This window comes from Maribacter sp. Asnod2-G09 (genome assembly GCF_045063795.1).
GTDB lineage: Bacteria > Bacteroidota > Bacteroidia > Flavobacteriales > Flavobacteriaceae > Maribacter.
Window position 1 is genome coordinate 526543 of sequence record NZ_JBEFOA010000002.1, and the last position, 57671, is coordinate 584213.

45 protein-coding genes and 2 tRNA genes (2 of these 47 only partly in view) are annotated in these 57671 nt (G+C 35.2%); 23 read left to right on the forward strand and 24 right to left on the reverse strand.

Annotated features, from left to right (window positions below; genetic code table 11):
- Window positions 1–691 carry the 3' portion of a tetratricopeptide repeat protein gene (locus ACJJVT_RS02330; RefSeq protein WP_405396130.1) on the forward strand. 572 nt of this gene lie to the left of the window's left edge, so 691 of the gene's 1263 nt are visible here — the last part of the coding sequence; its start codon lies beyond the left edge, outside the window; its stop codon occupies window positions 689–691.
- Window positions 692–738: 47 nt separating this feature from the next.
- On the opposite strand, the gene ACJJVT_RS02335 is transcribed toward ACJJVT_RS02330, so the two are convergent.
- A complete protein-coding gene (locus ACJJVT_RS02335; protein ID WP_405396132.1) occupies window positions 739–1491 on the reverse strand; it encodes an NlpC/P60 family protein in 753 nt (250 codons plus the stop codon).
- 17 nt (window positions 1492–1508) lie between these two features.
- The gene (locus ACJJVT_RS02340; protein WP_405396135.1) at window positions 1509–2684 is read right to left on the reverse strand and encodes an acetyl-CoA C-acyltransferase; all 1176 of its coding nucleotides are present in this window, start codon (window positions 2682–2684) and stop codon (window positions 1509–1511) included.
- A gap of 121 nt (window positions 2685–2805) precedes the next feature.
- Here ACJJVT_RS02340 and ACJJVT_RS02345 point away from each other — a divergent pair, with 121 nt between their 5' ends.
- From ACJJVT_RS02345 to ACJJVT_RS02355, 3 genes are all read left to right on the forward strand, one after another.
- Entirely contained in the window at window positions 2806–4842 is a 2037-nt protein-coding gene (locus ACJJVT_RS02345) for an HD family phosphohydrolase (protein WP_405396136.1), read from the forward strand.
- 111 nt (window positions 4843–4953) lie between these two features.
- Window positions 4954–5042 (forward strand) — tRNA-Ser (locus tag ACJJVT_RS02350).
- Window positions 5043–5081: 39 nt separating this feature from the next.
- Window positions 5082–5159 (forward strand) — tRNA-Pro (locus ACJJVT_RS02355).
- A 273-nt stretch (window positions 5160–5432) separates the two neighbouring features.
- Here ACJJVT_RS02355 and ACJJVT_RS02360 read toward each other — a convergent pair.
- The 15 genes from ACJJVT_RS02360 to ACJJVT_RS02430 all read right to left on the reverse strand — a co-directional run bounded on the left by ACJJVT_RS02360 (window position 5433) and on the right by ACJJVT_RS02430 (window position 23460).
- Window positions 5433–7253: an AMP-dependent synthetase/ligase gene (locus ACJJVT_RS02360; protein ID WP_405396137.1), complete on the reverse strand. Its 1821-nt coding sequence runs from the start codon at window positions 7251–7253 to the stop codon at window positions 5433–5435.
- Between the two features lie 74 nt (window positions 7254–7327).
- Entirely contained in the window at window positions 7328–7792 is a 465-nt protein-coding gene (locus tag ACJJVT_RS02365) for a MaoC family dehydratase (protein ID WP_405396139.1), read from the reverse strand.
- A 4-nt stretch (window positions 7793–7796) separates the two neighbouring features.
- Window positions 7797–8534, reverse strand: a complete 738-nt coding sequence (locus ACJJVT_RS02370; RefSeq protein WP_405396141.1) for an SDR family NAD(P)-dependent oxidoreductase — start codon at window positions 8532–8534, stop codon at window positions 7797–7799.
- Window positions 8535–8599: 65 nt separating this feature from the next.
- Window positions 8600–9574: an NADPH:quinone oxidoreductase family protein gene (locus ACJJVT_RS02375; protein WP_405396143.1), complete on the reverse strand. Its 975-nt coding sequence runs from the start codon at window positions 9572–9574 to the stop codon at window positions 8600–8602.
- Between the two features lie 97 nt (window positions 9575–9671).
- A complete protein-coding gene (locus tag ACJJVT_RS02380; protein WP_405396145.1) occupies window positions 9672–10676 on the reverse strand; it encodes an NADP-dependent oxidoreductase in 1005 nt (334 codons plus the stop codon).
- A gap of 72 nt (window positions 10677–10748) precedes the next feature.
- Window positions 10749–11519 carry an enoyl-CoA hydratase/isomerase family protein gene (locus tag ACJJVT_RS02385; protein ID WP_405396147.1) on the reverse strand — a complete coding sequence of 257 codons (771 nt, stop codon included), beginning with the start codon at window positions 11517–11519 and terminating at the stop codon, window positions 10749–10751.
- Window positions 11520–11524: 5 nt separating this feature from the next.
- Window positions 11525–12280 (reverse strand): SDR family NAD(P)-dependent oxidoreductase, encoded by a 756-nt coding sequence (locus ACJJVT_RS02390; RefSeq protein ID WP_405396149.1) that lies wholly within the window; start codon window positions 12278–12280, stop codon window positions 11525–11527.
- Between the two features lie 55 nt (window positions 12281–12335).
- Entirely contained in the window at window positions 12336–12719 is a 384-nt protein-coding gene (locus tag ACJJVT_RS02395) for a hypothetical protein (RefSeq protein ID WP_405396151.1), read from the reverse strand.
- Between the two features lie 5 nt (window positions 12720–12724).
- Window positions 12725–13792 (reverse strand): phosphotransferase family protein, encoded by a 1068-nt coding sequence (locus tag ACJJVT_RS02400; RefSeq protein WP_405396152.1) that lies wholly within the window; start codon window positions 13790–13792, stop codon window positions 12725–12727.
- A gap of 122 nt (window positions 13793–13914) precedes the next feature.
- Window positions 13915–15129 carry an acyl-CoA dehydrogenase family protein gene (locus tag ACJJVT_RS02405; protein ID WP_405396153.1) on the reverse strand — a complete coding sequence of 405 codons (1215 nt, stop codon included), beginning with the start codon at window positions 15127–15129 and terminating at the stop codon, window positions 13915–13917.
- 53 nt (window positions 15130–15182) lie between these two features.
- Window positions 15183–15956, reverse strand: coding sequence for a glucose 1-dehydrogenase (locus tag ACJJVT_RS02410; RefSeq protein ID WP_405396155.1), 774 nt, complete (start codon window positions 15954–15956; stop codon window positions 15183–15185).
- Window positions 15957–16059: 103 nt separating this feature from the next.
- The gene (locus ACJJVT_RS02415; RefSeq protein WP_405396157.1) at window positions 16060–17874 is read right to left on the reverse strand and encodes an acyl-CoA dehydrogenase; all 1815 of its coding nucleotides are present in this window, start codon (window positions 17872–17874) and stop codon (window positions 16060–16062) included.
- A gap of 160 nt (window positions 17875–18034) precedes the next feature.
- Window positions 18035–18643 carry a Crp/Fnr family transcriptional regulator gene (locus tag ACJJVT_RS02420; protein WP_324026014.1) on the reverse strand — a complete coding sequence of 203 codons (609 nt, stop codon included), beginning with the start codon at window positions 18641–18643 and terminating at the stop codon, window positions 18035–18037.
- Between the two features lie 175 nt (window positions 18644–18818).
- Window positions 18819–21698 (reverse strand): TonB-dependent receptor domain-containing protein, encoded by a 2880-nt coding sequence (locus ACJJVT_RS02425; RefSeq protein WP_405396160.1) that lies wholly within the window; start codon window positions 21696–21698, stop codon window positions 18819–18821.
- Window positions 21699–22278: 580 nt separating this feature from the next.
- Window positions 22279–23460: an acetyl-CoA C-acyltransferase gene (locus ACJJVT_RS02430; RefSeq protein ID WP_405396163.1), complete on the reverse strand. Its 1182-nt coding sequence runs from the start codon at window positions 23458–23460 to the stop codon at window positions 22279–22281.
- 488 nt (window positions 23461–23948) lie between these two features.
- Here ACJJVT_RS02430 and ACJJVT_RS02435 point away from each other — a divergent pair, with 488 nt between their 5' ends.
- Window positions 23949–24809, forward strand: coding sequence for an acyl-CoA thioesterase (locus ACJJVT_RS02435; protein ID WP_405396165.1), 861 nt, complete (start codon window positions 23949–23951; stop codon window positions 24807–24809).
- Between the two features lie 238 nt (window positions 24810–25047).
- On the opposite strand, the gene ACJJVT_RS02440 is transcribed toward ACJJVT_RS02435, so the two are convergent.
- On the reverse strand, window positions 25048–25521 hold the full coding sequence (locus ACJJVT_RS02440; protein WP_405396641.1) for a nucleoside deaminase: 474 nt from the start codon (window positions 25519–25521) through the stop codon (window positions 25048–25050).
- Window positions 25522–25848: 327 nt separating this feature from the next.
- Here ACJJVT_RS02440 and ACJJVT_RS02445 point away from each other — a divergent pair, with 327 nt between their 5' ends.
- Genes ACJJVT_RS02445 through ACJJVT_RS02480 form a run of 8 tightly spaced genes read left to right on the forward strand, consistent with a single transcriptional unit; the run spans window position 25849 to window position 36961 of the window.
- Window positions 25849–26508, forward strand: a complete 660-nt coding sequence (locus ACJJVT_RS02445) for a Crp/Fnr family transcriptional regulator (protein WP_405396166.1) — start codon at window positions 25849–25851, stop codon at window positions 26506–26508.
- Between the two features lie 40 nt (window positions 26509–26548).
- On the forward strand, window positions 26549–30055 hold the full coding sequence (locus tag ACJJVT_RS02450) for a metallophosphatase (protein ID WP_405396167.1): 3507 nt from the start codon (window positions 26549–26551) through the stop codon (window positions 30053–30055).
- Between the two features lie 17 nt (window positions 30056–30072).
- Window positions 30073–31686, forward strand: coding sequence for a glutamate synthase-related protein (locus tag ACJJVT_RS02455; protein WP_405396168.1), 1614 nt, complete (start codon window positions 30073–30075; stop codon window positions 31684–31686).
- 22 nt (window positions 31687–31708) lie between these two features.
- Window positions 31709–32434 carry a hypothetical protein gene (locus ACJJVT_RS02460; RefSeq protein WP_405396169.1) on the forward strand — a complete coding sequence of 242 codons (726 nt, stop codon included), beginning with the start codon at window positions 31709–31711 and terminating at the stop codon, window positions 32432–32434.
- Window positions 32435–32436: 2 nt separating this feature from the next.
- Window positions 32437–33093, forward strand: a complete 657-nt coding sequence (locus ACJJVT_RS02465) for an NAD(P)H-hydrate epimerase (RefSeq protein ID WP_405396170.1) — start codon at window positions 32437–32439, stop codon at window positions 33091–33093.
- A gap of 18 nt (window positions 33094–33111) precedes the next feature.
- Window positions 33112–35061 (forward strand): thiamine pyrophosphate-dependent enzyme, encoded by a 1950-nt coding sequence (locus ACJJVT_RS02470; protein WP_405396173.1) that lies wholly within the window; start codon window positions 33112–33114, stop codon window positions 35059–35061.
- A gap of 10 nt (window positions 35062–35071) precedes the next feature.
- Entirely contained in the window at window positions 35072–36310 is a 1239-nt protein-coding gene (locus ACJJVT_RS02475; RefSeq protein WP_405396174.1) for a cation:proton antiporter, read from the forward strand.
- 15 nt (window positions 36311–36325) lie between these two features.
- Entirely contained in the window at window positions 36326–36961 is a 636-nt protein-coding gene (locus ACJJVT_RS02480) for a Pycsar system effector family protein (RefSeq protein WP_405396175.1), read from the forward strand.
- A gap of 2 nt (window positions 36962–36963) precedes the next feature.
- Here the strand turns inward: ACJJVT_RS02480 and ACJJVT_RS02485 are convergent, their stop codons facing one another.
- Window positions 36964–37323 carry a hypothetical protein gene (locus tag ACJJVT_RS02485; RefSeq protein ID WP_405396176.1) on the reverse strand — a complete coding sequence of 120 codons (360 nt, stop codon included), beginning with the start codon at window positions 37321–37323 and terminating at the stop codon, window positions 36964–36966.
- Window positions 37324–37483: 160 nt separating this feature from the next.
- On the opposite strand from ACJJVT_RS02485, the gene ACJJVT_RS02490 reads away from it, so the two are divergent.
- From ACJJVT_RS02490 to ACJJVT_RS02510, 5 genes are all read left to right on the forward strand, one after another.
- Window positions 37484–37876, forward strand: coding sequence for a hypothetical protein (locus ACJJVT_RS02490; protein ID WP_405396177.1), 393 nt, complete (start codon window positions 37484–37486; stop codon window positions 37874–37876).
- A gap of 3 nt (window positions 37877–37879) precedes the next feature.
- Window positions 37880–40372 carry a DUF4132 domain-containing protein gene (locus ACJJVT_RS02495; RefSeq protein ID WP_405396178.1) on the forward strand — a complete coding sequence of 831 codons (2493 nt, stop codon included), beginning with the start codon at window positions 37880–37882 and terminating at the stop codon, window positions 40370–40372.
- A 52-nt stretch (window positions 40373–40424) separates the two neighbouring features.
- Window positions 40425–42332 carry an endo-beta-N-acetylglucosaminidase gene (locus ACJJVT_RS02500; RefSeq protein ID WP_405396180.1) on the forward strand — a complete coding sequence of 636 codons (1908 nt, stop codon included), beginning with the start codon at window positions 40425–40427 and terminating at the stop codon, window positions 42330–42332.
- 421 nt (window positions 42333–42753) lie between these two features.
- On the forward strand, window positions 42754–44028 hold the full coding sequence (locus ACJJVT_RS02505) for a ribonucleotide-diphosphate reductase subunit beta (RefSeq protein ID WP_405396181.1): 1275 nt from the start codon (window positions 42754–42756) through the stop codon (window positions 44026–44028).
- Entirely contained in the window at window positions 44029–45825 is a 1797-nt protein-coding gene (locus ACJJVT_RS02510) for a ribonucleoside-diphosphate reductase subunit alpha (protein WP_405396182.1), read from the forward strand.
- A gap of 222 nt (window positions 45826–46047) precedes the next feature.
- Here ACJJVT_RS02510 and ACJJVT_RS02515 read toward each other — a convergent pair whose 3' ends face one another.
- From ACJJVT_RS02515 to pta, 5 genes are all read right to left on the reverse strand, one after another.
- Complete coding sequence (locus ACJJVT_RS02515) at window positions 46048–46311, reverse strand: hypothetical protein (RefSeq protein WP_405396183.1); 264 nt, start codon at window positions 46309–46311, stop codon at window positions 46048–46050.
- Window positions 46312–46313: 2 nt separating this feature from the next.
- A complete protein-coding gene (locus ACJJVT_RS02520) occupies window positions 46314–46658 on the reverse strand; it encodes a phage holin family protein (protein WP_303600015.1) in 345 nt (114 codons plus the stop codon).
- Between the two features lie 5 nt (window positions 46659–46663).
- Window positions 46664–46993: a YtxH domain-containing protein gene (locus ACJJVT_RS02525; RefSeq protein ID WP_282050528.1), complete on the reverse strand. Its 330-nt coding sequence runs from the start codon at window positions 46991–46993 to the stop codon at window positions 46664–46666.
- Between the two features lie 128 nt (window positions 46994–47121).
- Window positions 47122–48306, reverse strand: coding sequence for an acetate/propionate family kinase (locus ACJJVT_RS02530; protein WP_405396185.1), 1185 nt, complete (start codon window positions 48304–48306; stop codon window positions 47122–47124).
- Window positions 48307–48316: 10 nt separating this feature from the next.
- Window positions 48317–50410: a phosphate acetyltransferase gene (gene pta, locus ACJJVT_RS02535; RefSeq protein WP_405396187.1), complete on the reverse strand. Its 2094-nt coding sequence runs from the start codon at window positions 50408–50410 to the stop codon at window positions 48317–48319.
- A gap of 295 nt (window positions 50411–50705) precedes the next feature.
- On the opposite strand from pta, the gene ACJJVT_RS02540 reads away from it, so the two are divergent.
- The 5 genes from ACJJVT_RS02540 to ACJJVT_RS02560 all read left to right on the forward strand — a co-directional run.
- On the forward strand, window positions 50706–51473 hold the full coding sequence (locus ACJJVT_RS02540; RefSeq protein ID WP_405396188.1) for a TIGR00730 family Rossman fold protein: 768 nt from the start codon (window positions 50706–50708) through the stop codon (window positions 51471–51473).
- Between the two features lie 57 nt (window positions 51474–51530).
- The gene (locus ACJJVT_RS02545) at window positions 51531–52484 is read left to right on the forward strand and encodes a L,D-transpeptidase (RefSeq protein WP_405396190.1); all 954 of its coding nucleotides are present in this window, start codon (window positions 51531–51533) and stop codon (window positions 52482–52484) included.
- Between the two features lie 124 nt (window positions 52485–52608).
- A complete protein-coding gene (locus ACJJVT_RS02550; RefSeq protein WP_405396192.1) occupies window positions 52609–52971 on the forward strand; it encodes a hypothetical protein in 363 nt (120 codons plus the stop codon).
- Between the two features lie 77 nt (window positions 52972–53048).
- On the forward strand, window positions 53049–57386 hold the full coding sequence (locus tag ACJJVT_RS02555; protein ID WP_405396194.1) for a CusA/CzcA family heavy metal efflux RND transporter: 4338 nt from the start codon (window positions 53049–53051) through the stop codon (window positions 57384–57386).
- 11 nt (window positions 57387–57397) lie between these two features.
- Window positions 57398–57671, forward strand: partial view of an efflux RND transporter periplasmic adaptor subunit gene (locus tag ACJJVT_RS02560; protein ID WP_405396195.1) — the 5' portion only. The gene runs 869 nt beyond the window's last position; 274 of the gene's 1143 nt are visible here — the first part of the coding sequence; it begins with the start codon at window positions 57398–57400; its stop codon lies beyond the right edge, outside the window.

The following is a 57671-nucleotide window of genomic DNA, read 5'->3' on the forward strand; positions in this document are numbered from 1 at the left end:
CGCCGCTTCTGGTGAAGTTGAAGAAATGGATAAGGTTCAGCGTGATCTTATGGTAAAATCAGGTACGTATTCAAACCCGGTAGATGAGAAAACTCCATCTAAAAAAGCTGAGATTGTTAAGAATACAGCTTTGATTTATACACAATTAGGTCAAGATGAAAAAGCTTTAGAGGCTTATCAAGCAGCTAGAAAAAATGATCCAGAAGATGTAAATCTTATCTTAAATGAAGCTAACTTATATTTCAATCAAGGAAATAAGGATAAGTTTAAAGAGTTGATGGCTCAGGCAATCGCTTTGGCTCCAGATAATCCAGATTTGCATTATAACGTTGGTGTAATAAGCATGGAGCAAGATAATTATGCAGATGCACGTGTATCTTATAAAAAAGCTATTGAAATTGATCCTAAATATACTAATGCATATTTAAATCTTTCTACGACATATGTTAATGAAGGTAATGCATTGATTGATGAGATGAATTCATTAGGTAATTCTAGAGCTGATATTGCAAAATACGATGAGCTTAAAGAGAAAAAAGATGGTTTGTTTAAGCAAGGTGCTGATGTTTTAGAAGATGCATTAAAAAACAATCCTGATAGTGAAAATATCATGACTCAGCTTAAGAATATTTACGGAGCTATGGGTGATACAGAAAACTTCACAAAAATGAAGAAGATGTTAGGTGAGTAATCACAAAATCTACAATAAAGTAAAAGGCCCTTATTAAGGGCCTTTTTTTATACTACTTTTTTTATGACCCGTAGTTGATGGGTATAAGTTCTAAGGTCATTATTGAAAATACCAGTATGGTCTAAGCGGTCTACCCTAACTTTTCCGTTTACATGAATAACATAGTTGTTTTCCATAATAATGCCAACATGATCAATTTCACCATTTGCGTTGTCAAAAAAAGCTAAATCACCAGCTTCGCTTTCTTCTACAAAACTAAGGGCTGTGCCCTGCGTAGATTGGTCTTGTGCGGTTCGTAAAAGGCTATATCCATTAATCTTATAAACTATTTGAGTGAATCCGGCACTATCGATACCAAAAGGTGATTTTCCTCCTCTCAATTCCGGGGCGTTTAAATAGAGCAATGAAGTCTTAATTAAATTCTCTTTAGGTTGTTGGTCACTTAAAAGTTTACCTTCAAAATTAACCGACAATGACGGAGTGTTAGTAATACAAGAGCCTATAAGAATAGGTGTAAGTATTTGATTAGCATCTTCAACATATGAAATTAACTCAGTAACATAGCTCTTATTTTTATGTGCCTGAATGTCATTAAACTCATCTTCAGGTATAAAAAACAGTTGGCTGTTCATTATCCAGCCTTCACACTTATCAAAAATGGTTTTTATTCTAGACCAATTTTTTCGGCATTCCAAAATTTTAAAGTGCTCCCCAAATAGAAGTTGTGTAACTAATTCAGCTACTTCATCTGGCGTACTTCTAACAGGAATAATGCTTAACTGACAAATACCGTATTGCATGCAATTTTTTTATCCACTTAAACCTTTTCAATAATTATTGCTGAAGCACCACCGCCACCATTACATATTGCAGCTGCGCCAAGTTTAGCATTATTTTGCTCTAATACATTTAATAATGTTATTAGAATACGTGCACCAGAACATCCTAACGGGTGACCTAAAGAAACGGCACCACCATTTACATTGACATTTTTGTCGTCTAAGCCTAATATCTTCATATTGGCAAGACCAACAACAGAAAATGCTTCGTTAAATTCGAAGAATTCGATTTCTTCTAATTTTAAATTAGATTTTGCTAGAGCCTTCGGTAATGCTTTTGCCGGGGCTGTAGTAAACCATTCAGGTTCATGAGCTGCATCAGCATAGCTTTTTATAACCGCTAATGGTTTTAAGTTTAACTCTTCTGCCTTTTCTCTACTCATTAAAACTAATGCCGCGGCACCGTCGTTAATGGTTGAGGCATTTGCAGCGGTAACTGTTCCGTCTTTTGAAAATGCAGGTCTTAAATTCGGAATCTTATCAATAAAGACATTACTAAATTCTTCATCTTTGGTGACCATTTTAGGTTCCCCACGTCTTTGTGGTACAGCTACAGGAATAACTTCGTTGTCAAATTTTCCATTTTCCCAAGCATCAGCAGATCTCTTGTAAGACTGAATAGCATAGGCATCTTGATCTTCTCTGCTAAATTCATATTCAGTAGCACATGCATCAGCACAAACACCCATGGCGTTTTCATCATATGCATCGACTAAACCGTCTTTCTGCATTCCATCCACGAAAGTAGTAGGTCCGAATTTTGTACCTGTTCTCATATGAACGTAATGAGGTATTAAGCTCATATTTTCCATTCCACCTGCAACAACAACATCTGCATTACCTAAGGCAATAGCTTGTGCACCTTGCATTACCGCTTTCATACCAGAGGCACAAACTTTATTTATGGTTGTACACGGTACGGTGTTTGGAATACCGGCAAATATAGCAGCTTGTCTTGCAGGTGCTTGACCTGTGCCGGCTTGCACTACATTGCCCATTATAACCTCATCTACTAATGTAGGTGAAAGGTTGATTTTTTTTAATGCGCCTTCAATAGCAATTGCACCTAGTTTCGGAGCTGGAACTGTTGATAATCCGCCCATAAAACTTCCTATTGGAGTTCTTACGGCTGATACGATAACGACTTCTTTCATGTTTTTTGTTATTTGATTACACGAAATTACTAAATTCTGTAGCAACCCGCGGGATATCGTTTCAATTACTAGTTATCAGTTTATTATTTTCTATTTTTGATGAACCTAATACAATTTTCTTTTGGATAATCTTTACAAACAGCAATCGCTCATTTTCAAATATATACTCTATGTTGTGGCTGTTGCATTTATTGTGTTTTTCTTGCCAAAGGGTGGGAAATTTAAATATGAATTTCAAAAAGGGAAGCCTTGGCAATTTGAAAATCTATATGCCCCTTTTGATTTTTCTATTCAGAAAACCGATGCTGAAATAGCAAAAGAAAAACAAGTAATTGAGAGTAATCAATTACCATACTACAGGTATGATCAGGCTGAGGTAGCTAAGGTTTTATCGGAATTTGAGCAAAAGTTCGAAAATAAATGGAGTGGAACCGCACTTGGGGAAAATCAGAAAACAAGATTAAAATATTTTTCTAAAGTAGTATTAGACTCCGTTTATGCTAAGGGAATTTTACAGAACAATGGAAAGCAAGTTCAACGTAGTTTTATTTATTTAGTAAAGGATAATGAAGCCAGAAAAGTAAGGGTTTCAGACTTTTTTAAGGTAAATGAGATTAATAAATTGGTTGGTCAAGTTCTCGCTGATAATAACTTATCGGCTTTTGAAAAAGATACACAAGCATTGTTTTTTGATATTATTGCTCCGAATGTCAGTTTTGATAACAATCTTACTCAAAAAGCTAGAAATGAGGCGTTATCAAAATTATCATATACAAGGGGTACGGTTGATCAAGGGCGATTAATAATCGCTAAAGGTGAGGTTGTTGAAGCTGAAAATTTAAAGATATTAGAGTCATTAAAGTCTGAATATGAATCAGAATTATGGACAGCTAGTAACTATTACTATATATTAATAGGTTACACTGTTTTGGTGGCATTGGTGCTTATAATGTTGTTCTTGTTTTTGAAAAAATATAGAAGAACGGTTTATGAAAACAATGTCAAAGTAACTTTTATATTTTTTAATATTCTGTTGATGGTATTTATAACCACCATGGTTATAAAATATAATGACCAATTGGTATTTGTTGTTCCATTATGTATTCTCCCGTTAATTCTAAAAACATTTTTTGATGCTAGGCTGGGCTTATTCGTGCACGTGCTTACTATTTTAATTTTGGGCTTTGTAGTGCCTAATAGTTTTGAATATATATTCTTGCAGATAATTACAGGTATAGTTACCATACTTACAGTGTCTGAGTTATACAAAAGAGCGAATCTTTTTGTGAGCGTAGGGCAGATAACACTTATTTATATTATTGGGTATTTAGCCTTTCATACGATACATGAAGGCGATTTAAGTGATATTGAATGGTATACATTGGGGCTTTTTCTTTTGAACGGTATGATAACGCTATTCGTGCAGCCACTAATCTATATTTATGAAAAGCTCTTTGGTCTAGTGTCAGATGTGTCGCTATTGGAGTTGTCAGATACCAATTCTAAGCTTTTAAAGGAATTATCTAACAAGGCACCAGGAACTTTTCATCATTCGTTACAAGTCGCCAATTTGGCTGAAGCAGCAGCTAATGAAATTGGGGCGAATGCCATGTTGGTTAGGGTAGGGGCTTTGTATCATGATATTGGTAAAATGAACGAACCGACTTATTTTACCGAAAATCAGGTCACTAATGTAAATCCGCATGACGAGCTGAGTCCTAAAGAAAGTGCACGTATTATTATTGATCACATAATTAAGGGTATTGAGATAGCGAGAAAGAATAATTTACCTGACCGCATAATAGATTTTATACGTTCGCATCATGGTACAACTTTGGTATTTTATTTTTACAAAAAGCAAAAAGAATTAGAGGAAGATGTAAATGAAGAAGATTTTAGGTACCCTGGTCCGTTGCCATTTTCTAAAGAAACAGCAATTTTAATGATGGCAGATTCTGTAGAAGCGGCATCAAAAAGTTTAAAAAATCCAACTTTTTTAATCATCGATGAGTTTGTTGACAAGATAATTTCGGGTCAAATGAAGGCAAATCAATTTTTGAATGCAGATATCACATTCAAAGAAATTGAAAAAATCAAGAAAATTTTCAAGCAAAAGCTAATAAACATCTATCATTTACGTGTGGAATATCCTGAGTAACAGGGTGCTAATTTTTTATTGAAAAAAAACATCAAAAATAGTTGCGTAAAACGAGTTATACTTATACATTTGCATCCGCTATTTAGAGCAACAGTTCATTGAAGAATTACTGGAGAGGTGCCTGAGTGGCCGAAAGGAACGGTTTGCTAAATCGTCGTAGGTGGAAACACTTACCCAGGGTTCGAATCCCTGTCTCTCCGCAACAATGTGTTGAGAGACATATTTTTTGATAACCAATTCGGGGTGTAGCGTAGCCCGGTTATCGCGCCGCGTTTGGGACGCGGAGGTCGCAGGTTCGAATCCTGCCACCCCGACCAATTTTAATTACCCTCGTAAATCAAGTGATTTACGAGGGTTTTTTGATTATAAGACTGTTGGTATACGATTTGAGAATTAATCTCGTAAAATCGCTAAGATGGATTAATATCGTCTTCTTAAGAGTAGAGCTTATAAAAATCTAGTAGTTAATATTTGCACTTGTAAAATCTATAGAGAGAATTCTAAATTCAATTCAAAATAATTTTCACATCAGTATTATTGGATAAAATCTACTTTGCAAAAGTTTCTAGTAAATATGTACTTCATTCATATTATTCAGCATAGATATCCAAAATTTCAGCACTAAATTTCTCTCTTATTACCCGACGCTTTAATTTAAGGGTAGGGGTTAATTCTGCATCTGCGCCATCAGCATGTACAGGTAGCCATTCACGGGCTATAAGTTTAAACTTTTTAATCTGTTCTACATGGCTAAATTCAGGATTGTATTTATTTATTATCTTCTCATATTTCCTCAGAACTTTAGGGTGTTTAATAATTTCCTCTAAACTGGTCCAGGGAATTTCCTTCTTATTACAATAGCTTTTTAAAGCTTCTTCTGCAGGTACTATCAAAGCAGAAACAAATTTTTGTTTATCACCGATCACCATCATTTGTTCTACTAAAAACTCCTCTTTTATTCTATTTTCAATTGGTGCTGGGGCAACATATTTACCGCCAGATGTTTTAAGTAATTCTTTTTTTCTATCTGTAATTTTAAGAAATTCTCGACCTGTAGGTCCTTTTACTAATGTACCTATATCACCAGTGCGAAACCATCGCTTGCCATTTATCTCGCAAAAAACCTGGGCATTTACTTCTGGTTTCTTGTAGTAGCCCATCATTACATTTGGACCGTATGCTAAAATCTCACCTTCACCATCTCTATAATCCCCGCCTTCTTGATCAATTAATATTTCTACTCCATCAATAAGCGGACCTGCAGAACCTAATAGTACGCCATCGGGCTCCATAGTATTCACACTTAGTGTTGGCGAAGTTTCTGTAAGTCCGTACCCTTCTCGAATAGGAATGCCTGCTGCGCAAAAAACACGCATTACTTTTACAGGGCATGGGGCAGCACCTGTAACGACAGCGTTTACATTACCACCAAGAGCATCGCGCCATTTAGAAAAAATCAATTTATCGGCAATTTTCCATTTCAATTTTTTACCAAATGATAATTTTTGATTTATTTCATAGTCATCGGTTAATGATAAGGCCCAAAAGAAAAGCTTCTTTTTTATTCCATCTAAAGCCAAGCCTTTATTATAAATAGCCTCGTATATCTTCTCAAGCAATCTTGGAACGGTTGTAAATGTTGCGGGTTTCACAGCAGCTAAATCGCCATCTGGACCGCTTAAATTATCTGTACCTGCAAAGAATATTTTAGCACTTTTGTAATAGTATACAAAAGACACCGATCGTTCGTAAATATGGCATAAGGGTAAAAAACTCAACACATTATTACCAGGCTTGGCTTGTAAATGTGGAGAAGTTTTCAAAGCGATGTGCATTATGTTTTTATGCGATAGCATAACACCTTTTGGGTTTCCGGTAGTACCTGAGGTATAAATAATTGTAGCTAGATCTTCAGTTGTAATTCCGCTTTTAATTTTTTCAACTTCCGCCTTATGTGAATCATTGAATAAATCTTCCCAGAAAGGAATGTCAGTTTGCTTGTCTAAAGTGTAGATATGCTTTAAAGTGGTAACGTTTTTACGTGTAGCATTTAATTTCTTGTACAAATCTCCACCTCCACAAAAAGCTACTTTTACCTCTGCTTCATTTAAAATATATTCATACTCACCTACACTAATTGTCGGATACAGAGGAATACTTATCAATCCGGCCATTTGCATGGCAAAGTCTAAAATCATCCACTCTGGTCTATTCTTATAGGTGACAAAAGCAACTTTATCGCCAGGTTTTAGACCAAGATTCAACAATCCCGAAGCCATACTTTCCGCAGTTTCTTTAACTTCCTGTGAACTATATGATTTCCATTTACCAGAGGCATCTCGCCCGTTTATAGAATTTTCTAATGGATGATTTTCTAATTGGTAGTATAAGAGGTCAAATAGTCTAGTCATTACTTTGGATTGTTTTGTTAATTTTAATTGCGATAAATTACAAGTGGTTTTATTTAGCTACATAGGTTGAGGTTTTAAGAGAACATAAGGCTGATAAATTCTGCAACGCAGGCAGGCTTTTCAGAGCCTTCGATTTCAATAGTACAGCTCCATATTACTTTTAAGCCAGAATCACCGTATTCTTCAATATTCGCGATGGTACCGTTAAGTCGAAGACGACTATCGACCAAAACAGGACTCGGGAAACGAACTTTGTTCAATCCGTAATTCACTCCCATTTTAGCTGATTTTACCATAATGAGCTCTTCCAGCATTTTAGATAGCAAAGACACAGACAAAAAACCGTGAGCTACTGGTTTTTTAAATGGAGAGTATTTATTCGCCTTTTCAACATCAACATGAATCCATTGATGATCGCCTGTTGCTTTGGCAAAATCGTTGATCATTTCTTGAGTTACGGTTATCCAATTACCTTCTGGTAGTGGTTTGCCTTCCAGTTCTCTAAATGCCTTAAAATCTTCTATTTCTAACTTTGCCATATTGTTATCTTGAAGTTCCACCATCTATTGTTAAACAAATACCAGAAACAAAACGCGCCTCATCTGATGCCAGATATAAATATCCGTAAGCGATATCAATAGGCTGTGCAACGGTTTTCAATGGTATACTTGCTTCGATAGCAGCAAAATGCTCTTTAGGTATTTTAGCTACCATATCGGTCATGGTAAAACCTGGTGCAATTGCATTAGCTGTGATACCATGTTTACCTAGTTCTACAGTCCATGTTTTCGACATTGCAATAACTCCGGCTTTAGTGGCAGCATAGTTGGTTTGACCAAAGTTTCCTCGTAATCCAACATTAGAAGCTGCACTTACTATTCGACCATATTTGTTAGCTTTCATATATGGAGCTGCCGCTTGGGTGCACAAAAACACTCCTTTTAAATTTACATTAACAACAGAATCAAACTCCTCTTCACTCATTTTTTCAAGAGTCTTATCTCTTGTAATTCCGGCATTGTTAATCAGTATGTCTAATTTACCATACTTTTCGTTTATTGATGCAAATAAGGTTTCTATAGCTGATTTTTCGGTTACAGATACGGAATGAAACTCTGCTTTACCACCATTCGCGTTAATACAATCTGCAACTGCTTGCCCTTTAGGTAAGAGGTCTACTATTATTACTGTAGCACCTTCTTTTGCAAATAATTCAGATATGGCTTGTCCTATTCCTCTAGAACCACCTGTTACTACTGCTATTTTGTTTTCTAATCTCATGTTATTCTATTTTGTTATTTCTGTATTCTCGACTGCACTAGAAGTGACAGTAATTTTTTATTTTTTCAAACCTTAACAATCAATTTGCCTTTCACTTTTCTATCAGTCATTTCTTCAAGAGCAGTTGCTGTATCTTTTAAATCATAAACAGCGTGAATGTGTGGTTTTAGTTTGCCTTCGGCATGCCATTTTATTAAAGCCATGGTATTCTGCATATTCGCTTTAGCATCTTTCATTGCGAATGCACCCCAAAAAACACCAACTATAGCTGCTTCTTTTAATAGCGGAAGGTTCAGCGGAATTTTAGGAATATCGCCAGCAGCAAAGCCTACTACTAAATACCTTCCATTTCGGGCTATACCTCTAAAGGCTGCTTCTGAATAGGTTCCGCCTACGGGGTCGTATATAACATCTACACCTTTAGCATCAGTTAGTTCTTTTATAGTTGCTTTTAAATCTTGAGTGGTGTAATTTATGGTTTCGTCTGCACCATATTCTTTACATAAAGCCAACTTGTCATCGGTAGAAGCGGCCGCAATAACTTTTGCTCCCATAAGCTTACCGAGCTCAACAGCGGCTAAACCAACACCACCTGAAGCACCTAAAACCAAAAGTGTTTCACCTTCTGCCAAATTACCTCTGTCTTTTAAGGCATGGTATGAAGTGCCGTACGCCATAAGAAAAGAGGCTGCAATGGGAAAATCCATCTGAGGAGGCTTTGGGAAACATGCATTTGCAGGTACTAGAACTTCTTCAGCCAAACCACCATGAGCTACAAAACCAAAAACTTCTTGACCTACTTTTAAATGAGAAACACCCTCGCCAACTTTTTTAACAATACCTGCTACATCACTACCTGGTGTAAAGGGCAATTCTGGCTTAAACTGATATAAGCCTTGAATAATCAATGTATCTGGAAAATTCAATCCACATGCCTTGACTTCGACTAAAACCTCTTTTGCCTTCGGTTTTAAATTAGCAACTTCTTCTAATACTAATGAAGAAGGGGGACCGAATTTTTTACATCTTATAGCTTTCATACCTATTGAAATTCAAAAGTCAAACTCAAATACAAATTCAATTTCAGCTCTTGTCTTTCTGAATTTGATTTTTGTATTTGCGTTTGTATTTTATTATTTATTCTTCTATTATTTTTAACACCAATTTTCCCATTTTATCGCCAGAGAAAAGACGATTGTATGTTTCTGGGAAATTTTCTATTCCCTCATAAATGTCTTCTTTACTTTTTAGTTTTCCTTGTGCCATCCAGCCACCTAAAATTTTGGCTCCCTCAGCATATCTATCTGCGTAATCAAAAACAACCATACCTGTCATGCTTGCTCTGTTAACCAATAAAGACAAGTAATTGCTAGGTCCTTTTACAGCGGTTTTGTTATTGTATTGTGATATGGCTCCGCAAATAACTATCCTAGCATGCATACGCAATCTGCCTAAGGCAAGATCAAGTATTTCTCCACCAACATTATCAAAATATATGTCCAACCCTTTAGGGCATTCTTCTTTTAGGCGGTCTTTTACATTTTCGTTTTTATAATCGATACACGCATCAAAACCCAGTTCATCAACAACATATTTGCACTTATCGGCACCGCCTGCGATACCTACTACTTTACATCCTTTTATTTTTGCAACCTGACCAACGATACTACCCACGGCACCTGCTGCACCAGAAACTAAAACAATATCACTTGCCTTTAATTTAGCTACCTCTGTAATCCCGAAATATGCGGTCATACCAGGCATTCCTAAGGTGCCAATGTATGTAGGTAAAGGTGCTAGCTTTGGGTCTACTTTGTAATAGCCATCTGCATTTGTAGCAATGTATTGTTGTACGCCGGCATACCCTGCAACATAATCACCAACTTTAAAATTAGGGTGATTATTGGCTTCAATTACTTGACCTACTGAACCTGCTCTCATTACCGAGTTAATTTCCATTTGTGGTATGTAAGATTTTGCTTCATTCATCCAACCTCGCATAGCTGGATCTAGTGATACATAGTGTTGCTGAATCAATACTTCTCCTTCTTTTATTTTAGGAATAGGATTAGAGACTAATGACCAGGTTGAAGCATCTGCGTTGCCTGTAGGTCTTTTTACAAATAATAATTGTTTGTTCATGAGTTAGTTATTTTATGATCAATCTGATACGAGTTAGAACCTGATTGTATTTAATTTAAGTTGATTGTGTGCTTATTTTTTCTTGCTGGAAAAACTTTCTACATAAGCTTTCATTTTTGCTCGTATTTCTGGTTTCCACCAAAGTTCAGCAGCTTCTTTTAAAGAGTTTTTACCATCTGCATCTAATTTTTCAAGAAGATGTTTTCTAATTTTAGCTTTGGTATTTATCCAAATTTGTTGGTCTGCTTTCATGTAAAGGCGCATTTGTTTTTCTGCACGCTCCAAAACATTTTCTAAAGGGACAAGTTCATCTACCAAACCAGCGGATACTGCTTCTTTACCGGTTAAAAGTTTTCCTTCTAGAATATATTTGCTCGCCAAACCATCACCCATCCAAAAAGCATATACTTCGGTCAGGTTTTGACTTATTTGAATGTTTACTGCAACCTCGTTTAGACCGATTACATATTTATCTCCGTCGGCCATATATCGATTATCACTGGCTACCGCTAAAACACATCCACCGGCAGGTGAATATCCTGTAATTGCAGAAATGAATGGCTTTTTAAATTGAACCAATTCTAGATACAAAGTACCGAATGAACCAAAGAAATCTTCTATTTGATTTTTGTCATATTGAAAGAGTTCAATTAAATCTAAACCTGCAGAAAAGTAATGCGGTTGACCAGAAAGTATTACACCTTTTACCTCATCATTTGCTGTTATAAATTTAAAAGTTTCTCGCAATTCGCTTACCATTTCAGCATTGATTGCATTGACTTTACCACGATTCATTTGTACAATAGCGTACTCGTCTTTATATGTAATTTCTAATGTCTTCATATATTTTATAAGGATGTTCCTCCGTCTAGTGTTAATGTTTGTCCCGTCATGAATTTCGAATTGTCAGAAGCAAGAAAGCAAATACCTTCTGCTATTTCATTGGCCTCACCAAATCTTTTCATCGGGACTAATCTCTTTAGTAAATCGCCCATATCGGGCCTTACCGTAAGTAGTTGGTCTAATAATGCAGAATGCGTGTAACCGGGGCAAACCGCATTAATACGAATGTTTTTACTACCATATTCTAAAGCTGCCGACTTGGTCATACCGACTACGGCAAATTTACTAGCGCTGTAAGACAGGTTATTTCCTGATGCTTTTAGGCCTGCTAAAGAAGCCACGTTTACAATGTTGCCATGACCTTGCTTCATCATCTGTTTTAATGCAGCCTGCATACAGTAAAAAACACCTGTTTGATTTACGGCAATGACATTATGCCAATCGTCATGAGTATGCTCAGCAGTTTTCAATTGATGCTTGCCACCAATACCGGCATTATTAACAATGACATCTACACGGTCATATTTTGAGACTGTTTGTGCTATAAGGGATTCAACCTCTTCGAATTTTGTGACATCAGTTTTTATGGCAGATGCAATACCACCATTTTTTTCAATTTCAGCAGCTACTTTTTCTGCATTGCTCAGGTTGATGTCTGACACCACGATGGTTGCGTTTCGTTCTCCTAAAAGTTTGGCTGCCGCTGCACCTATACCGCTTCCGGCACCTGTTATTATAACTACTTTATCTTTTAAATTCATCTATTTTGTTTTAATCTTAGTTTCGCTAAGCTCTTCTGATTTTGATTCTGGTATGCTAATCACATTGAATTAACCTTGAATCTAATAAGGCTTGATCTCTTAAATGTGTGGGATAACCTTCTGCTTTTATCATCCCTAAAAAATCAGCTGTAGAGTTATATTTTACGAGTAATATTTTATCCCATAACGCTTCATCTTCAGGTCCGATTAATATTCGTTGAGGTTTTCCCAAATAAAGAATTTCAGCGTTCGCTTTTTGAAAGTAGGGCATAGCCGCTTTCATATATCCCTTGTATGATTCTACTCCTGATAGTCCGGTTTCTGCAACAGTGTCTTTAAATTTTAGCAGATTGATCATTACTACAGGTTTATCTGTAGGTAGCTGAGAAAAAGCTTTTAGCTGTTCTTGGTTGATTTTATTATGTGATGTTGTTTTCAAATATTTTAAAATAAATTATCAATCTGTTTCTTTTGTATCGCTTCCCAAGCTGTTTTACAGCACAGTTCTGATGCTTTGTTCAAGTATGCAAATTTTGGATCGCTCGTATGTCCATGTTTAAAACGATAATAGATTTGCTGGGCGATTACCGCAATTTTGAACAAGCCGTAGGCATAATAAAATATTAAGTTATCTACATTTCGCCCACTTTTTAATGCATATTGCTGAACAATTTCTGCACGAAGAGGGTTGCCTTTCATAACCGTCGGTGATTGTAGACCTTGCTTCATAAAATCTGGATCTGCATACGTGGTCCAATAGCCTAAAGAAGTGCCTAAGTCCATTAAAGGATCACCTAGGGTACACATTTCCCAATCTAGAATAGCTGCTATTTCTTTCCAGCTATCATCCTTAAAAACTACATTGTCATACTTAAAATCATTGTGTATTAAAGTGTGGTCGTAGCTTTTAGGTTGATTTTCTGCCATCCATTTCATTACTTTCCCTGCGGTAGGGACATCGTCTGTTGCAGCAGCTAGATATTGCTTGCTCCAATTGGTTACTTGTCGCTCTACATATCCTTCAGGGCGACCTAAATTTTCAAGTCCCGCTGCTTTATAATCTATGGCGTGAAAGGCTACAAAAGTGTCTAGCCAAGTGTTAGAAATTGTTTTAAATTCATTTTCAGGAATCTGTCTTTTATGCGCTTCTTTAGCGGTCAAAATAATCCCTTCTACTTTACTCATAATATAAAAAGGAGCACCTATAATATCAGTATTTTCTGTATACGTATACGCTTTCGGAGTTTTGTCAAAAACGGAATTTAAGTTTGAAATTACTTTATATTCACGGCTCATATCGTGTCCGCGTTTTGGAGCAGCGAATGGTGGGCGTCGTAAAACGTATTCTTTATTTTCAATATTCAGTAAGTAGGTAAGATTTGAAAAGCCGTTGGCAAATTGCTCAACTTGAAGTTGACTTTCGGCATCAGCAATTAAATTGTTCTCAAGAAGAAATTTCTTGAGATTTATCTGATTTAATTCTTCACCTTCTCTGACTGGTTTTATATTCATATGTTATTTTCTTTCCCAAATAGGAGGGATGCTTTTGAAATTGATTGATATTTCGATGGCTTACCTATTTTGCGATGTCGATAGGGGTAAACCTCAATATTTTGGTTGTTGACCTTCTTACTTTATTTGGCGTATTTCTTAATAACATTTTTGCCTAACTGGCTCATGTGTACCTCATCTGGGCCGTCGGCTAATCTCAATGTTCTCGCAGCTGCATAAAAGTGAGCTAATGGTGTATCGTCACTTACGCCCATACCACCTAAAATCTGAATGGCTCTATCTATTACGCTCAAAGCCATTTTTGGCGTAACAATTTTTATCATCGCAATTAAATCTTTAGCTTCTTTGTTACCTAGTCTGTCCATTTTATCGGCAGCAGATAATACCAGCAAACGTGTTTGCTCTATTTCACATGCAGAACTAGCAATATCTTGGCGTACACTACTAAAAGTATCTAAGGTTCTGCCAAATGGCTTACGTTTAGTGGTGCGTTCTGCCATGATTTCTAGAGAACGCTGTGCCATACCAATTAGGCGCATACAATGATGAATTCTACCTGGTCCCAATCTGCCTTGGGCAATAGCAAAACCTTGACCTTCACCCACTAATAAATTTTCTTTTGGAACGCGAACATTTTCTAGTAAAATCTCTGCATGTCCTTCGGGAGAATCAGAATAACCAAAAACGGGTAAATGTCGTATGATTTTCAGTCCAGGAGTATCCATAGGAACCAAAATCATACTTTGCTGTTCATGTCTTGGAGCATCAAAATCTGTTTTCCCCATTACAATGCTAATCTTGCAATTAGGATCCATAGCGCCCGATGACCACCATTTTCTACCATTAATAACATAGTCATCACCATCGGCAACTATAGATGTTTCAATATTAGTAGCATCTGAAGAAGCAACATCTGGTTCGGTCATTAAAAAAGCAGAACGTATTTCGCCGTTCATTAAAGGTTTTAGCCATTTATCTTGCTGTTCTGGAGTACCATATTTAGCAAGTACTTCCATATTACCAGTATCAGGGGCGTTACAATTGAATATTTCGGGAACCCATATGGTACGACCCATTATTTCAGCTAGCGGGGCGTATTCTAAATTGGTTAATCCCGGACTTAAAGCGCCATAAGATTTTGGAAGAAAAAGATTCCATAGACCAGCATCTTTAGCCTTTTGTTTTAAGTTTTCCAATCCTGGCCATTTTTTCCAAGCATTCTGCGGATTGTGGTGAAAAGCATCTACTTCGGCTTCTACTGGAAGAATGTGTTCATCAACAAAATCTTGTACTTTTTTCTGTAATGCAATTGCTTTTTCACTATGTTCAAAATTCATGAGCTTTTTCTTTTATCAACTTAATACTTTGTACTGAGCACTAAATACTTTCCTTATCCTGAAATTAAATAACCACCATCAACGGTATATTCACCGCCTGTCATATACGAACCGGCATCAGATGCTAGAAGCATTACAACTCCCGCTAATTCATCGGGTATAGCAATTCTTCTTAATGGAACTACAGCTTTATAGCCGGCAGCCAATTTATCATCTGACCAAAGCGCTTCACTAAGTTTTGTTTTTACCAGTCCAGGGCAAACTGCATTAGAGCGAATACCGTGTCTTCCCCATTCTTTTGCTTGATTTTTGGATAGCATGATCATGGCTGCTTTAGAAACACTGTATAAACCAAGGTTGAAACCTGGGTGAATTCCTTCTACGGATGAAATGTTGATAATACTACCGCTACCTTGTGCTTTCATATGCGGATGCGCTAAGTTTGAAAGTATGCATGGAGCTTTTACATTTACATTCATAATTTTATCAAAAGCCTCTTCATTAGAAGCTTCTAAAGGTCCGTAATAAGGGTTGATCGCTGCATTGTTTACCAAAATATCTATTCTCCCATATTTCTCAATAGTTTTAGCTATTAATGCTTCGCGCTGGTCTGCTTCGCCAATGTGACATGCAATACCGATTGCTTCAAAACCAGCTTCTTGCATTTCTTTAGCAACAGCGTCAACAGCATCTTGTTTTCTACTGCTGATGACTACTTTTGCTCCGTTTTCAGCTAATCCTTTAGCTATAGAGAGTCCTATTCCTTTACTAGAACCTGTAATTACCGCTACTTTTCCAGTAAGATCAAATCTTTGTTTTATGCTCATTTTTTGTTGTTAGTTGATAGAATTTATGTCACACTGAAAAACATTTATAAGTCTTATTTATTGAACTGTGCTCAGTATGACATTTTAGAATCTAGTATTTTAATTATACAAAAACCTCTTTATCGGTACCTATAGTCAAGGCAGTTTTATTGTCCATTAAAATTTCTGCTAGTCCTGTAGTTTTCGGCAATTCATACTTGAAGTAGAATTGCATTGTATGTATTTTACTTTCGTAGAATTCAGCACTGTTTTCTTTGTTGCCGGTTACAAGGGCATTTTGTGCTTCTCTAGCTAAGTCTAACCATAACCATCCCATTAAAATGTTACTGAAAAACTCCATAAAAGGAGTCGCATCTGCTAAGAAACGTTGGTAATCACCCTTCATGGCAAAGCCCATTAATGATTTCAATACATCTTGTGTTAATTCTAATTTGGCAGCTAATTTTTTAGCATAAGGAGCTAATGAATCATGTGCCATACTAGCCTGAATGGAGTTGCTTATTTCTACGGATAATAGTTTTAAAGCTTCACCATTATTCATGGTTACCTTTCTACCTAATAAATCTTGAGATTGTATACCTGTGGTACCTTCATAAAGCGCAAAAATTCGAATATCTCTTAGGTATTGCTGCAAAACATAATCAGAACAAAAACCGTATCCGCCTAAAACTTGTACACCGGTATCTACAGATGTTTTGCCCATTTCTGAAGGGTATGTTTTTACTACAGGAGTCATTATTTCTAATAACAATCTATATTTTTCTCGTTCTTCTGCAGTTTCACTTGCAAGAGAAAGGTCGTGGTATTTCGCTGTTAAAAAGATCAAGCTTAACGAACCTTCAGAAATTGCTTTTTGAAGCAATAACATTCTTCTAACATCTGGGTGGTTAATGATTAATGTTTGCTCTTGATTAGCATCTTTTTTACCTGTGCTTGTAAGCTTACGTCCTTGAGGTCTTTCATTCGCATAATTTAAAGAAGCATGATAAGCAGCTGTTGCAATTGCAGCAGCACCTCTACCTACACCAATTCTTGCTCCGTTCATCATTAAGAACATATATTTTAAACCTTGGTGTGGCTCACCGACTAACCAACCTTTACAATCTTCTTTGTCACCGAAAAAGAGGTGTGTTGTACAATACCCTCGTTGACCCATTTTTTGAAAATCTGCAACTGTAGTAACATCATTTGGGGTTAACCCACCGTCTGAAGTTGGTCTCTTTTTTGGTACTACAAAGAGAGAAATCCCTTTTGTACCTGCAGGAGCTCCTTTTATTCGAGCTAATACTAAATGCACAATGTTCTCTGCACCTTGGTAATCTCCTCCTGAAATAAATATTTTTTGTCCGTTTATTTTATATGAATCGCCATCTGGGGTAGCAGAGGTGACAATATCAGATAAAGAACTACCTGCTTGTGGTTCTGTTAAGCACATTGTACCGCCCCAAGTACCTTCTAACATTTTTGGTACATAGGTTTCGTTAAGTTCTTTATTACCAAAATGTGTTATTAATTCTGCGGAACCTACGGTTAAACCAACATAACCAGGTAAGTAATTATTAGCAGCTTCTTGTATAAAAGCAGATGCATTCAATACCATTTGTGGCAATTGCATACCACCATCTTCGTATGAGAAAGATCCAGAAATAAAGCCCATTTCACCAGCGGCTTTCATGTATTTGTTTACCTGCGGATGTACTACAATTTCACCATCTTTAAAATGTGCCGGTTGTTCGTCCATCTCTCTGAAATAAGGAAATAATTCTTTGTCAGAGAAATCCTTAACAGAATTTAAAAGCATTTCTATAGAGTCTTTATCATACTCGGCATAACGTTCTTGCTCAAGTACATCTTGTACACTATGTACTTTGTATAATAAAAATTTAAGGGTTTCTAAGTCTACATATTGGTTTGCCATATCGAATTTTATCTTTGAAATTATCGTACGACAATTTAGAATTATTTCATACGAAACTGATTAAACCAGTTTAATAAAATAATAATTTAAGGTTAAAATTTTACGATTATGATAATATAAGAGGTGGAAAGTAGATTAAAAATGTGTAATTGTTAATTATTTAACTCTGTTGCGATATGCTTATACGCTTTCTGATTTTTGAAAGTCCTACAGGTGTAAGTCCTAAATATGAGGCAATTAAATACTGCGGTACCCTTTGTAGTAAATCTGGGCGTTTTTCTAGAAGACGTAAATAACGTTCTTCGTTTGTTCTATTGCTTAATCTTTCGACACGAGTAAAAATTTTCATAAAAGCCTCTTGCATTGAAAGGCGGCCAAAACGCTCTAATTGATGCGATTTTTTAAATGAATTTTCGCCATCAGATTTTGATATGGCATACACTATAGTATTTTCAGATGCTTTTAAATAATAGTCAGAAGGTGTTTCTTTTACATAGGCAGGTAAATCAGTAAAGAACAAATCTTCAGTATAAAACTCAAGAACTTTTTGCTCACCCTCTTCCAATTTATAATAGTAAATACAGCCTTTTGCAACGTAGTAAAAGTGTTCCACCATTTGCCCTGGAGAAATTAACATATCACCTTTTTTAACTTCTATTCTTTTATAGTACAGTAACCAGTGGTTTAAAATTTCTTCGTCCACCTCTGTATATGAAAGAATTTTGTTTTTAAGGTTCGTTAAATAATCTTTGGAAGCAGCTGCAGTCATTTATTCGTAAAATCTTTTTGGGACTTTATAAATATAGGCATTTTGTTCAATTAAGAAACTGCTTTATTGAGGCTTGATAAATAAAAAATTTATTTATCAAGCCTCATGACTTAACCTATTTTAATTTTCACTTTGGTTTATAGCATCAATATTTATCTTTTTTTAAGGTCTATTTTTATTTTTTATTTCCACCGAAATTATACGTTAATTTAGCAATAACTCTTCTACCAATTGCAGGCATATTGACCAAAGCTCTATATTCATTATCAAATAAATTTTGAGCCGATAAATCTACTGCCAAGCCATTATCAAATGAATACCCAATACCGGCATCTATCAAGTTCTTTTCTTGAACTTCACCAGAAAACTGTCCGGCACTTGCAGTAAAGGCATCATCATGTTGAAATGAAACATTACCTCTAATTCCTTTATCACCTCCATAATTGGCTCCTAGTCTATATTTATTTGCAGGTGCATTCAAAAAGGTAGTAAACGGAGCACTACCATCACCTTGTTCTCTTTCAAATTCAGAAGCGTTGACCCAAGAGTAGTTACCGAAGAACGTTAATTTATCCGAAGCGAAATATTGCAAACCTAAATCTGCACCATATCTTGTATAAGGAGCATCAAAAACTCTATAACCTGCAGCAACATGTAAAATACCGTCACCTTGTGGCACTCTATTGGTTTCAACACTACCTGTTCCATAAAAATTCGGAATTAGGGCAGCAGTACCTGCATAGGCTTGCGAAACTAAACTGGTAGCAGATTCTTGAGGTAAACCAGCTTCTACTAATGCGCCTATTAATTCTCCTGTTTTAGCTAAAAAAGGATCTTGACTAAAACCATTTAAACCTATTAACGGAGCAATTGCTGTAAAGTCAAAACCGCCTCTTTCTGTAATAGCATACAAATCAAGAGAAGCAGAAAATTTATCACCTATAATACCTTTATAACCAACTTCATAAGTTTTAGATGTTGCTATAACTCCACGTACTGTATTGGTTAAATTATTATTAGGTGCACCACCTTCCAATGCATTAATTCCAAGAAATGTTCCGTTGTTTCCGGTAGGGCTATTTGCCAATACACCTTGAATATCATCAATAAAATCTTCTAAACCATTGGCTTGCATAGCTGCAATTAAAGAGCCTGATGCAAATTGATGAACAAACTCATTACTAAGACCGCCGGTGCCTAATAATTCTTTAGGTAATTCTTGCGGAAGTGCACCGGCAAGAGGCGTTAGTGCCTCAATAGGAATACCGGTCGCCGCACTTATACCAGCAGCTGTTACATTATGATTTAAAAATTCGATACTTGTTGCATTATCAAAGGAATGAATGTCATTTGACCCAGCTAACCAAAAATCAAAAAAGCCCGGAACAGGAGAATTTACTGGGAAATCGTAATTCCATTCGGACGCAGAAGGAGAGAAACTAGCATTATTAAAAGAAGCTCTAAACGTATGTTTTGGACTTGCCTTATACACTAATGCAATTCTTGGAGCGATTGCAGTTTCATCAGGAATATTAAATTTATCAAAACGTCCTGCCAGAACTAAATCTAATTTTTTTGCCAATGCGAATTTACCCTGCGCATAGATACCGAATACATTATAATCATCATCGTTTTCATTTCTACCATGCACTAATCCTTCGGTATCTATTTTAGTAAGACGGTAATCTGACCCAACCGTAAAATTTGCATTTAAAAAATCAGGAATATCAAAGTTATATTGCAATTGCCCTTCGTATTGTTGTATAGCTGTTGGAGTTCTATTACCTGTTTGATATAAAAATATAGGTCTATCTTCAGGACCAAAATTCGTGTGAGTTGTATAAAATTGAGCAAACAACCCACCTTTTTGCATTCTTGCTTGTCCCCAAACTTCTTGCGGTTGAGATAAACCTTCCCCCAAATCATTATAAAACACAGAAGAAGCTTGATTTAATCCACCTGCTACAATGATACTTAAATCATCTTCTGGACGAAATTCTAAAGTAATATCAGAACCCATGTTCCAATAATAATCTTGCATAACATTTCCATCTGCTCTAGGGGTTAATTCTAGTAAAGTTTTGCCTGGCACTCTATCGTCTACTACACCTTCAGCAGTAAGGGCAGGTTGTGTAATAGTACTTTCAAACTTATCAATTTGTCTTGTAAAAGTACCGTCAGCAGCAGTTGTACCTTCAGAACCATCTAGCGTAAATTCATCGCCACGGTTATATTGTAGATTTATTTTGTAACCAAATTTATCAGATACTTTAGTGGCATGTCGTAATGCGGCACCGTAAGTATTTAATTCGCCACCATAAACCTGAACTGTAGTACCGGGTTGATCAATAGGGCTTTTAGTAATAAAATGAATAACACCAGAAGTTACACCAGGACCATAAAGTGCAGAACCTGCACCTCTAACCACTTCAATTCGTTCAATATCAATAGTGCTAAGTCCTGATTTATCTGATTGAAATGTATTATTTCCTGGAGCCACCAAACTTCTATAATCTTTAATGGGAAAAACTCTTGTACTAAAGGTGCTAGCAGCTGCTCTCATTTCAAAATTCATTCTAGAGCCAGATTGCTGTTGAACAGTAACACCCGGTACATTGACCAAATTTCTCGCAGCATCAATTTGTGGGGAGCCCACTAATTTTTTAGCAGACAGTACAGTTACCGAAGCGGGAGCTTCTTGTACCTTTTCTCTTCTTCTTGAGGCAGATATGACCACTTCATCTATGATAAAAGCACTTTCTTTAAGGCTATACTTTAAGTTAGCGCTAGCACTAGTTACCGGTATTATTTTAGCGGCATAACCAGAATAGCTAATAGATAAATTCCAAGGAAGCGGTTCGTTACTAGTAATGGTGAATTTTCCATCAAAATCTGTACTCGCACCAGTGTTGGTTCCTTGTATTATTACATTGGCACCAACTAAAGGGTCGCCAATTTCTTCATCTGTAATAACTCCAGAAATAGTGGTTTGTGCTGTAAGAGCGACTGTTGATAGTACAAAGATTGCCAATGTCGTTAAGAGGAATTTTTTCATTTTGGTTGATTGGTTTAATGTTCTCGACTAATATATGCTAATTATTAAATAATTAAATTAAACTAGTTTAATAAATTAAATTAATAATTTTTATATTAAAAAATTGTGTATTTAATAATTTTAAGATTGATTTGGTATATATAATTAAAATCAAATTATTCCAATAATTTCATGTACGCACGATATTTCAATGACTTTTGGTTTCATTTTAATGTTGCGAAAAAGGACTGAAAATTGTAATGAATTGTATTTTGAATAGCTTTAGTAGTTGCAGTAATATTTAAAACAATTTTTATAAACGAAGACTTTTAAGATCCCTAATAGCTTTTAATAGTATTGATACGAGTAGAATGGTTTTAGGGTGGTTTATAATTAGTGCTGTAGCGTAAGTAACTAAAATAGTTAGTGAAGATTAAAGTGTTTTTTATAAGTTCTTTGTTGGTATTGCCATTAAGAAGAGAAGGCTAATGTTTCTATAACGGGTTGGTATAGTTTTAATGTAAAACCTCGTGGGTTCGCCACGAGGTTGTTTATATAAAATGTGTAATGGTTGTATTAATTACAATGTTTGAGTTGATTTTTATACCACCTCAAAAAGTCCTGCAGCACCCATTCCACCACCAACACACATGGTTGAAACTACATATTTGGCACCGCGTCTTTTTCCTTCAATCAAAGCATGGGCAACCATTCTAGAACCAGACATACCGTAAGGGTGCCCAATAGAAATAGCACCACCATTTACATTCATTAATTCATTCGGTATACCTAATTTTTCTTGGCAGTACAGCACCTGAACCGCAAAAGCTTCGTTAAGTTCCCATAGTCCGATATCACTCATTTTTAAGCCATGAGCCTTTAATAATTTCGGAATAGCATGAACAGGTCCGATTCCCATTTCATCTGGCTCGCAACCGGCAACGGCAATGCCGCGATAAATACCTAATGGAGAAACACCTCGTTGTTCTGTCAATTTAGAATCCATTAAAACACATGCAGAGGCACCATCAGACATTTGGCTGGCATTACCGGCAGTAATGGTACCGCCTTCATTTACCAAACGTAAACCTGCCAAACCTTCAGCAGTTGTTTCGGGTCTATTACCTTCATCTTTATTTAAATAAGCTGGGTGAAACCTCATTTCTTTAGTTTCTTTATCTATTATTGCTTTGATCGTTTCAATTGGTATGATCTCATCATCAAATTTTCCTGCCTCTTGAGCTGCTGCAGTTCGCATTTGAGATTGAAGTGCGTATACATCTTGTGCTTCGCGACTTATGTTATAGCGTTTTGCAACCACTTCAGCAGTTTGTAGCATTGGCATATAAACATCTTTATGAATAGCTTTTAATTTTTTGTCTACCATATGAAATGTATTCATATGTTCGTTTTGAACCATAGAAATAGATTCCACTCCGCCGCCTATGGCAACACTCATGCCGTCATGCAAAATTTGTTTAGCAGCTGTCGCAATCGCCATCATACCAGAAGAACATTGGCGATCAATGGTCATACCAGAAACAGTTACAGGCAAACCACCGGCAAGTGCTGCCATTCTACCTATATTCATACCAGATGTACCTTGTGGTAAAGCACAACCCATAATAACATCATCTATTTCTGCCGGATCTACACCGGCACGTTTCACAGCTTCATGAATCGCCCAACCGGCCATTGTAGGCGTTTGGGTGGCATTCATAGCCCCTTTATATGCTCGCCCCATAGGCGTTCTAGCCGTTGATACAATTACTGCGTCTTTCATTTTTAATATTTTATAAGTTAGTTTTTAAGATGTTTGGTTATAGATTTTTAAGTCTACATCTATAATTGGCATAAACTGGTGTAGTAGTTTGTTACTACTAGTATGAGTCATTAATACAATAAAAGTCACCTAATTTTTTAAAATCAGGTATTGTTTATTATCAACAATGGTAGAAAAAGCTTTGTAATTAATCAATATTTTAACAAAATTTCAGCGATTTAATATAATAGTTTAATGAAAATCGCTTTTTCCGTAATTATCTTGGTTGTTTAGAGTTAAGGGTTTTAAAATTTTTAAACAAGATTTTATATATGTTATCATTTATTTGAAGCGTATAATTTTCTGTTTTCTTATGAGTAAAACCATCTGTTTTTTATGCGAAATTTGAAGCGTTTTTTATTAAGTTTTTTTTAGAAGTGAATCGCTGTAATCCTACACTTTTAGTTTTTTTATACTTAAATTGTTCCACTTACAACTAGTTATTAAACATGCAGACAATTAAAGAATTAATAGAGTTGATAACTCTAAAAAAAATAGATGATACTACCTTTGAAGGGCAAAACTATCAAGCACCCTGGGGAAGGGTTTTTGGAGGGCAAGTGCTAGCACAAGCTCTGTATGCAGCCTATCAAACTGTTCCAGAAGATCGTATTGCACATTCATTGCACGGTTATTTTATTTTAGGCGGAGATTTAAGGTATCCTATTGTTTATGAGGTAGATACCATTAGAAATGGAGGTAGTTTTACCACAAGAAGAGTAGTGGCGAAACAAAATGGAACAGCGATTTTTAATATGGCAGCATCTTTTCAGGTAGAGTCTGATGGAGTTAATCATCAGTTTCCAATGCCTAATTTAATTCCGCCAGAGAAATTGACTACGAGTCTTGAGCAAGTAGAAGAAATAAAAGATTTATACCCAGGCGCTTATAAAAGGCTGAAGGCTATACAACCAAAAGTATTTGATTTTAAACCGGTAGAAAAATTTACAACTCAATTGGTAGAGAATGGTTCTCCTTTTTTTAATACCTGGCTTCGAACCTCAGATACGGCTGAAATTAGTTTGCCAATGCAGCAACAATTATTGGCTTATGCTTCTGATTACAATTTGCTAACAACCGCCACTCTACCACATCGGGAAGAACTGAATAAAGGTGAAACGTTTTATGCTAGTTTAGACCATGCCATTTGGTTTCATAGAGAATTTGATATTACAAAATGGTTGTTGTATAGTATGGATAGTCCGAGTGCATCTAATTCTCGCGGATTTGCAAGAGGTAGTGTATATGACAGAAAAGGAGTTTTGGTAGCTTCGGTTGCGCAAGAAGGATTAATGAGGCAAAGTATATAATTACGATTTACTCTTATTCAATTAGGGGTTGTTCAAACAAGTTTTGAATAATCAATAAAATTATGATTTTTATGATACTCGTGATTACTATCGCTTTATTTATTCAGAACCTCTTAGTACGTTAACAATTCTGATATAATTGAAGCTGTTTTTAGAATGGAAACGCAAAAAAAGAGAGAAAAACAAACCTTGTTTTTCTCTCTTTTTTAAAATAGATAATCTATATTATATAGATTGACTAATATTTCGTCTTGTCATGCTTAGAAGCCCAGTTATTGAATACTTCAACAGCTTCTTCTTGTAGCATTTGTTTAAAGTGAATTTGTCTGTCTTGCATTTCAACTTCTAGCTCATCATATATAAACTGGTCATCAAAATCTATAGCTTTTGCATCAGCTTTATCACAACCATAATATACTGCCTTTGGTCTAGCCCAGTAAATAGCACCAAAGCACATAGGGCAGGGTTCGCATGAAGTATAGATGATACAATCGGTAAGCTGAAAATCATTCAGTTTTTTACAGGCATCTCTAATAACTACCATTTCTGCATGTGCTGTAGGGTCGTTTGTTGAGGTAACTTTATTATGGCCTTCGGCAATTATTTCTCCATCTTTTACGACTACGGCACCAAAAGGTCCTCCAGCATTTGAGTTCATTCCTTTTGCAGCCATTTCAATAGCTCTTCTCATAAAAAACGCGTGATCTTTCATCATATTTATAAAATTCTAATGGTATGTATTCATTATTTGGGGGTGCAAATTACGTCTTTTATATAGAATTCTAAGATCATGTTTTTTTGAAATAAAATGATATTTTTAGATAATTGTTAAAAAAATTATGAAAGATTTTGATTTTAATCCGACTTAATCAAGAACCAACCAATTGTAAAAAAAAATAGAAGAACTGTTTAGCAAAGCATTTTTTGCATTTATAACTACTAAAATCTACTCAACTGTCGTCTAAAGTAACTCTGTTAGTTTTATAGTTTTTGCATACTGTTGATAATCAGTAATATTGATTTTTATTAAAAATAGATATTGAAAGCAATTACGAAATATTGGTTCTTAGAAGGATTTAGCCTTTTTCAAAAATTAGGGATGCCTTCTATGATGAAACTCTGTGATCTTCTAGAGATGGATCATATAGACAAAGGCAGTATCATTGAAATAGGGGCAAGAGATAAAAAATGTATTTTCTTTTTAAAAAATGGATCTGTTAAAATCATGGACTCTGAAAATGACATTGTAAAATACGTCGTTAAAAAGGGGAATATTTTTGGTGAACTATCTATTTATGATAAGGATAAATCGTCTAAAGAAGTAGCCTTTGCTCTAGAAGACGTGGTAATCTGTTATATCGAATCTGACATGATGGAAGGTTTAATGGAAGAATATAAGTCTTTAAAAAATGGTCTGTTAAAAATATATGGTCTTCGTATCAGAAAATTAGAAACAAGACTGCAAGACCTATTATACAAGGACAGTAAAACGAGAATTACTGAATTTATTAAAGCTTATATAGAAGAGTTTGGTGAAATAGAAAATGATAGGGTAGTGGCAAAAAACTTACTCTCTCATAAAGACATTGCCAACTTGACCAATACCTCTAGGCAAACTGTAAATAATATATTGAGTATAATGCGAAAAGATAATGTCATTGACTATGATTCAAAATTTATATCGTATTCAAAAAAATAGATATAATTATTTAAACATAAGTGCAAAGAAACCAACTACAATGAAAAAGTTCTCCTATTTACTTCTAACATTCTCATTAGTATTAATAACAAGTAACGTTTTTTCTCAAGAAATAGAACGGTCTATTTTTGTTACTGCTAATACCTATGATACTACAGATACCCAGGTTCTTTCTGAGATTTCAAAAGAATCGCAATTAGTTAAGAAACCTACAGTATTAATAATAGGAAACGCTGCACCTAAGACTGAAATTGAAAAGTCATTATATAAGCAGTTATCAATCATGTCTAACCTGGGTAATGATGTCATTTTTATATCTGGTAATAAAGAATGGTCAAAAGGTCATAAAGGTGTTTCTGATATTGAAAATTATATACAGAAAAATAGTAAAGCCAAGTTCTTTCCTGATGATGCAGAACCTATAAAAACTAATGATCTAGGGGATAACGCCGTATTGATAACGGTAGATTCTCAATGGTTTTTAGAAAATTGGGACCATCATATTTATATCAATGAAGATTCTGAGATTCAAAATAGAAACTTGTTCTTTTTAGAATTTGAAAATCGAATTAAAAAAGCACAAGGTAAAATTGTATTTGTTGCATTATATCACCCCATAAAAACAAACAGTAGGCAAGGCTTTTTTAGTAGTATCGGTGGCTTCTCAACTCAAGAATTTCAAAATAAGCAGTACCGAACGCTTAGAAATAGGTTGAAAACAATGGCTATAGGGGCAGATAACGTTATCTTCTTGTCGGGTCAAGGTAAAAATTTGCAATATATTAATGGTAGTGTTCCTCAAATTATAAGTGGTGCTGCTGGGAAATTAGAAGCTGTTAAACATGGTGAACCAGATGATTTTTCTATAGCCAAAAAAGGTTATGTTCGCCTAGATATTACAACAGGCGGTAGTGTAAAGGCAAATTACTATGCTTTAGAAAATGGTTCTTTTAATGAAGTTTTTAAGACTACTGTACTAAAAAGCGAAACTGATGATTTACAAGTATACAACTTCGATAAAAATCTCGGAGCTAAAAAATCAGCGGCTATTTATACGAAAGAAGCTGCAACAAAAAGCGGATTCTATAAAGCGCTTTGGGGTGATCATTACCGAGAATTCTATGGTAAAGAAGTTAACGCACCAGTAGTTTTCTTAGATACTTTAATGGGAGGTTTGACCCCGTTAAAGCGAGGAGGAGGACAACAATCAAAATCACTTAGATTAGAAAATAATAAAGGTAAGCAGTATGTTATGCGTGCTTTGAAAAAGAGTACCATAAAGTTTCTACAAGCGAATGCTTTTCAAGAGACTTATATTGGCGATGTTTTAGATGGTACAACCGTAGATAAATTTCTAGCCGATTTTTATACGACTTCAAACCCATATACTCCTTTTGCTATTGGTAACCTTTCTAAGGCAGTTGGTGTCAATCATACCAATCCTATTTTATACTACATTCCTAAACAAGAAACATTAGGGGTTTATAATGATGAGTTTGGTGATGAATTGTACATGATTGAAGAGCATGTAGGCGATACTCAAGTAGAAGCTGAAAGTTTTGGAAAGCCGTTAAAAATATTAAGTACTGCAGATGTTTTACAAGAAATAAACAGATCGGGTAAATCGGTAGTAGATGAGTCTTCTTATATAAGAGCAAGAATATTCGATATGCTTTTGGGAGATTGGGACCGACATGAAGACCAATGGCGTTGGGCACTTTATAAGAATGAAGACGGAACGGAGTATTGTAGTCCAATACCAAGAGACCGTGACCAAGCATTTTCAAAGTACGACGGTACTTTAATCAGTTTTCTGACAAGAGTAATACCAGGGCTACGTAAAATGCAAACTTATGATGAAGACCTTAGAAGTGTAAAATGGTTTGCATCATCTCCTTATCATTTAGATTTAACTTTTATTCATGCTTCTGGTTGGGAAGAGTGGGAAAAGCAAAGCAATCATATTCAAAGCCAGTTATCAGATGCTGATATTGAAAATGCTTTTGAGGCAATTCCTGATGAGATAAAAGGACCGATCATAGATGATATTAAACAGAAATTAAAAGGTAGAAGAGATAATCTTAAAAAAATAACAAAAGCATATTATCTTTATTTGAACAAGTTTCAAGTTGTTACAGGAACACAGAAAGCAGATGATTTTACCATAACTAGATTAGCAGATGGTAAGACTACGGTAAAAATAGACCGTAAAGATTTAGGTCTTTTAAATCATACATTTTCGAATGACATTACCAAAGAAATTTGGCTATTTGGCTTGGATGGAAAAGATACGTTCACGGTAGAAGGTGAGGGAGACCATCCTATAAAAATAAAAATAGTAGGTGGAAAGAAAAATGATACATACGACTTTAAAAACACACGAAAGGTAAAACTTTATGATTACAAGGATAAGGAGAATACCATTGTAAATAAAAGATCTAAAAAATGGTTGGTAAATGATTATGAATTAAATAATTACGATCATAAAAAAGTAAAATATAATTTTAATCAGTTGTTACCTATAATAGCATTCAACCCAGATGATGGAGTGAAATTAGGAGTGATAAGCAATCATACTTCATATAGTTTACAACGTAATCCATTTACATATAAGCATAGTATTAATGCTGCATATTATACCAGTACATCAGGTTTTGATTTGTCGTATAAAGGGGAGTTTTCGAATATTTTTCATAACTGGAATTTTGGTTTAGAAGGTTTGTATACGAGTCCAAGTTTTTCAGAAAATTTCTTTGGCTATGGTAATGAAACAATTTATGACGCTGATGAGGTCGATTTAGATTTTAATAGAATTAGAATTAGTAAATTTAAAGCAGCAGTGTCATTGCAATGGGAAGGTATTAACGGAGGTTCTTTCTATTTTAAACCTTTAATAGAATCTTTTGAGGTTGATAATACAGCCGATCGTTTTGTAGCACAACTACCACAGACGAATACAATTTTTGATAGGCAAACCTATGCAGGTGTAGAAACTGCTTATAACTTCAAAAATAAAAATAGTGCCGCTTTTCCTACCTTAGGGCTAGATGCAGGGCTGACCATAGGTTATAAAACGAATATAGATAATACCGAAGCAGATAATAATTTTGCGTACATACAACCACAACTGGTCATAGACCACAAGTTAACTAAAAGCGGTAGTATCGTTTTTGCAACCAAGATTGCAGGTGAAGCATTGATCGGTGATAATTTTGAATTTTACCATGCAGCAACTATTGGCGGTATCAATAGCTTAAGAGGATTTAGGAACGAAAGATTTACTGGAAAACAATCGTTTTATCAGAATACAGATCTAAGGTTTCCATTAGGAGGGTTAAGAACTAGCCTTGTGCCTTTTAGATTCGGACTTACCGGTAGTTTCGATTATGGTAGGGTTTGGGTTGAAGATGACACTTCAAATAAATGGCATAATTCAGTAGGTGCATCGGCTTGGCTTATAGGAGCTGAAGCTTTTACGGCTAACATAGGATATTTTAATAGTTTAGATGGTGGGCGTGTTGTCTTCGCACTAGGCTTTTCTTTTTAATTAAAAAATTACTACCAATGAAAAAACCAATTGCAATTGTCCAAGTAGACACTTTAGAAAATAAAAAACCAGAACACGCATTAGTCAATGGTTTGGATTTAGTAATCGTAAAATTTGATGATGATATTTCTGTACTCTACGGTCGTTGTTTGCATCGAGGAGCATTAATGTCAGACGGTCATGTAGATGGTCATAACCTTATTTGTGGTGTTCACGGTTGGGATTATAGAGTAGATACTGGAGTTTCAGAATATAATAACGCAGAGGTTTTACACAAGTTTACTACTAAAATAGAAGGCGGAAGTCTTTATGTTGATGAAGCGGAGATTGATGCCTATTTAGTAGATAGTCCGCAGCCTTTTAATAGAGATGCTTATTTGGGTGCCTACGCAGATACCCACCCTGAAGAGACAGAACCTTACACGGGTTATATAAAAGAATTGGCAACAAACGGATTAAAAAATCTAGGTCACCATGGTGCTTCGGCTTCTATGGGCGTAGATAGAAATACCTTGCCTAAGTGGAGTGATATTCAGTTTTTACCTGCTCAATTGGCAAGCAGACCTTTGCTAGATGAGGATGCTGTGGCAACAAAAGTGGTCATTGGTCCTAAAGCAAAAAAGCCTTTGCATTTAGAAATTCCGTTGTTTGTGAGTGATATGAGTTTTGGTGCTTTGTCACGCGAAGCTAAAATAGCCTTGTCTAAAGGAGCAGAATTGGCTGGTACGGGTATTTGCTCAGGAGAAGGCGGTATGTTACCTCAGGAACAAGAAAATAATAGCAAGTATTTTTATGAATTGGCTTCGGCAAAATTCGGCTTTACTTGGGATAAGTTAGATAATATACAGGCATTTCATTTTAAAGGCGGACAAGGAGCCAAAACAGGAACTGGGGGACATTTACCAGGTGTTAAGGTGAGTAAAGAAATTGCTGAGGTTAGAGGATTAAAAGAAGGCGAGACGGCAATTTCGCCAGCTACTTTTCCAGATTTTCATGGTGTGGATGATTTTAAGTCTTTCGCTGCTCAAGTAAGAGAACGCACAGGCGGTATTCCGGTAGGGTTTAAAATTGCTGCAAGTCACATAGAAAAAGATATTCAGTTTGCATTAGATGTGGGTGTAGATTATATCATTTTAGATGGTAGAGGTGGGGGAACAGGTTCCGCACCAACCATATTAAGAGATAATATCAATGTACCTACAATTCCTGCTTTGGCAAGAGCAAGAAAATATTTAGATAAAGTAGGTGCTACAGATGTAACCTTGGTTATTACCGGAGGTTTACGAGTTGCCGAAGATTTTGGTAAAGCCCTTATGTTAGGTGCAGATGCTATTGCCGTATCTAATTCGGCTTTACAGGCAATTGGTTGTTTGGGAATGCGTGCTTGTGGTAGTAATAACTGCCCTGTGGGTATTGCAACGCAAAAAGAATCATTGCGTAGTAGGTTGATTATTGATTCTTCTGCAAAACAATTACATAACTATTTTGATGCCACAAATAACCTTATTAAGGTTATTGCGAGAGCTTGTGGTCATGATGATATCTCAAAATTCAATTTTGATGACCTATCTACTTTTAATCATGACATGCATCGTTTAACAGGAATTAATTACGGCGGTGTTAACGCTTAATAACAATATAAAGATGGATAAAATGATGCATTTAGCGGCACAGTATTTAGCTGCTGCAGGAATAAGTTTTGTAGAGAAGAAAGCAGATGATAGTCATACCAATCTTGGCTGGTCAACTGATAAGCAACGTTTAGAAACACACCCATTATCAAAAGAAGGAGACGTTCTTGCTTTAAACTATAATAACTTTTCTTTAGAATGGAATTCCCCTAAGAACAATGCTTCTTTTACTTTAGATGGTAAAACCCATCAGCAGGTATTGGAGTGGTTAACGAATTCTGCAAATACATTTTTGGGTAAGACATATACCTATGATTTTCATTACGACCTACCGTATTCAATTTATGATTCTTTCACCTTTAAGCTAGATGTAGCAAAGTTAAAAGAGCTAGCAGATTTGAGAACTTTAACGCAGTCAGGTCTAGAAAAGACACTTGAGATAAATGGTTTGGAATCGGACATTCGTATTTGGCCTCATCATTTTGATTCAGGTGCTTATGTTATTATTTCTGATGATTTGTCTATTGGCTTTGGTTTAGCTGTACCTGATACCATGATCAATGAACACTATTTTTATATCAGCGGATACAAAGGGCATAACGGTTTAGATACATCTAAGTTTGTTGCTCTTTCATTAGGTGAGTGGAAAAACGACGGATTTAAAGGAGCGGTTTTACCTGCTACAAAAATTAAAGAAGAACAAGCGGTACAGTTTTTCACGGAAGCTATCAATACCTATAAAAAGTAAATATGCAAGTGACCAGTCTTTCATTAGAAGCCTTTAAAGAAATGGATTATTGGGCGGTTGAAAAATACAATCTGTCCATTGAATTGATGATGGAAAATGCGGGGCTTCAACTAGCAAGATTAATCGCCAAAAAGGCAACTGCGACCTCTGTTATCACTATTGGCGTTGGTAATGGAAACAATGGTGGTGGCGGTTTAGTAGCTGCTCGAAGACTTGCTGCTTGGGGGTTTAACGTGAATTTGGACTTGGTAGTTCCTATTACCAAAGACCTACCAAAAGCACAGTTAGAAAGAGCGTTGTTATTTGGAGCTAAAGAAGGTATTCCAGAAACAACGGATATTTGGGTAGATGCCTATTTAGGATTCTCTCAAAGATTACCGTTGTCAGATGCATTTGTAAAAAGTATTGCATTAGCAAACGCATCAACGGCATTTAGAATATCATTGGACATTCCCGTTGGTATTTCTAAAGATGGTGAATTATCAGGGTTTAAAGCGAACCAGGTAATGACCTTGGCAGCTCCTAAAATTCTTTTAGAAAAATTACCAAACGGAGTAGAAGTATTTATGGCTGATTTGGGAATTCCAAAATCGGTTTATGAGCATTTCAATATTCAAATGCCTGATTTTAAAAAATACCAATTGATAAAAATTAAATAACCAGAAAAAAACCGACCCATGGAAAAGAAAGTAGTGTGGCATAAAGTGTTAGATAATAAAAAGAGATTGGCAGAAGGTCGTGTAATGACCGTTACTGCTGCTCATAAAGGTATTTGTTTAACACATTTTAAAGGCAAATTTTCTGCTCTAGATAATAAGTGTCCGCACCAAGGTGGACCTTTAGGGGAAGGTTCTATTGAAAACGGATTGTTACGCTGCCCGTGGCACGGTTGGGATTTTGACCCTTGTACCGGTGTGCCGCCAGGTGGTTTTGATGATGGAATAGAAACTTTTCCAACAAAGGAAGAAGGCGATGAAATTTTTGTGGGTATTGAAGAGGAAGAGAAGCACGCAGAAACTATTTCTGATGTGATGATAGAAACCATGATAAATTGGGGTGTTGATACTGGTTTTGGTATGGTTGGTCACTCAAACCTAGGGGTTGCCGATGCCATGATGCGTCAAGAAGAAAAAGGAAATTTTAGATTTTTTGGAATACGTCATGAAGGCGCTGCAGCATTTGCGGCATCTGCTTATGGTAAACTAATGGGGAAACCCGCAGTTTGCTTTGGTATTGCAGGTCCGGGTTCTACCAATATGTTTACCGGTATGTGGGATGCTAAAGTAGACCGTTCACCAATGCTGGCTATTTCTGGTCAGGTAAATACACAAGTACTAGGAACAGGTGCTTTTCAAGAGGTAGATTTGGTAGGTGCTTTCCAAACCGTAGCCAATTTTAACCATAGTGTGCAACAAAACTCTAAGCATAGCGAGTTAATGAGCTTGGCGATTAAAAGCGCATTAATAAATAGAGATGTATCTCATATTACTTTCCCAGATGAGGTTGCCTTTATGCCAAAGCCAGATAACGAAAAGGCACAGACTCCAGAAGATAGAATTACACCTTTTAATATTTCACCACCAAGACAAATGGTAGCGAAAGCAGTAGGTATGATTACAGATTCAGAAAGACCTGCAATAATCGTAGGGCATGGCGCTCGTTTTCAAATGGATGCTATAATCGCATTTGCAGAAAAATTAAACTGTCCGGTAATCACCACCTTTAAAGGAAAAGGACAAATTTCCGATCATCATGAATTAGGTTGTGGAGTACTTGGTAGAAGCGGAACGCCCATAGCTTCTTGGTTTATGAACGAGAGTGATTTATTGATTGTTTTTGGAGCATCGTTTTCTAATCATACAGGTATTACGCCTAAAAAACCTATTATACAGGTAGATTATGACCCAGCAGCTTTAAGTAAATTTCATAAAGTTGATGCTGCCCTATGGGGAGAGATTTCTGAAACCTTGACCATTATAGAAGAACAAACCGAAGGAAAAATAAATACGGTAGATAGACGTCCAGAAATTGCTGAACGATGGGAGATATGGCAAGAAGAAAAAGCAAGTAGGCTGCAAGATGAAGGTACGGTTGGTCTAAGTTCAATTGCAGTATTTGATGCAATGAACAAAGTAGTGCCAGACAATGCGGTTATTGCTGTAGATGTTGGTAACAACACCTATTCTTTTGGTCGTTATTTTGAGCCGAAAAATCAATCTGTATTAATGTCCGGTTATTTAGGTTCTATTGGTTTTGCATTGCCTGCAGCAATGGGCGCTTGGGCTGCTCAAGGCAACGAGAGACCTATTTGGTCGGTCTCAGGTGATGGTGGCTTTGGTCAGTATTTAGGTGAGATGATGACTTTGGTGAAATACAATATGAACATTAAGCATGTGCTTTTAAACAACTCGGAAATCGGTAAAATTTCAAAGGAGCAAAAAGCGGCTGAATTGGATGTTTGGAAAACTTCTTTACACAATGCTAATTTTTCAAAATATGCTGAGAATTGTGGGGCACTTGGTATTCGAGTTACCAAAATAGAAGAATTAATACCTGCTTTAGAAAAATTAAAAGCACATGATGGTCCGGCATTACTGGAAATAATCACTGATGCTAGTTTGATTTAAATAAGAAAACATGTTTCAATCATTTAGTATCATATTCTTAATTGCCGCCTTTTTTAGTTACGTTAACTATAAGTGGTTAAAGTTACCATCAACCATAGGGTTAATGATTTTAGCTTTGTCAACGGTCGTTTTAATTACATTGACTCAAAATATATTTCCTGCATTTTATCTTTACTTCTGCGATGTGGTTATCAATACAGATTTTAGAAGTCTATTAATGGACGGTATGTTGAGTTTCTTGCTTTTTGCGGGATCTTTACATGTTAACATAGATGACCTAAAAAAAGAGCGGAAATCCATACTATTGTTTGCAACGTTCGGGGTGCTTATTTCTACTACAATAGTTGGTTTTTTAACCTATTATCTTGCTCAATCTTTAAGTATAGAATTACCTCTTATACATGCTTTGCTTTTTGGAGCATTAATTTCGCCAACAGACCCCATAGCGGTAATGTCAATTTTGAAAAAGGCAAATATTCAGAAAAGTTTGGGAGTAAAAATTGAAGGCGAATCATTGTTTAATGATGGTATTGGTGTTGTAGTATTTTCTGGTTTGTTGATTGTAGCACGCTTAGATGAAAATAGCAATGAATCCGTAAGTAGTGCAATTGGCGAGCTATTTTTAATGGAAGCCGTTGGTGGAATTGTCTACGGTTTGATTTTAGGTTATATAGGATATAGAGTTATTAAATCTATTAATGAAAATCCGCAATTGGCAGTTTTAATAAGTTTAGCCATTGTCATAGGCGGTTATGCAATAGCCTCAATACTTCATGTATCTGGACCTTTGGCTATGGTGGTTTCGGGTATGGTCATTGGTAATAAAATTAATATAGCATCAAATAAAGGAATGACCCGCAAAATGCTGAATAATATTTGGGAAGTTCTAGATGAAGTGTTTAATGCTATTCTATTCGTTCTAATAGGGTTGTCGATACACCTCCTTAAATTTGATTCTTTATACCTTACTTTAGGTGTCTTGTCTGTATTCGTGGTGCTTTTAGCTCGTTTTATATCGGTATTATTACCGTATAGTTTACTGAAACATGAAGAAAGTAAACCTATAAAAACAGTGGCTATTTTAACTTGGGGAGGCTTACGCGGTGGTATATCCATAGCATTGGCACTTAGTTTGTCAGAAGACTTTTCTGCAGAAATAATATTATATATAACCTATGTTGTGGTACTGGTGTCGGTACTTGTACAAGGGTTGAGCGTCGGTAAAGTAGCAAAGAAAATATATAGCTAGTAAAATTATTTAATGATGGAAGAATCAGAAAAAGTAATAAAAAAGCAGGAAAAAGCGATTGATAAGCAATTGATTGTTGAGTTGGGTATTGATAAAGAGAAACTAAAAGAACTGAAGAAGAAACTAGCAAAAGTTGAACCTCGTTCAGAACGTGGTGCAGAAACTTTGTTTCGTTTGGTCTCTAAAAATCAGTATACTTTGAACGCGATGATCGATAGAAAATCGAATATTCTTATTTCCATCAACGCACTTATTCTATCTATAATTCTGGGAACCGTATTAAGTCAGTTAGATAAGGATCCACATCTTATATATCCGGCAATTATAATGTTGGGAACTAATCTCATATCCATAGCATATGCAGTATTTGCCACTAGACCAGAACTTACGCATGGAGATAGAAGCACCAATAACCTTTTGTTCTATGGTAATTTTAATACTATGAATGAAGAAGAGTACACAGAAGAACTTACAGGTCTAATGTACAAAGGAGACGAACTTTATAAGACCATTGCAAGAGATACGTTTCACTTAGGGAAGACAATTGATAGAAAGTTTAAACTACTTAGAACTTCTTTTCATGTTTTCTTAATAGGTATTATTTTGGCAGTGGTAGGATTTATAGCTTGCCATGTCATGTTTGCTATGTAATCTTAATTTAATGGACCAGCGTTCGTTTTAATTCTAAAACAACGCTCTTCCCCTAAGAAAAGCGGATTTCCATGTTTCTCGGACCAAAATCCGTCTAAAATATCTTTGCTGATACATTTATAAACAGCTACACCTTTATAAATATTATGGTCTTCTCCATTGTATCTAAAGTTTATAACTAGAATATTGTTTTTAAAAAATCCAGTACCTGTCTGCTGTTGATTAGTACCAATAGTCCATATGGCATCTATTCTGCTATTTGAATCCAAAGACAAAATCAGTTTTCCTTTGTAACTATTAGATTCTTCATCTTGGTTGCTGCCAATAATGCTGTACTCACCAACTAAATCTTCAATATTCATGTAATGCGCTATTATGGCGAAAATATCAAAAAATTAATGGATATTTTCTCTGATTATGTTTAAAAAGGGATGATCTGTTTTTTATAGATTTAAAAATTAATTTAAACAAATAAGTTTCTTTAGAAATTTTAAAAATCCATAAATTTAGAAAAACTTCAAAATGCTATTAACTATAAAAGATGCAACGTTCACTGGTGATATTCTAAATCAGATAGAGATTGCTGTCAAAAATGAACGAACTACTGTTAAAGAATTGATTTCTGCACGAGTAGAATTTGAGGTGAATACGTACAACGAGAAGCTACCCGAATATTTTAAGGGGTTAATTCAGCCTAGTGAGGCAGAAAAAACATTAAATGGTTTTAAATTGAAAAACAGAGGAAAGCAAATAGATGTTGAAAAACAGATTTTGGTTGCTTTAGATGCCTTTCAAAAGAACGGGTATTTTATACTTATAGATAATAAACAGGCAGAAGATTTGGAGCAAGAAGTGCTGGTTTCTAAAACTACTGAAATAGCCTTTGTAAAACTTACACAACTAGTTGGGGGATAATCAATGAAAAATATCATTAAAAAATTATTCGGTTCAGATAATCAAATAGAGAGTAAAAGAGAAATAAGTGCTGAAGTACAGCAGTTTGGTAAAGATTTTTTTAGCGAAGCTCTAGAATATAGAGATGGTTATTCGATAAAATTAACAGATATACCAAAGTATTCAGTCCTTAAGAAAAAGCCAGTTTCTTTTAGGAAAGAATTTGTTTTTGAATTAATCTATCTTAAAAACGGTCAATCTAAAACCAATTGGGGAGAAGATGGATACTTTTTAAGAGACACTGCTAAAAATGTACTGAGTTTATTGGTTAGAGCTTCAGATATGCATTTAGATGATGATGATATTTCAGATATTGTAATGGGCTTTGTTTTTGGTGATAGTGGAAGTCTAAATAGTTGGAATTGGCCTGTAGTACCGCTAATGGGGAAAATAGAAAAGGAAGTAAAGAAAACCGGACTTTCACCAGAGTTAAGCGACACATTAAGTGTTTTGCATAAGGCTATAACTAAAAGTAATTATTTATCTGCAGATGAAATACGTCTAGGTAATAGAGTTGCAAATATTGGTAAACAAACCTCGGAATTTGAGATTAACCGTACCGACGCTGTAGGTAATAGTATTTATGATTCGCTAAAAACTTTGAAGGATAGTGATCAAGAGGTTTATAAAGAATTATTGGTACACTTCTCTAAAGGTGGTGGTAAAAGCGCACCGGCAAATTCTTGGCTAAAAACATCTCACGAATTAATTACCAAAATAGGAGTCGGTAAGATAAAACCAGCTTTTATTACATGGATTGAAGTTACCATGGATATTTTTCGAGAGATTCATAAAAATCAAGAATATGAATTCGATTTTATAGCAGATAAGAACATACAAATATTAAGGTCTGCTGTTTGGTCTTGCGCTACCATAAATGACGATGAATTAAACCAAATAATAGAAGTTTTAGGTTTATTAAGTTTTAAGAAATTAAGGGATGTAGGGGCTTTAAGTGCAAAATTAGGAAATGGGTGTATTTATACTTTTTCTAAGCTTCCGTATCAAGATGGTATTTCTAGGCTGACCAAATTTAGAATGAAAATTAAATACCCTTCGGTTCAATCAATAATTACAAAAGCAATTGAACGTGTAGCAAAAGCTGAAGGTAAAACTATGTATGAAATCGAAGAATTAGCTGTTCAAGATTTTGGTTTAAATTCCAATTTTCAGCTTATTCAAAAATTTGGAGAATATGAAGCTGCAGGTACTATTGAAAGTAGTTCTAGTTTTAATTTGATTTGGGAAAATAACAACGGAAAAAAGATTAAGTCGATACCTAAATATGTAAAAGACAATTTTGCTGTAGAGTTAAAAGAATACAAGAAAAAAGTAAAAGATATTCAGTCGAATTTGACGGCTCAAAAAAGTAGGATAGAAAAGATATTTTTAGCGAAGCGTGAATGGGACTTCGAGCAATGGAAAAAGCTGTATTTAGATAATAATCTATTACGATTTTTCGGAACTAAATTAATTTGGAGTTTTACGATTGGTGATAAAACCACAAGTGTTATTTATAAAAATAACGAGTTTATTGATGTCAACGAAGTCATTTTAAAAAACTATACCAATGCCAAAATTAAATTATGGCACCCAGTCAATGCAAGTGTTAGTGAAGTACAGTCTTGGCGAAGATGGTTAGAAAAAAATGAAATAAAACAACCCTTCAAGCAGGCTCATAGAGAGTTATATATGGTAACAGATGCAGAAGTGAATACAAATACGTATTCTAATAGGTTTGCAGCGCATGTAATACGACAACATATTTTTATTGCGCTTTGTAGAGAACGTGGTTGGGCGTATACGCTTCAAGGTCAATGGGACTCTCATAACACTCCGGTTTTAAAAATTACTGCATGGAAGTACCGTGTAGAATTTTGGGTAGAAGGTATACAAGATTCCGCCAATGATTCTGGTATTTTCAACTATTTACAGACAGATCAAGTTCGTTTCTATGACGAGGAAAGTCAAGTAGAAATGGATAAAGTTCCGCCTATTGTTTTTTCGGAGGCAATGAGAGATGTAGATCTTTTTGTGGGTGTTACCAGTATTGGTGCAGACCCTAATTGGCGAGATGGGGGAGAAGAAAGGTACCATGGCTATTGGGCAGATTTTTCATTCGGTAATCTTGCGGTAAGTGGTCAAGAACGAAAAGAGCTTCTTGAAAATTTAATTCCGAAATTAAAGATTGCAAATCAATGTTCTTTTGAAGGTAATTTTTTAGTAGTCAAAGGCGATATAAGAATTTACAAAATACATTTAGGTAGTGGCAATATATTAATGAAACCAAATGATCAATATTTGTGTATTGTAGCAGATCGGTCTAAACGTGCAAATGAGGTGTTTCTGCCATTTGAGGGGGATTCTACATTATCTGTAATTTTAAGTAAGGCTTTAATGTTAGCAGACGATACTAAGATTAAAGATAGAACGATTATCAGCCAAATTAAAAGCTAGTACTGAATAAAATTTCTAGTTGCGTATTAAATGATTAAAAGTGAGAATGAATATGAAGAAAGCGATTTTAATTTGCCTAGTGATAATAGGTTTTGCGACTAAAGGTCATACACAAGAAGAACAGTACGGTGATAATCAACCATATTCTTCCTATTGGTTTGTAGAAGAACTATTGCAATGGTCGTCAGAAAGTGACAAAGACGCTAAATTCAATATTAGTCAGGTGGCATTGGCAAGTCGTTTTTTAAATGATTCAACAGACTTAAATGATGACGCGCAGAAAATACCTGGTATTATAGCATTGATGGCGCCACATACTACAAACTTTCATCCGTCTCAAGGGTTTTCTAGTGTTAAACAATATGCTTTCCCATTTTGGCAATACATAGATTACTTTGTGCAATGGGGTGGTTCAGCAAATGAGGGAATCATTGTGCCACCAACAGCTTTCTGGACAGATGCCGCGCATAAGAATGGAGTAAAGAGTATTGGTACCGTATTTTTTCCGCCTAATGTATATGGTGGCAAAGAAGAATGGGTGTACGAATTTTTGGTACAGAACGAAGATGGTAGCTTTCCAGTAGCAGATAAACTCATAGAAGTTGCCGATAGGTATAATTTTGATGGATGGTTCATAAATCAAGAAACGTATGACTTGGTAGGTGAAATGGGTCAGATGATGCAGCAATTCATATCCTATTACAGAGCACAATCAAATTTAAAATTGGTGTGGTATGATGCTATGATTGATGATTCTAGGGTAATATGGCAAGATGAGCTGAACAACCATAATGCGATGTATTTTCAAAAAGAGGATAAATATATGTCTGATGTTTTCTTTATCAACTTCAGGTATAATGAAGTTAATTTAGAAGATAGTAAAAAGGCAGCTCATGAGTTGGGCAGAAGTGAGTGGGAATTATATGCAGGTATCGACGTACAATCTAAAAGTTTTAAAACTCCTGTAAAATGGGATGTGTTATATAAAGATGGAAAACCAAACAATACATCTATAGGCTTGTATTGGTCAAATTCGACGTTCGATATATCAGAAACGAAATCTCCTGAAGATGTGTATAGCAACGAACAAAAGTTTTGGAATGGAGGTCCGTCATTTGAAACACGGTTTGGATCTAGCACTTGGCAAGGCTTTGCAGATTATTTTGAACCACGCAGTGTTATCAAAGAATTACCTTTTAAAACTAACTTTAATTACGGCTTGGGTCATTTTTATAATGAAAAGGGCAAGACTGTTTCTAAAAAAGAATGGCATAATCTGAGTATTCAAGATGTGTTACCTACTTGGCAATTTAAGGTCGACAGCACTAAAGTAAATGCTACAATCAGTTTTGATGAAAGCTTTGAAGGAGGCAGTAGTTTATCGTTTGAAGGATATGCAGATGCAGAAATTCCGATATACAAAACAAAACTAAGTTTAGATAAGTCCTTAAGTCTTCAGGTAGTAACGAAGTCGGTTGGTAATATAACTATGCAAATTTTTTGTCAACTATCAAACGGAGAGACTTTGACTTACCCTTTAAAGAAATCTAGTTCGTGGTTTACAGACACCATTTCTATTCCTAAACGAAAAAATATATTGATATCTAAAATAGGATTGATAACGAAAGGAAAAGGTACCGCATATCTTGGTGAGTTATTTATCTATAATAAAAAGGAAACAAAACCCGCTACTTCATCTTTTTCTTTAGAGACCTTTACTAAAGAGAAGACTTGCGAATTATACATTCATTTCAATGAAAAACCAGTAGGTGTATATCATCATATTTATTATTTAAATGCTAAAAGTGAAAAGGTTTGGCTAGGCAAAACCCCTTCACAAGATTTTTATATTTCGAACATTCTTACAAAAAACAGCATAATTAATCTAGAGGTGCAATCAGAAAGTTTTGGGGGTACAAAGGGTAGAATCATCCAGAAAAAGGCGTATTTGTCACAGTAGCTAAAGTTGTTCTTTAAGTAAAAAATATAATGCTTAGGTTGATGTCATTTTAGCTATATAATTGATAAAAAACTACTTAGCGATACGCAAATTTAATTCGAAAAAATACCTCAAGGTTAATAGTATATTATTTTTAAAATTTACCTATGAGAAATTTCATAAAAATTATTTTACAAAAGTTTTAGCTGAAGTTTTTCTTTAACCTTATCTCATTTTTGTGTTCATATAATTTATTGTAAGTATTTGTTTATCAAATTATTACAATGATATTTTGATAATGTTCTTAACAAGATATTTTGTTCTAAAATTGAAATTGTTGATAACCCTGTTAAAAGCTTAAAGAGGTTTATGTGAAAATAAGGTGATTAATTTTCGACCTTTACATCTCTCTTATTAACTACATCATTAACTTTATATTAACATGAAAATCACAGAAGTCATAAAAAGGGATTTTTCGACAAAACCTTTTCATTTACACAAAATAACAAATGCCATTTTAAAGGCTATGACAGCTGTTGAACATGGTGGACCCACTGAAGCCGAAATAATCTCTAATAATGTTCATTCAGCACTTTTAGAAAGAAAGAAAGCTGATGACAATTATATTCCTACCGTAGAGGAGGTACAAGATTTCGTTGAAAATAAATTAATGGAAGGTGGTTACTTCGATGTAGCTAAGGGATACATTCTTTATAGAAATGAACAAGCACAAAGAAGAAAGTCTAATGTCTTCGAAAAACGTGTAAACCTTAAGCCATATGAATACCCTGCATTGTATGATTATGTATCTGCAATAAGACATTCATATTGGATCCATACAGAATTCAACTTTACAAGTGATATTCAAGATTTTAAAACAGGGTTAAATGATATTGAGAGAAACGCGATAAAGAACACCATGTTGGCAATTTCTCAAATAGAGGTTGCGGTAAAGAGTTTTTGGGGAGATATCTACCATAAAATGCCTAAACCAGAAATTGGTTCTGTAGGGGCTACTTTTGCAGAGAGTGAAGTAAGACATCATGATGCTTATTCGCATTTATTAGAAATATTAGGTTTAAACGAAGAGTTTAAAAACTTGAAGAAGAAACCTGTGATAATGAAAAGAGTTCATTATTTAGAGACAGCTCTAAAGAATTCTAAGAGTGAGGATAACCAAGAATATGCAGAGTCGGTTTTATTGTTCTCTCTATTTATAGAGCACGTGTCTTTATTTTCTCAGTTCTTGATTATCATGGCTTTTAATAAGCATAAGAATATGTTTAAAGGTATTTCAAATGTTGTGGAGGCTACTTCAAAAGAAGAGCAGATTCATGGCGATTTTGGTATCGATATCATAAACATTATTAAAGACGAAAACCCTACATGGTTCAATAAAGAATTTCATGGTACTGTACAAGAAATGTGTAAAGAGGCATTCTTATCAGAAAGTGATATAATAGATTGGATTTTTGAAGCGGGTGAAATTGATTTCTTACCTAAAAAACTAGTAAAAGAATTCATTAAAAAGAGATTTAACGATTCTATCGAAAGTATTGGAATCGAAAAGATATTTGACGTAGACGAAGAATTACTATCAGAAACAGAATGGTTCGATGATGAAATTATCGGTACCAAACATGGCGATTTCTTCGTGAAACGCTCTATCAACTATAGCAAAAGAACACAAAGTATAACCAGTGACGACTTATTTTAAATGAACGATTCAAAAATTAATTTAGAGACTAGCATTCAAGAAGAAGTAAAGTTGAATGGTTCAGATGAACTTGTACAAGCTAGAAAAGAAGCCCTTGATAGCTTAAAGAAAGACAAAGAAGAAGGTTTTAAGTGGTTAAATGAAGATAGCCGTAACTTTTTAGGTTCTGGCTATTTAACTCCGGGAGTATCAGCAGAAACACGTATTCGTGAAATTGCAGATAGAGCTGAGAAAATATTGGGCATGCCTGGTTTTTCAGACAAGTTCTACGGTTACATGAGTGAAGGTTTTTACTCATTGGCATCGCCAGTTTGGTCTAATTTCGGAAAAGAAAGAGGATTGCCAATTAGTTGTTTTGGATCTAACATATCTGATGACATGGGTAACATTTTGTATACCCAGTCAGAAGTAGGTATGATGTCTAAATTAGGTGGTGGTACATCTGGTTACTTTGGTAACATTAGACATAGAGGAGCGGACGTTAAGAATAATGGTAAAGCTTCAGGAGCCGTACATATTATGCAACTTTTCGAATCTATGGTAGATGTAGTAAGCCAAGGTTCTGTTCGTCGTGGTCGTTTTTCTCCGTATTTACCTGTTGAGCATGCAGATATTAAAGAATTCTTAGAAATAGGTACCGAAGGTAACCCTATTCAAGAATTAACTCATGGTGTTACCGTTACCAACGAGTGGATGCAAGAAATGGTAGATGGCGATAATGAAAAGCGTTCTATCTGGGCAAAAGTATTACAGAGAAGAGGTGAAATGGGGTACCCATATATCTTCTTTAAAGATAATGCGAACAACGGTGCTTCTGATGTGTATAAAGAAAAAGGACACAAAATTCATGCAAGTAACCTTTGTACAGAAATCATGTTACCATCAAGTGACGAATGGTCGTTTGTATGTGTATTATCTTCTGTAAACGTGCTTCATTATGATAAATGGAAAGATACAGATGCAGTAGAAACTATGGTATTCTTTTTAGATGCTGTTATTACTGAGTTCTGTGAGAAATTAGAAGTATACCGTGATTCAGAAAGTCGTGAAGATCGTCAAACGTTCATGTTTATGGAGCGTGCTTATAACTTCGCAAAAGACAACCGTGCTTTAGGCTTAGGTGTTTTAGGATGGCATTCATTACTACAATCTAAAATGTTACCTTTTAACAGTCAAGAAGCATACAACTTGAATAGTGAAATATTCAAAACAATAAAAGAAAAGTCATACAGTGCTTCAGAAGAGTTAGCCAATAAATTTGGTGAGCCTGCAGTATTGAAAGGTTATGGTAGAAGAAATGCAACGTTGAATGCAATTGCACCAACAACATCTTCTGCGTTTATCTTAGGTCAAGTATCTCAAGGTATTGAGCCAATATGGTCTAATACGTATGTAAAAGATATCGCTAAGGTGAAAACTACAATTAGAAATCCTTTCTTAGTTGAGCTTTTAGAGGAAAAAGGAATGAATACAACAGCAGTATGGCATAGCATTCGTGATTTTGACGGATCTGTACAGCATTTAGATTTCCTTTCAGACTTAGAGAAAGACGTATTTAAAACATATTCTGAAATTGACCAGATGGATATTATCTATCAGGCAGCGAACAGACAAAATCATATTGACCAAGGTCAGTCGGTAAATATTATTGTTCACCCAGATATGCCAGTTAAAGAAATCAATAAGATTCACGTAACTGCATGGAAATTAGGTTTGAAGTCATTATACTACCAACATAGTATGAATGCTGCACAAAAATTCAAGCAAAAGAAAGATTGTGCTAGTTGTGAGGCTTAAGCCTTTAATGAACTAGAATAGTTATTAAGTTTTAAATCTGGTGTTTTAGCAAGCAAGTAATGTTTGTTTAAAGCACCAGATTTTTTTTGTGTAATGTGGTTTACTGTACGAACATGTAGAAACATGTAGATATAAAGAAATGATACCCACAGATAGTTAAATTGAATAATTAAGACAAGACAACTACTACCAATAAACTGCTAAGTGAGCTTTAAAAAAACTTTAAGAACGGTCTCTATTTCTAGATTTACGTTTACTTTTTATAAAATCAAGTAGTTTGCCAGAAAGGAAAGTGATTATTAAGCTTTTAATAGTCCCTTTTTGACTAAAAGTAGCTTCTAATCCCTGTCTTAGTTGATGTGGTACTAAATCTGTTTTAGCGCTATTAAATTGTAGTTTTATGCTTTCTTGGGCGATGAGACGTTGAAGATTAAGAACTTTCAAGCGCTCATCTATTTCTTCAAAAGAATGGTATTGCTTGCTCATAATCAGTCAAAATAATATTTAGATAATTTTTTAAGTACAGGTTTGTTTAGTTGCTCTCTAAATATATAGAGCATAACTGCTATCAGAATATAAAACCCGGCTACGATAATAAAACCAATGAAGTAACTATTCATTAGTTCAGACAACCATAAACAGGCTGCGAATGACAGAAATAATAATGCAAACAGACTACTGATACCTATTAAAAAAAGCTTTAATATGCCGGTAGCATTTTTTGATAAGACTTTGAAAATTTTAAGTCTATAGTATTCGTCACTATGTTCTAAATATGACCCCATTTCGGTTTTTAGCCCCATGAGGTCATTTTTTAATTCTTCAAAAGCCATAGCTGCTATTTATGTAGTTGAGCGTTTTGTGCTTTTAATTCTTCTAATTTTTGTTCTAACTTATCAATGATATCATCTGCCTTGTAACTCATCGTTGAAATTGCCTCGTCTAATTTTCTGTCAAAAGCATCTTTCTGTTCATTAGCAGTTTTTGTTAGCTCATCTTTTGCGTGAGAAACTCTTTCAGCTATATCATGACTGGTGTCTTCAACCTTTCTTTTGATTCTGTGACGTGTTTCAATTCCTTTATCTGGTGCGTATAAAATTCCTATTCCAGCACCAATAGCAGCACCAGTTAATATCGCCAATAAAGTATTTCCATTATCGTTTTGCATAATATTGATTTTAATATTTCAAGATAAATTTAAACACTTAAAAATGCCTGACATATGATTTAAATCATATGCGAAAATTATACAAGCGTAAATAGAAAAAGAAAATTGCGATTACATTTCATTGAAAATTAGTGAAGTAGCTCATATACCTGCTTTGCAATTTCTAATTCTTCATTTGTAGGAATAATTAAAATTTTAACCTTAGAATCTGGGGTATTTACTTCTCTAATATTTTTTGATCTTAGTTCGTTTTTTGAATCATCTAATTGAAAATTAAAATAATCCATATCCTTACAAACTAGCTGACGCATTAGGCTAGAATTTTCACCAATACCTGCAGTAAATATGATGGCATCTAGTCCGTTCATTGTCGCCGTATATGCTCCGATATATTTCTTGATACGATAAGCATTCATCTCTAAAGCTAAAATACAGTTTGCATTACCATTGCTAGCTTCCTCTTCAATATCACGTAGGTCATTAGAGCTGGTAAGACCAAGCATACCACTTTTTTTGTTCAATAATTCGTTGACATCACTTAAGCTATATCCTAAGGTATTCACCATATAATAAATGATAGAGTGATCAATATCTCCACTACGGGTACCCATTATAAGTCCGTTCGAAGGAGCGAACCCCATACTGTGATCAATACTTTTTCCGTCCTTTATTGCGGTAATACTACACCCGTTTCCTAGGTGGATTGAAATTAACTTTGTGTTTTTTTTATGTAGATAGTCATTTGCTTTTTCTGAAACATATTTATGGCTAGTACCATGAAATCCGTAGGCTTGAATTCCGTCTTTCTCATATAGTTCATTAGGAATAGCATATTTTTTTGCTTTAACAGGAACAGTACCGTGAAAGGCGGTATCAAAAACAACTACTTGTTTTGCCGTAGTAAAAATTTCTTCTGCCATAACGATACCTTGCAAATTAGCAGGGTTGTGTAAAGGAGCTAAACTGGAGAGCATTTTAATCTTACTCTTAACCTCTTCGTTTATTAAAGTGGTTTCTGTATAATCGCTACCACCATGAACAACGCGATGCCCAATAGCATCAATTTCTTCGGTACTCTTAAGTACACCTATTTCAGCATCCAATAAAAGTGAGGTAATTCGTTCTAGACCGGCTTTATGGTTTGCTATTTCATAAATTTTTTCAACTTTATTGTTATCGGTTCTATAGTTGGATATGGCATCTGTACTACCAATACGCTCTATGGAGCCAACGCAAATAACTTTGGTGGAAGGCATTTCTAAAAGTTGATATTTTATAGAAGAACTTCCGGAATTGATAATTAAAATATTCATGAAAATTGGTTTAAAATCCTTCTGCTTGAATAGCAGTAATTATTACGGTATTAAAAATATCATCTACAGTACAGCCGCGACTTAAATCGTTAACAGGTTTATTTAACCCCTGTAACATTGGTCCGATAGCCAAGGCACCAGTTTCTCTTTGTACGGCTTTGTACGTGTTGTTTCCGGTATTTAAATCAGGAAATATAAACACACTAGCTTGCCCTGCAACTTCAGAATCTGGTAATTTACTGAGTCCGACTTTAGCATCTACCGCAGCGTCATATTGAATAGGACCTTCCACTTTAAGATCGGGTCTTTTTTCTTTAATAATTTCAGTAGCCTTACGAACTCTGTCAACATCTTCACCTACACCAGAAGCTCCCGATGAATAAGAAAGCATGGCTATTTTTGGTTCAATACCAAAAGCTGCGCTTGTAGCAGCAGATGAAATAGCAATTTCAGATAACTGCTCAGAATTAGGGTTCGGATTAATGGCACAATCTCCAAAAACGGTAACTCTGTTCGGTAAGCACATGAAAAATATAGAAGATACTATAGATACACCAGGCTTAGTTTTGATAAATTGTAATGCAGGTCTAATAGTATGCTGAGTAGTATGTATAGCACCCGATACCATACCATCGGCATGACCTTTATATACCATCATTGTGCCGTAATACGACACATCTTCCATTAAATCTTGCGCCATCGCCAGGTTTACATTTTTATGTTTACGCAATTCGAATAGGGTGGTGGCGTAATCTAAAAAATGATCAGATGCAGTTGGGTCGATAATATTGATATCGTTGATGTTCAAATCGATATCTAATTCTTTAATTTTAGAAATGATCTGTTCTTTATTACCTAAAAGAGTAATAGAAACAGCATCGGCATCGATCAGTTTTTTGGTTGCCAATAGAATACGTTCATCTAAACCTTCAGGTAAAACGATATGCTTTTTCGAAGCTTTTGCCTTTTGAAGAAGGTTATACTGAAACATTCTAGGGGTTATACCTTTCGCTTTAAACGTAATTAACTTTTCAGCCAATTCTTCGGTAGGTATATACTTCTCGAACTCTTGAATAGATGTTTGTATTTTTTCTGTGTTTTCGGCGTAAATACGTGGTCTAATAGTACCAATTTTATTGGTGACATAAAATGTACCACGAGCAACAGAAAGTATTGGTATAATATCAGAAAGACCTTCTATTAACTTAATAATAGAATCTTCGGGTATAAGACCACCAGTTAAAACAATACCAGATAGGCTAGGGTAATTTGTGGAGATATTTGCCTGTAATGCTCCTAAAATAATATCTGCACGATCACCAGGTGTAATTACTAGACTATCATCTTTTAAATGCGTGATATAATTACGTAATTGCATGGCGCCAACACTGAAACTGCCTACTTGGTTGTTAATATAATCTTCACCAAAAAGAACTTTAGCATCAAGCTCTTGTGCGATTTCTTTTAATGTTGGGCTACCTAAAACAGAATTTACGGGTATAGTACCGACTAAAACATCATCAGGTAATTTTTCTTTTAATCCGTTAGAAATAATAGTAACATTCTCCGGTTGTACTTTGTTAGCTACAATGAGAAGTACTTCAACACCTTTCTCTTTAAATGAGTCGTAAGCCATGTAAAGATTGCCAACTAACTCGTCTAAGGTCTTATTTTTTCCGCTTGCGAGTATTACTGCTGGTATACCTAAGTTTTTTGCAATAAGTACGTTAATGTCCCATTCAATAATAGCACCTTCTCCAGAAAAATCGGTTCCTTCAACTAAAACGAAGTCGAACTTATTTTCAATGGTTTTATACTTGTGTATAATATGGCCTACAATTTCATCGTCTTTATCTTGATTTTTTAATTGTACTACTTGGCTACGTGTATATGCAAAAGCCTCTTCAGGTTTCATATCTACATTGAAATAGCTTAAAACAGTGTCAATGTGGTTATCGGTTTTACCATTGGGGACTTCATCAATAATAGGTCTGAAATAGCCAACTTTGGCAGTTCTGCCTAAAAGAAGTTGCATAAGGCCAAGTGAAACAATAGATTTTCCACTATTGGGCTCTGTAGTAACAATATATATAGCTTTACTCACGTGTAAAAGGGATTAGTGTTTAACAAATTTATAGGATTCTTTACGGATTAGGGCTTACAATGTAAAAATCTGACACTTTAGTTTAAAGTTGATAATTATAAAGTTGTATTTGAAGTCATGGTTTCTACAATATTAAATGTATAAGTAAGCTTAGGTACCGTATTTGAAGCGTCAAAAATACTTATGACAGTCACGCTTTAAAATGACATATCTCATATTATAAACATGAGATAAGTCATTTTCACCTTTATCGGTAACAACTACTTTTGGTGCTGTTATTAAATCAGATTACCAAATGCCGAACGAAACAAAAACGAATACTAATTCTTTCTTTTTAAGTGAAGAACGTGCTTTTCTTGACGGACCACGAAGTCGGTTTAAAGAATTGTGGTTTACGTTTAAGGTACAATATCAGTTTATTCGAGCGTTTAGAAAATTACATTTTATTGGTCCGTGTGTTACCGTATTTGGATCTGCCCGTTTTAAAGAAGATAATCCATATTACAAACAAGCAGAAGAAGTTGGTAAAGCTTTATCTGAAATGGGCTTTACAGTAATGACAGGCGGCGGACCCGGTATTATGGAGGCAGCAAATAAAGGAGCTTACCTTAATAATGGATATTCAATTGGTTGCAATATTATTTTGCCTCATGAGCAAAAACCGAATCCGTATTTACATAAATGGATAAATATTCCCTATTTCTTTATTAGAAAATTTTTACTACTTAAGTACTCCTTCGCATTTGTGGTATTGCCTGGTGGCATAGGTACTTTAGATGAACTTTTTGAAGCGGTTACCCTAATACAGACAAAAATGATACAAGATTTTCCGGTGGTCATTTTCGGAAAAGAATATCATAAAGAGTTATACCATCACATACAGACGATGGCAGAAAATGAAAGTATATCAAAAAAGGATATGGACTTAATGTTCTTGACCGATTCTGTTGATGAAATGAAAGAACATTTAAAAGAACATGCGGTCAAAAGATTTAAACTCATTAAAAAACCAATGCGGACCAAGTGGTGGTTTGGCGAGAAAAAGTCAGTTCGAACTACTTAAAAGTACTCTTTGAATCTCAATATTAAATTTTCAGGAATTATAAAATAAGAATACAATATGCTTAAAATCAAAAGTATAATAATAGTTTTAATCATTTTTACCTCAGTACTGTTTGTTTCTTGTCAGTCTAAGAAGCAGGGTGATATTGGAGCTTTACAGATAGATAGTACAGCAGTACTATTACCCACTAAAGAAGCAATAAAAAAGATTGAAAACATAAAAATTTTGAAGGACATTAAGATTGTTGGCTATTTTCAATTTATGGATTCAGTAGTTGAAAAATATGATACCATAGTGCCATATGCGTTATCTGAACATTTGTTAGTACGAAATAACCCGTGGATAATTGATACTTTGGCGAATACAGATTACTACAGAATGATGGCGCGTGATTCTTTTGTTTATGATCAAAAGCAAATGATTGTATTGCCAAAAGATAGCGAGTTGATACTGCCAGATTCAATTACAGCTTGTAGAATACTAGAAGATTTTTCAACCACCGAAATTGATGTTAACATACCAGAATACAAATTACGCATTTTTCAAGATTCTGTTTTATTAGAAACGTTTCCGGTTAGGGTGGGGCAGTATCGAGAGCGCTATTTAAAATTTGGAGATCGTGTAACAGATTTAAGAACAAAAACAGGAGAAGGGACTATAGTAAGGCATGCAAAGCATCCAGATTTTTATAATCCGGTAAACGGAAAACGTTTTTATGTAACCAGACGAGATGATGGTAAAACAACCATGATGCCTCAAATACCTTGGATCGAAACTGAAATTAATAATGTTAGAAATGGACAAATGATTCATCCGACTACAAATCCTAAAACATTGGGTAGGGCATATTCAAATGGCTGTATTGGTCTTGGTGAAGGCGATGCTTGGCGGGTATATTATTATGCGCCATTAGGTACAAAGCTTAAAATTAGGTATGATTTAGAAACATATGATGAAGGCATGGTTATTTCTGTACTTCGAGATGTATATCACTTAACTGATGATCAATAAAATGGAAGTATATTAAAGCTAAATCCGATTTAGTTTAAACTGAATTTAAATAATAGGTATTTATAATTTTATTAATTTTACTAACGTGAACAAACTGTTTTCCATATTGTTATCATCGCTCATCATGCTGCAAAGCTTTGGTGTGCATTATGATGATATTGTTCAGTTAGATGAATTAATTGAGCACGCTCAATTTCATAGTGAGCAATATGGCGATAATGTAATTGTTTTTCTTTCTAAGCATTATGGTGAGTTAAAGGCAGACCATCAACGCGATCATCAAGAAGAAAAGAAAGATCACGAAAAATTACCTTTTAATCATAGTGGAGCATCGCATATTTCTGTTGCCGACGTGTTTATCAATAGCTACAAATCAGAATTAAACGAAGTAGAATTTTCAGATTATACAGACTCAAATTTCTATTATCAAGCACCATCTTCTTCATTACACTCACAAGGCATTTTACAGCCGCCCCGCATTTCATAATACAATCGATTTTTTAATTTTTTAGTTCAAATTCATGTTTATGAATTTGAGCGATTCACATTGATTTATATGAAAAGATGCTATCACATATTATTAATTTCAGTTTAAAGAATAAGCTCATTATTCTACTCTTTACCGTATTCATTATTGAGTACGGGCTATTTGCACTTTCTCAAATACCTATTGGGGCAGTGCCAGATGTTACCAATAATCAGGTTCAGGTAATTACGACATCACGTAACTTATCTACCCAAGATATGGAGCAATTCATAACATATCCCGTAGAACTTGAAATGGCAAACTTACCGGGAGTCAAAGAAATTCGTTCGGTATCTAAATTTGGTTTGTCTGTGGTTACCATCGTTTTTGAAGATGATTTAGGTACGTATTTGCCGAGACAACTTATAGCAGAGAAAATAGCTTCAGCTTCAGAGAAAATTCCAGCCGGTTTTGGTACGCCACAAATGGGACCGATAACTACAGGGTTAGGTGAAATTTATCAATATGTTTTAGAGGTAGAGCCAGAGTATAAAGGCGAGTATACAACAACCGAACTGCGAACCATACAAGATTGGATCGTAAAACGGCAATTGTCTGGGATACCCGGTGTTGTTGAGGTAAACACCTGGGGCGGATTTCTAAAACAATACGAAGTTGCTATAAATACCCAAAAACTAAATGCCATGAACATTACCGCCAGTGATGTTTTTAAAGCACTGGAAACTAACAATAGTGTTTCTGGTGGCGGTTATATCGAAAAGGTGAATCAGGCTTTCTTTATTAGAGGAGAAGGGTTGGTTTCATCTCTAGAGGATATTCGAAATATTGTAATTAGCACTAAAGGCGGATTACCAATTTATATTAAAGATGTCGCTACAGTTGACTTCGGTAGCGCAGTTCGTTTTGGTGCCATTACTGGTAATGGCGAAGGCGAGAAGGTACTGGGGCAAGTAATGATGTTGAAAGATGCGAACTCTAAAAAGGTAATTGAAGCCGTAAAAGAACGCGTTGCCGAAATTTCAACTTCGTTGCCAAAGGGAGTATATATTAATCCGTTTTTAGAACGAAGCGAACTTATTGCCAAAACAACCTTCACCGTTAGCGAGAACTTAATATTAGGATGTTTAATTGTCATTTTTGTAGTGGTATTATTGCTAGGTAATTTTAGATCAGGTTTGGTGGTCGCATCTGTAATTCCTTTGTGTTTGTTATTCGCATTATCACTCATGTACATATTTGGTGTAGATGCTAATTTAATGAGTTTGGGCGCCATAGATTTTGGTATTATCATAGATGGTGCAGTGATTATTGTAGAGTTTATAGCTTTTGAAATTACAAGAAAGCAACACGAGATTAATAGCTTAGCCAAAACAGATCAGCAGCATTTAAAAGATGAAATCACTTTTGACGGAGCATCTAAAATGATGAACTCTGCCATTTTCGGGCAGTTGATTATTTTAATTGTTTTTATTCCGATTCTATCATTAAGCGGAGTAGAAGGTAAAATGTTCAAGCCTATGGCCTTGACTTTTAGTTTCGCATTAGTTGGGGCAATGATTTTATGTTTTACGTATGTACCAGTAGCTGCATCGGTTTTCTTAAAACCGTCAAAGGAATCGGACAAGAATATATCTGTTCGTTTAATGAAATGGTTGAATAAAAGATATGAACCTATTATAAATTGGGCTTTGCAAAGCAAGAAATTGGTTTTGGGCATTGCAGCGATTCTACTTATAGGCGCAACTATTTTATATACAACTATGGGCGGGGAGTTTGTACCAACTTTAGATGAAGGTGATTTTGTAATTCAGCCCGTATTAAAAACAGGAACCTCATTAAGTAAAACGGTAGATATTACTACCGAGATTGAGAAGATTTTACTCGAAAATTTCCCTGAGGTTCAGCAGGTAGTCACCAGAATTGGAGCTGCCGAAGTACCCACCGATCCTATGTCTATGGAAGAAAGTGATGTCATCATAAAATTGGTGCCGAAAGGGGAGTGGACAAGTGCTAAATCTAAAGATGAGCTAGCCGATAAATTCAAAGAAGCGTTATCAATTATTCCCGGTATGGAAGTAGAGTTTACGCAGCCCATAGAAATGCGTTTTAATGAGCTTATTACAGGAGTGCGTGCAGATATTGCCATAAAAATATTCGGTCCCGATTTAGACGTTTTAGCTAAAAAAGGGAATGAGATTGGTGCATTGATTAAAGATGTCCAAGGCGCTGCAGATGTTAGTGTAGAGAAAATAGCAGGTTTGCCCGAAATGAGTGTTGATTATGATCGCGCCAAAATTGCCCGCTTCGGCTTAAATATTCAAGAACTGAACGATATGGTTTCTATGGGCTTTGCCGGTAAAACTGCCGGTAATGTTTTTGAAGGAGAAAAACGGTTCGATTTAGTCGTGCGCTTAGATAAAGCAAAACGAAAAGATATTGACGACCTTAAAAACCTATATGTTGATTTGCCTGACGGAGGAAAGATTCCGTTAAGCGAGCTGGCAGATATTACCTATAAAAAAGGTGCTGCAAAAATATCAAGAGATGATACCAAGAGAAGAACAGTGGTAGGTGTAAATGTTCGTAATCGCGATTTACAATCGGTTGTAGATGATGTTCAAAAATTAATTAATGAAAATGTAAAATTACCAGCAGGGTATACCATAACCTATGGCGGTCAATTTGAAAACTTGCAAAGTGCCCGAGACCGACTTTTAGTAGCGGTCCCTATAGCCCTTGTACTCATTTTTGTATTGTTATACTTTGCATTTAAGTCGGTAAAAGAAGCCCTAATGATTTACTCGGCAATTCCGCTGGCAGCAGTTGGTGGTGTATTGTTATTATGGATGAGAGGTTTGCCGTTTAGTATTTCTGCGGGAGTAGGGTTTATAGCACTGTTCGGTATAGCAGTATTAAATGGTATTGTGTTGATAGAGCATTTTAAGGAGTTGAAAAAATATTCTTTTGATAGTTTAGACGATTTAATAAAACAAGGAGCGAAAGATCGCTTGCGAGCCGTATTATTAACAGCATCTGCAGCTGCACTTGGTTTCTTACCCATGGCAATATCTACCAATGCAGGCGCAGAAGTTCAACGACCTTTGGCAACAGTGGTAATAGGTGGGCTGTTTACGGCAACCATATTAACATTGGTCGTATTACCGGTGTTGTATTCCATTTTCGATAAACATGAAAATTCAAAAAAGCCAATACCAAAAACAACGTTACAAAATGGTATTGCTTTTATAGCTGTACTTATATCTATTGGGACTTCGGCACAAGAATCGAATAGTCAAAATCTCGATGAATTAATACCTCTAGCTATTGAAAATAACATGGGTTTAAAAGCAGGTCAACTTAAAGTTGATGAAGCTGAAGCATTGGTTAATAGTGCATTTATGTTTAATAAGACCCATGTGTATTATCAATACGATGAAAATAATTTAGCTATTAACGATGTGCCATTGAAGGTATTTGGGGTACAGCAAGATTTTCGTTTTCCGACTGCCTATTTTTCAGAAAAGAAGGTCAATAAGGTAAAGACTAGTTTGGTGCAAGGTGAATATGATATTCAGCGTAAAGCTATAACTAGAGATGTTACGAAAGGTTATTACGACTATCAAATCGCACGAGAAAAAGTTAGGGTCTTTAAAAGGCTCGATAGTTTGTATGCCAATTTTTCACAGGTAGCAGCTAGAAGGTTTGAACTGGGGGAAACTAATTATTTAGAGAAAATAACCGCAGCCTCTAAGCAGCGAAAAATCAATTTAGATTACCAACAAGCTATTCAACATGTAGCCGCGTCATATGCCAATTTGTTGCAATTAATTCAGGTAGAAGATAGTTTGGTGATTTCCGAAGAAATGAACTTAAAAATTGACATTCAAGATGTAAATGTAGATGCTTCTCCTGAGTCCGTATATTATGAAAATAACATGCAATTAATGGCTGCTGAGCGTAAACTAGAAAAGCAGCAGCTACTGCCAGATATTAGTTTAGCCTATTTTCAAGGAACAAACTCAGAATTGAACGATAATCTTTTGGGTTATCAACTAGGGCTAAAAATTCCGCTAATATTCAGTGGTAATGCCTCTAGAATCAAGGCATCAAAAATTGCGAAAGAAAGAGCAGTAACCAAGTCTGTTGCGTATAAAATCCAGATAAAATCAAAGCAAGAAATCTTAGGACAGCAAATCCTTCAAATTCAAAATTCACTGAATTACTATGAGAACGAAGGTGCAGAGTTATCAGATGAAATATTGAAGACCGCGAACATCAGCTTTAGAAATGGTGAAATTGATTTTTTTCAATATATACAAAGTTTAGAAAGTGCCTATGATATAAAATTGGGCTATCTAGATAAGATAAAAGCGTATAACGAAACCGCTACAGACATTAATTTCTTAACATTATAAATAAGGGCATCATGCAAAAATATATATTCAAAATAATAATGCTTTTCATGTTCATCATAATTTCAAGTTGTGGAGACAAGGCAAGCAAATCAAGCGAGAATGGCACATCTGAAGTACAAACAGATGACCGTATTCAAATTACGCAAGCACAATTCGACCAAAATAATATGGAGATCACTAGTATGACTGAGAGTGATTTTCCGGTAATGGTTACGACCTCTGGTATGATAGATGTGCCACCAGAAAATAGGGCAGTGGTGAGTGCTACAATGGGCGGTTATATTA

Excerpts from the sequence above, each read along its gene's own strand:
- ACJJVT_RS02335 (WP_405396132.1), bottom strand. The coding sequence starts at position 1,491 with ATGCAATACGGTATTTGTCAGTTAAGCATTATTCCTGTTAGAAGTACG.
- ACJJVT_RS02340 (WP_405396135.1), bottom strand. The coding sequence starts at position 2,684 with ATGAAAGAAGTCGTTATCGTATCAGCCGTAAGAACTCCAATAGGAAGT.
- ACJJVT_RS02360 (WP_405396137.1), bottom strand. The coding sequence starts at position 7,253 with ATGACTAGACTATTTGACCTCTTATACTACCAATTAGAAAATCATCCA.
- ACJJVT_RS02365 (WP_405396139.1), bottom strand. The coding sequence starts at position 7,792 with ATGGCAAAGTTAGAAATAGAAGATTTTAAGGCATTTAGAGAACTGGAA.
- ACJJVT_RS02370 (WP_405396141.1), bottom strand. The coding sequence starts at position 8,534 with ATGAGATTAGAAAACAAAATAGCAGTAGTAACAGGTGGTTCTAGAGGA.
- ACJJVT_RS02375 (WP_405396143.1), bottom strand. The coding sequence starts at position 9,574 with ATGAAAGCTATAAGATGTAAAAAATTCGGTCCCCCTTCTTCATTAGTA.
- ACJJVT_RS02380 (WP_405396145.1), bottom strand. The coding sequence starts at position 10,676 with ATGAACAAACAATTATTATTTGTAAAAAGACCTACAGGCAACGCAGAT.
- ACJJVT_RS02385 (WP_405396147.1), bottom strand. The coding sequence starts at position 11,519 with ATGAAGACATTAGAAATTACATATAAAGACGAGTACGCTATTGTACAA.
- ACJJVT_RS02390 (WP_405396149.1), bottom strand. The coding sequence starts at position 12,280 with ATGAATTTAAAAGATAAAGTAGTTATAATAACAGGTGCCGGAAGCGGT.
- ACJJVT_RS02400 (WP_405396152.1), bottom strand. The coding sequence starts at position 13,792 with ATGAATATAAAACCAGTCAGAGAAGGTGAAGAATTAAATCAGATAAAT.
- ACJJVT_RS02405 (WP_405396153.1), bottom strand. The coding sequence starts at position 15,129 with ATGAATTTTGAACATAGTGAAAAAGCAATTGCATTACAGAAAAAAGTA.
- ACJJVT_RS02410 (WP_405396155.1), bottom strand. The coding sequence starts at position 15,956 with ATGAGCATAAAACAAAGATTTGATCTTACTGGAAAAGTAGCGGTAATT.
- ACJJVT_RS02415 (WP_405396157.1), bottom strand. The coding sequence starts at position 17,874 with ATGGCAAACCAATATGTAGACTTAGAAACCCTTAAATTTTTATTATAC.
- ACJJVT_RS02420 (WP_324026014.1), bottom strand. The coding sequence starts at position 18,643 with ATGACTGCAGCTGCTTCCAAAGATTATTTAACGAACCTTAAAAACAAA.
- ACJJVT_RS02425 (WP_405396160.1), bottom strand. The coding sequence starts at position 21,698 with ATGAAAAAATTCCTCTTAACGACATTGGCAATCTTTGTACTATCAACA.
- ACJJVT_RS02430 (WP_405396163.1), bottom strand. The coding sequence starts at position 23,460 with ATGAAAGACGCAGTAATTGTATCAACGGCTAGAACGCCTATGGGGCGA.
- ACJJVT_RS02435 (WP_405396165.1), top strand. The coding sequence starts at position 23,949 with ATGCAGACAATTAAAGAATTAATAGAGTTGATAACTCTAAAAAAAATA.
- ACJJVT_RS02440 (WP_405396641.1), bottom strand. The coding sequence starts at position 25,521 with ATGAAAGATCACGCGTTTTTTATGAGAAGAGCTATTGAAATGGCTGCA.
- ACJJVT_RS02450 (WP_405396167.1), top strand. The coding sequence starts at position 26,549 with ATGAAAAAGTTCTCCTATTTACTTCTAACATTCTCATTAGTATTAATA.
- ACJJVT_RS02455 (WP_405396168.1), top strand. The coding sequence starts at position 30,073 with ATGAAAAAACCAATTGCAATTGTCCAAGTAGACACTTTAGAAAATAAA.
- ACJJVT_RS02460 (WP_405396169.1), top strand. The coding sequence starts at position 31,709 with ATGATGCATTTAGCGGCACAGTATTTAGCTGCTGCAGGAATAAGTTTT.
- ACJJVT_RS02465 (WP_405396170.1), top strand. The coding sequence starts at position 32,437 with ATGCAAGTGACCAGTCTTTCATTAGAAGCCTTTAAAGAAATGGATTAT.
- ACJJVT_RS02470 (WP_405396173.1), top strand. The coding sequence starts at position 33,112 with ATGGAAAAGAAAGTAGTGTGGCATAAAGTGTTAGATAATAAAAAGAGA.
- ACJJVT_RS02475 (WP_405396174.1), top strand. The coding sequence starts at position 35,072 with ATGTTTCAATCATTTAGTATCATATTCTTAATTGCCGCCTTTTTTAGT.
- ACJJVT_RS02480 (WP_405396175.1), top strand. The coding sequence starts at position 36,326 with ATGGAAGAATCAGAAAAAGTAATAAAAAAGCAGGAAAAAGCGATTGAT.
- ACJJVT_RS02485 (WP_405396176.1), bottom strand. The coding sequence starts at position 37,323 with ATGAATATTGAAGATTTAGTTGGTGAGTACAGCATTATTGGCAGCAAC.
- ACJJVT_RS02490 (WP_405396177.1), top strand. The coding sequence starts at position 37,484 with ATGCTATTAACTATAAAAGATGCAACGTTCACTGGTGATATTCTAAAT.
- ACJJVT_RS02495 (WP_405396178.1), top strand. The coding sequence starts at position 37,880 with ATGAAAAATATCATTAAAAAATTATTCGGTTCAGATAATCAAATAGAG.
- ACJJVT_RS02500 (WP_405396180.1), top strand. The coding sequence starts at position 40,425 with ATGAAGAAAGCGATTTTAATTTGCCTAGTGATAATAGGTTTTGCGACT.
- ACJJVT_RS02505 (WP_405396181.1), top strand. The coding sequence starts at position 42,754 with ATGAAAATCACAGAAGTCATAAAAAGGGATTTTTCGACAAAACCTTTT.
- ACJJVT_RS02510 (WP_405396182.1), top strand. The coding sequence starts at position 44,029 with ATGAACGATTCAAAAATTAATTTAGAGACTAGCATTCAAGAAGAAGTA.
- ACJJVT_RS02515 (WP_405396183.1), bottom strand. The coding sequence starts at position 46,311 with ATGAGCAAGCAATACCATTCTTTTGAAGAAATAGATGAGCGCTTGAAA.
- ACJJVT_RS02520 (WP_303600015.1), bottom strand. The coding sequence starts at position 46,658 with ATGGCTTTTGAAGAATTAAAAAATGACCTCATGGGGCTAAAAACCGAA.
- ACJJVT_RS02525 (WP_282050528.1), bottom strand. The coding sequence starts at position 46,993 with ATGCAAAACGATAATGGAAATACTTTATTGGCGATATTAACTGGTGCT.
- ACJJVT_RS02530 (WP_405396185.1), bottom strand. The coding sequence starts at position 48,306 with ATGAATATTTTAATTATCAATTCCGGAAGTTCTTCTATAAAATATCAA.
- ACJJVT_RS02540 (WP_405396188.1), top strand. The coding sequence starts at position 50,706 with ATGCCGAACGAAACAAAAACGAATACTAATTCTTTCTTTTTAAGTGAA.
- ACJJVT_RS02545 (WP_405396190.1), top strand. The coding sequence starts at position 51,531 with ATGCTTAAAATCAAAAGTATAATAATAGTTTTAATCATTTTTACCTCA.
- ACJJVT_RS02550 (WP_405396192.1), top strand. The coding sequence starts at position 52,609 with ATGCTGCAAAGCTTTGGTGTGCATTATGATGATATTGTTCAGTTAGAT.
- ACJJVT_RS02555 (WP_405396194.1), top strand. The coding sequence starts at position 53,049 with ATGCTATCACATATTATTAATTTCAGTTTAAAGAATAAGCTCATTATT.